This window comes from Paenibacillus tengchongensis (assembly GCF_008973665.1).
Taxonomy (GTDB): Bacteria; Bacillota; Bacilli; order Paenibacillales; family Paenibacillaceae; genus Paenibacillus_AQ; species Paenibacillus_AQ tengchongensis.
Genome location: NZ_WACP01000014.1, coordinates 1 through 57,671 on the forward strand (window position 1 = coordinate 1; position 57,671 = coordinate 57,671).

The following is a 57,671-nucleotide window of genomic DNA, read 5'->3' on the forward strand; positions in this document are numbered from 1 at the left end:
AAACGGGGATAACCCCCTCGTTTTCCAGCTCGTAGGCCAACTTTGGAACACAAAAGAAACCCAGGGTCTTTGAATGACCTGGGTTTCTCGACAATCTGATAAATTATGCTTTATTAGGAGGTTATTTCAATTTTTAAATTAATACCTTTGAAATTACCCGGTGGTTGGACTGTACATATTAATGAATTGTCTGAAGGATTATATGACCCTAATATTTCGCTTGGCGCTCTTAAGGAAAATCTTCTGCTACTGTCCAATCCTTATAAGAAGCGTATTATTGATGTTGGCTGGTATCCTGCAGGAGAGAAGACTGGTGAATACTGTTTGCTCCTCATGGAGATGGGGGTTAACGGAGTGAATACTATGCTCTATTCATCATATGAAGATGTGATATATACTTATCGGACAAAGGATATTTATCAATTGGTGGATCATATCAATGAAATATTAGGCTCAGGCGTGGCTGGTAATCCATTCTAAAATATAGTCAAAGCGTTCTTGTGTCAATTGATGACCCCCTTTATATTGTTTGATCTGCAAATTCTTTTCTGCATGTCTTGAGATATAATGTTCTCTTACCATTTCATAAATCTGCGGCGCATCCTTTGAATACTTATCTTCATCGGAACAAATTATTAAGAAATCTCTCGGTGCTATTTCTTTTATGACATCAACAATTTCAAATTCTTTGAGAATTCCAGGTATAATACTAGACATTTCTATTCCTATGGAGTTATCCATACGATGTTTATAACTGACAACGCTTCCGCTTGACATGGCATAGTTTATTCTTTTGTCAAAAGCAGCTGCAAAATATGTAGTGTTCCCGCCATAAGAATGTCCTAAGCAACCCATTTTTGTTTTGTCCACCATATCCAAACCATTAAGAACACTTATTGCACCTATAGCATCTTCTATGGAAATTTTCGCCAATGTCTCCCCTGTCAAAATCCCATGGCATAGTGCAAGGAAATGATTCCATTCATCTGCTGTGTGGTTTTCTTCAGTGCCCCTCGCATTTACTCTTCGTTCCTCGAAACATATTGCATCTGGCGCAATGACTACAAAACCTGCACAAGCAAGCTTGCTTCCAAAATCCTGTAACGGGTCACCGACCAATCCGCAAACTTCACTTTTGCCCCAATTTCGTTGACTATGGTGTTGATGATTAACCAAAACTGCCGGAAACGGTGCTTCACCTTCTGGAATAAGCAGGAAGGCAGGTATGATACGACCGTTCACTTCATATTCAATTTTATTTCTTGTATAAGCACCGCAATTCGTAACTGAAATGCAGTTAAATTCTATGATATCCCTTATATGTGCAAGGCCGATAATTTCGGACATTCTGCCAATTACACTCATTTTTTTGCCCCTTTCGGTATAGCTCTAAATTTGTATGGTAAAATAAAAGCCGCTATAATAGCGGCTTTCAAGTGGATTGATGTCCATCAAGCTTACTTACAGCTCCAGCTCTGCAGCCCTGGCGTTCGCTTCCACCTGTTCCGGACTTTTGCATCCCGGAATGACGCAGCTGACGGCCGGATGCTTCAGACACCAGGCCAAGGCCCATGATGCCATGTCGACACCTTCCGGTACCTCGTTCTTCTGAATTTCACTCACCAGCTTCAGCTTCTTATCGATCTCTTCGCGCTCGTGTCCTTTTCTGACATTGTCACCAAACACGGCGCCCGGCTTGTATTTGCCGCTCAGGTAGCCGCTGGCCAGCGGGACTCTCGCGAGCACCCCCAGATCCTGCTCCTGGCAGGAAGGGAATACCCTCTCTTCCGGCTTCTGGTCCAGCCGGTTATATACCACCTGAATAGCCTTCGCATTAAACTCGGTAGCCCTGCTCGTCTGATGCAGATTATCGTTGCTTCCGATCGATATCCCGAGATTACGGATAGTACCGGCTTGCACCTGCTTGTCCAGCATGGTCCACAAATCGTCATTATCGAACGTTTCATCCGATCCGGAATGGAACTGATACAAGTCAACATAATCCGTCCGGAGGGCTCTCAGGGATTCTTCCAGCTGCACGCGAATCTGATCCACGCTCCAGGCATTGGTCCAATGATCATGCCACAGGTGGCCGAACTTGGTTGCAATCACCCAGTCCTCACGCCGATCCCGTGACATGAAATCGCCGATAAAGCTCTCCGACATATGGTGAGGTCCGTAGCATTCGGCCGTATCAATCAAATTAATGCCCAGTTCTTTGGCCCGATAGAGAATGGCATCGACGTCTTTCTGGGTATAATCCTTGCCCCAGTCACCGCCAAACTGCCACGTGCCCACGCCTACTACGGATACATCCAGTTCCGTCTTGCCTAGTCTTCTGTATCTCATTCTGCTCACCTCGTAATTTAATGTGCTCTCTTCTATGATGGGATTGAACGCTTTCATGATAATGGATATCCGGAAATTTATCAATCTAACAAGGCAGCTCAGCTAATATCATTGCTCTCTGTCAAAAGAAAATAAACTTCTATATAGATTGATCTAAAGATTTTTGTGTTGGGATTAGCCGTGATACAAGAAAACAATTGGACTTCCGGTCGCTTCCCGTCCGTAGATTTCTTGATTTATACCGCTTGTTGCAGTCCCGGCCTCTACCTGATGGCTTTCCACAGTAAAGCTGATAGGCGAAGCACGGGCTGTCATCGTTTTAAGCTGCTGCAATGTAGACCGTGATTATCCTCCACACAGGTTAAATCAATAAGATAGATGAGGAAGGCCAAGAGCACCCTTTACTAAAGGCGACGGCAGCTATTGCTCTTTATGACCTCACTACCCGCTGCTAAGCTAATTGCAGTTTGTACAACTATATCCATCTAAACAGGCCGTTTCCCGGCTATAGTTGCATTCCGTACATCTATTTTCTTGCTTTAAGGCAGTTTGATCCCTATTTGCTGATTTTAGTTGCACAAAATACATCTATCCTTCAAAAATGGGTGCATAAACAAATAGTTGTACGATATACATTTATCCTTGTTGAATAGGGGTTGCTTTTCGTTCATCATACCTAAACAGAGCCGGACAGAGCCTGCTGCCAGCGATTTCAACAGCAAATAGCGGTATTCATATGGAGATCGGGAATGAGCAGGGTACGGAAGTCCATAACTTTAATTCACTTTCCGGCCTTATTCAGCCTAATCTTAAGTTCAACTTATATAGACTGAATAATAAAGTGTTAGACTGACAATGCCTCATTAAGCTAGCTGCAGGATAGTTGAATGACTTCGCGAATAACTTAAGTCATGACGAATTTACGAAGTTCGCAAAAAGACGTTAGCCGAAAGAAGTTCTCAGTTTAGGGGGAGTCTATATGATATTAGAGAAAGTTATAAATAGAATTGTAATACAAAGTGAATATAAGGATTTTGTTGATAAGTATATAGATAATATACTTACCGAATTTAAAGGTAAGATTCATAGCATTTACATGTGTGGCTCGATTCCAAAAGGAACTGCTAAACCTTTTAAGTCAGATGCAGACTTTACTATTGTATGTGTAAATCCCAAAGATATTGATTACGAAAGATTGTCAAATATTAAAGACAGGCTTTTGGAAGAATATCCAGTAGTAACTAAGATTGATACGATAATTTGCTCGATTGACGATGTATTAAGTAAACCAAATGAGTGGGGATTTTGGGTAAAGATAATTTGTGTTTGCATATATGGTCATGACGTTGGTGAACAAGTACCACCGATAATTATTTCACCAGAGTTCATTTTAGACTTAAATACAGAGACCAAGGAGGAAGTAAATCGTATACATAGTTTACTTTCTAATGCTAGTGATATCACAATGAAAACTAGATATATTAAAGGTTACTCTAAGCAGTGATTCTAATTAAAACATAAGACTATTGAGCTAACGGGAATCGTTAGTTTAAAAACAATGGCGGCAGTCTAAACTTTATTTTTCAAGTCTTAGACTGCCGCTCTATCCTGTTGAACCTCCTATAATCTTCTCATAAAATATGGCTTGAGTTTATCCAGATACCATATAGCGATTTGATCTGAGATCAGTAATAGAAGTGTGGCAATTAAGGTCGCCTGCCAGAACGGTAACGCGCTTGACTTGATTAGCAGCTGCATGAGAATTCCGATAACCCCAATCAGTGACCAGTGAATGCAATAGATCGCGTTTATATTTTTGCTCCATCTTATGAGCGGCTGGAAAGATACTGCCGGGAGCATTTGCAGGATCGCATAATTCAGGCCGAAGAAACCTACAGCCAATACCATAAAAAAGACTGCATCCAACAGTCCTAAGAAATAATAGGAACCCGCTGAAGAAAACATAATTCCAAAACGGATCGTTAAAATCAGGTAGATCGTCGTAAGTCCAATGCATATCGGCGCAATACGTAAGTAGAAACTCTTTTTATCCGTACAGTGCTTCAATAAAGAACCAAAGACCAGCCCGGAAATCGGGAATATCAGCCAGTTCAAAAAGGGGAAGTAGCTTCGGCTGGCAGTGCCCCAGATAAAGCCGATGAATTGATCCCCCACATAATTTCCGGTAGATACCCCGCGTAGAACCGTCCCTAGCAAGGATGCCACTACCCCGATAATGAGGAGCGATAAGTTGTTCAATTTCAGCTTTGTTAACAGTGCAAGAAACAGGAACGCCAAGCCTGCAAATTGTAAAATATCTACACTAAATAATGAAAAGGTATGATAAAGATAGGTGCTTTCATGGGTTATCGCATACTTCGCAAGGTCAGGCAGGACATAACGGAATATATTGAGAAGAAGTCCTATACCGAGCAAACTAAATCCTCGCTTCATTAAATCCTTTGGGCTGTTGTTGCGGGAGTAACTCACGCCGATCCCCAGACAAATCATGAATACCGGTGCAGCAAAAGGGCCTCCCAATATGTTTCTGACGAGCGTGACGAGAATTCCTTGGGAATCAGGCGACAATTCGTCGAACACATGCGTCCATACCATAAACAAGATTGCACAACCTTTGGCCAGGTCCAGCTCAGGTTGTCTTCCCGTGTTTATTTTCTCATTACCAAAACAAGCTCTGATTCCGGCAAATGCAGCCATGCTAATCCTCCCCGTTCATTTACAGCCTCTTGCTAAATAAAAAACACTGCAGCTCCACTATATTGCGGTTGATCTGCAATTCAATCTCATGCTGTTCAAACATCTCGAAGCCCCGGTGCAGATAGAACTGATAAGTAGAACCGCTGTCCGTATACAGATAAATCAGTTTCCCCTGCTCTTCTCTCTCCAGCTTCTGCAGCAATAAGGTGCCAATTCCCTTTCCTTTAATCGCCGGGTCCACTGCAAAGAAGTTGATTTCCCCATCCGGTGTATGCTTATTCCTGAAGTGCTCTAACATCTTTGAGTTTGCACTTTCATAGTTGTTAGATGCCTTGCTATAACCAAGGTTTATGAGAAAGCCGACGCTTTTTACATACAGCTTATACCAGAATGAAGTGAAGATTGTCGGCTCGTTCTTCATATCGGCCAATAATACGCCCACTAACTGATCTCCCATGTACGCGCCCAATGCCTGGGTAGCTTTGGAAATCTCTAAATACCAGAAATACTTGCTGTAAAAATATAATTCCATCTTACTGCTTGCATACCAATGTAAATGCATGCCTTCAACCGCGAAGTTTCGGGCTTTGCCAAAATCCGCTTTGCGGAGCTGCTTGATCACAATATCCATGGTTTCCTCCCGTCTGTATCTGTCAAAGGAATGTTCTATTCCACATTTTAATAGACACGGAGTCGTCTTTCTATATTCAATTCGTCGCAATAATGTCGTCCAAACGACACTCCAAGCGAATATTGTCGCTTTGTTGCCGCAATTGTATTTCGACGAGAGTTGCAACATAATAGACATGAAGTCGTTTATCACAGGATGGAAGGTGAGCATATGAACAAAGAGGACCGGCGGGTGAAAAGGACAACAAGAGCGCTCTGGGACGCGTTGGCCGAGTTATTAACCGAAAAAGAACTGCACAATATTACCGTTAGAGAATTAACGGACAAGGCGGATATTCACAGGGCTACCTTTTACACTCATTATAAAGATGTTTACGATTTGTATGAACAGATCGAAAATAATGTCATGGAAGAGCTTGCAGCGATTTTTGTCGGGGACCCAACCCATTCGTATAAAGAATTATTTGAAAAGCTGATCCAATACGTGTACAACAATCCAAGGCTGATGCGTATGTTCCTGGACAAGAGCAGAAACCGGAGCATTCATGAGCGGATCATTTCTCTCCTTGAGCAGAAGTACATTGATATCTGGGATTATGAGACGAATCACCTGGAGAGGGATGAAGAATGGATGTTCATGGCAACATATCATCTTCAAGGCTGTATCTCGATGCTTGAATATTGGGCCAAAGGCAACTTCACGTACCCCAAAGACCGTCTAATAAAACTTATTGTGGACATCGATGCGAATTTCGATCGTATCCTTCCTGATTAAAGGGCCCCGCCTAATTTCTGCATAAACCAAGTGTCATTATCTCACATCCTCCCTCCCATCCCTTCTGCGCTGCGGATTATGGAGTATTGATTATGGCTGTACTTTTCACAGACAACGTATAATGTCAGAGATCAAATGGATACGTTGATCAAAATCGGTCCAATAAGGAGAGATTTTAATCGTTGTGAAAAAACCAAAACGTTTGTTAGCCATGTTTTTAATCTTCCTGCTCTTATGTTCATCCGTTCCATTATCCCTGTCAGCAGAAGAAGGAAATGATCCTCAAGACGGGATGATCAACATTCAGAGTCAGAGTAAGTGGAAAGGCAGTGTTTTTGGTGATGTAGGAGCTCAGGACAAAATTACACCGGTGAACTTTGGCATCACTGAGCAAGGTGATGGAACTGTTACCCTTCGCAGTTCAAACGACAGAGGTAAAATAGCGGGCAGCACAGAAGGAATAGCTTATTACTATCAAGAGATTGATCCAGGAGTGAATTTCGAATTAAAAGCAACAGCCCATGTTGATACTTGGGCGGCCAATAATCAGGTATCTTTTGGCATCATGCTGCGGGGCAATGTGTGGGACAATCAATTCGGAGCATACTCCGGAGATTACGTGGCTGCAGGTGCATTGGACCAAGAAATGAAAGCGTTTCACAAATTAGAGAAAGGCACTTTACAGAGGCTTGGTTTTGCGGCTGCCAAACGGCCGGCCCAGGGTGAAGATTACGAATTAAGCATTAAGAAGAGCGGAAATCTGTATACCGTTCAGATTGGCAATGATATCAAGATCATTGATAGCTTCGCTGGCTCTATCCAATATGCCGGCCTTTATACAGCAAGAAATACAACAGTCACCTTCCGTAATGTTCAACTCCTTCAAGAAGGACAAGCAGAACCGGAACTGGGCCCATGGGCGTTTAGCGCCTTCGGAGCAAACACGTCCGCGGTTAAGAATCCCGAGCCGATTGCTCAGGATCAATCCACAGTCACAATGACTACTTACGGCGGTAAGATTTCAGGCGGCGATGAGGGCTTATCTTTTTATTACAAAGAGCTTCCCGCTGACCTGAACTTTGAGCTAAAAGCCAAAGCGAATGTCTCCGCATTTAATACGAGGAGCGATGTCAGCTCACCGAATCAGAAATCCTTCGGACTTATGCTTAGGGATACGGTTGGAATCCATGGCGATTCCGGCACCACCACCTCCAATTATGCCGCTGTGGGTGCGCTGGATTTAGCGATGAAAGGCTTCTATAAGAAGACTGCACAAGTGAAATTGAATCCATTTAGCGGAAGTAATGCCCCTGCTGGTGGTGAAGTCTATGAGCTTAGCCTCAAAAAATCGGGCAATATGTATTCCCTAAGCGTGGATGGCCAGACTGAAAGCGTTACCCTGGAGGATACATTTACCGATACTATCTTTGCCGGAATCTATGTGGCCAGAGATGCAACTGTAACCTTTAGTGGGCTGGACCTGCAGGTCGAGACCAAGAGGGTAACCGGCTTGTCTGCCGATACGAGCGGGATGACGAAAACCGGTTATCTGGTGGGCGAACCTCTGGATCTGAGCGGACTGGTCATTAAAGCACTCTTCTCGGATAACAGCGAAGCCATCCTGTCTTCTGCGGACTACATCGTGACCGGCTTTGACAGCAGCAAGGCTGGGGACAATACAGTGACCATTCATTATAACGGCGCTTCTGTAGATATCCTGCTGCACATTCTGCCGTTAACCGTGACCTCATTATCCGTTAAATATGAGCCGGCCAAAACCATCTATTACCCGGGAGATGCTTTTGATCCGGAGGGGTTAGTGGTTGTTGCCCATTATAATGACGGTTACCTCAGCAAAGAGCTGACGGATGATCTATATACCCTCTCCATCGGCGGTCAACCAGTGACGGAACAGCTTCCCTTTACGTTTACAAAATCGGGTTCTCATGAAGTCGTGATCACATCGGCAGAGACCCCGGCAAGCACGACTGCCTTTAATGTCGAAGTCATAGATGCGACACTATCCAAATTAGAGATTAGGCATGAGCCGAAGCAAACCGTCTATTACATCGGGGATTCCCTGCAATTAGAAGGATTGGTCCTGTATGCTCACTACTCGGATAACACGCAAATCAGGCTGACCAAAGACGAGTACACCGTCTCCCCTCTCAATACCCAGACACCGGGAGACAAGGAAATCAAGGTAACCCACAAAGGATTAACAGCAGCTTTCACTGTTAAGGTCCAAATCAAGCAACTCGTCGGTATTGAAGTCACTAACTATCCGGCAACGACTTTCTTCATTAATGATCCCTTTAACAGCGATCAGCTGGTCGTATCGAAAGTGTATGACAACGCGGACCGGGAGGTTCTGAGCGGCTATAAGCTCGACAGCTCCAGGTTCGATAACAAACAGGCCGGAGTCTACGAAATTGGAATCATTCCAGATGATTCTTCCATTCCGCCGATTACGTATGCTGTCACGGTAAAAGAAAAGGCAGAGCCTGTATGGCACAGCGTCTCTTTCGGCCAATCTACATCTGCCGCTAATAACAAAATTCTGCTTAAAGAAGACGGAACAGTCGAGGTGATCGCCCTGGAAGGCGGCGGTAAGGTCACGGAAGACCATGACGGCATTACCTTCTACTACACAGAGCTTGATGCGGCAGAAGATAATTTCGTGCTGTCCGCGGATATCGAAGTGCTGGCTTATGCAAAGACGCCATATGACGGTCAGGAATCTTTCGGCATCATGGCGCGCGATGCCATTGGGACACCCGGAAACAGCAGCGTATTCGCCTCGAATATCGCGGCCATCGGCGGCTACAGCGGCGGTACCAAAAGCCCTCTCGGCACTCAGCTGTTCATTCGCTCCGGCGTCGAGAGTTCCGATGGCACCGGAAGCCAAGGCATTAAGACGATCATGCTCAAGAATGAACGGCCTGGGCCCGCCAACACGGCCCCTACAGCACCTTATCGTCTAACCTTATCCAAGACGAACAGCGGTTTCATAGGCCGGATCAACAATGGCCAGGAAGCCATCCACTTTGAGCCGGATATCCTTAAGGTGCAAGACTCCAAAATGTATGTCGGATTCTATACGGCACGCCTTGCTACGATAGACATCCGCAATATTGAGTTAACGGTAACCAGTGCAGCTACTGATTCACCTAAGGTTGAACCTCCGTCAGCTCCGGTAACACCAAGCCTGAGCATACTGTCCCGGAGCAAGACCTCTACGCCGGAATATCAGCTGGTTATTCGTCCCAATGTGGGCGGAACCGTAACGGTGAAGCAGGGCTCTAAGGTCATCGCACAGGATCTGGAGGCCGCAGCCGATAAGCGTCTTGTAATTCCAGCGGTGATCCGTGAGCAAGGCGATACGAACTTCAGCGTAACGTTCTGGCCGGAGGATACCCAGTACCTGACTTCTTACGATAAAATCGTCCATAACTTCACTGTAACCAGGAACAGTTATGACGAAGGAACCGATATCTATGTATCCCCTACTGGAACAAGCGCCGGGGATGGAACCCTTGAGCTCCCGCTGGACATCGATACCGCAATCGATTATGTTAAGCCAGGCCAGCATATTATTGTGCTCGACGGCCATTATGTGCGGAAATCACCGCTTGTGATTGCCAAGTACAATGATGGTACTGAAGCTGCCAGAAAGGTTCTGGAGGCGGCACCTGGTGCAAGACCTATCATCGATTTTGACAAAAAATCAGAAGGTGTACTGCTCAGCGGGAACTATTGGCATGTGAAGGGAATTGATTTCACCCGCTCAGCGGCCAATACCAAGGGCTTTACGGTTGGAGGCAACTATAACATCGTTGAGAATAGCCGTTTCTACGCTAACGGTGACACCGGCCTGCAAATCAGCCGGACCGACGGCACCGCCCAAGACATATCTGAATGGCCATCCTACAACTTAATTCTGAACAGCACCTCCTTCGATAACCGCGATCCGTCTGACAATAATGCAGATGGCTTTGCAGCAAAGCTGACGTCAGGCATCGGAAATATCTTCCGGGGCTGCCTGGCGCATAATAACATCGACGATGGCTGGGATTTATACACGAAGGCAGGCTCAGGCGCAATCGGTCCTGTATTAATCGAGAACAGCGCCGCTTTCAATAACGGTTATTTAACGGACGGAACGGTTGGTGCCGGGGATAAGAACGGCTTCAAGTTAGGTGGAGAAGGCATTCACGTCACGCATACCATCCGTAATTCCATTGCCTTCGGTAACGGAGCATATGGGTTCACCAGCAACAGTAACCCGGGAGTTATTGCGATTAACAACATCGGCTTTAATAACACCCGCGGGAACCTTAGCTTCACCACGTACGACCAGATCACTGCAGACTTTAAAATCGACGGCTTTGTCTCCTACCAGACGAAGAGCATTGGCAAAGACCAATATCCGGCTTCCCTGGCGGCTATCCATAACTTCATGTACGATGGCACAGCTTCAGTCAACAAGTCGGGCAAGCAGCTGACGGATGCTAACTTTGTAAGCTTACAGCCAGTCACCACTTATACGAGGGATGCGGAAGGAAATATCATCTGGGGTGATTTCCTGAAGTTTATTCCTTTTGAAGAACCAGGGACTGAAGAGCCGGGAACAAGTCCATCGCCAAGCCCTTCCGCTACACCGGGGCCATCTGCTACACCGGAGCCTACAGCTACACCAAGTCCGACGGCTGCACCGGATACAGGCAGCACTGGATCAGCCGCTGCAGAATCTGTTTCTACGGTCCTCCAGCTGGACGGCAGCGTCAGAGTTGAACTGCCCGTAACTGTCAATGCCGGCAAAGCCAAGGGAATACTGAATGATTCCACCCTGCAAAAAACACTGTCCATTGCCAAAGCCGGTTCCGCAGGGTTAAAAATGATCCGCATTCAGCTTGCCGCTGATCCAGCCCAGGAGATGAAGGAAATTGAGGTCAGCCTCCCTGCTTCCGCTTTCCGCTCAGGAGCCTCCTCCCTGCAGCTTGAGGTCAGTTCAACTTTAGCAACGGTCCGGTTACCGGACAATATATTCCCGGCGGAGACGCTGGCCGGAGCAAAATCTGTGACATTATCTCTAAGCACTGTCGATGCCGAGGGTCAGCTGAAGGCTAAGCTGGGCGGCAGCCCGCTGGTTGAGGTTGGGCTTCATCTGGAAGGAACCAAGCTGCAGCCTGACGCTCTATCTTCGCCCATAGAGATCGGACTTCCCCATGCGCCAGCCGTTCCTGCAGCTGATAATGCCTTTATAGCGGTCTGGTCCGTCAATGAACACGGAGTGATCCAGCCTGTAATAAGCGCGGAGTATAGCGGAGAGAAGCAGCAGGCCATTTTCGCAAGCGCTCACCCTTCCGGTCAGTATGCAGTGGTCTATAATCACAAGACATTTGCAGATATTGCCCCTTCCCACTGGGCAAAGTTCGCTGTTGAAGTGCTCGCTTCCAAAGGCATCATTAACGGAATGTCAGAAACGGAGTTCAGACCGGAACAGTCCGTTTCACGCGCAGACTTCGCACTTTTACTGGTCCGGGGGTTGGGACTTCAAGCGCCGGAAGGAGCCGGATTCACGGATGTGTCACCGGATGATTATTTCTATCAGGAACTTATGACTGCCCGGAAGCTTGGAGTAGTTACAGGTCAGCCGGGTGGTCTTTACCAACCGCATGAGCCGATCACCAGACAAGAGATGTTTGTTATGGCAGCTAGAGCTCTTAGGGCTACAGAAGGCTGGAAATCAGGTGCGATATCGTCCACAGTATTGGACAGCTTTACCGATCGCAACCGGATCTCCGGGTATGCGGCAGAGGATATCGCGACACTTACAGCAGCGGGTCTCATCAAGGGAGATTCCCGGCAGCAGCTCCTGCCCGCTGCTCATTCGACGCGGGCCGAAGCCGCCATGCTGATGTACAGAATTCTTGGGCAACAATAAAAGAATGCTCCTAAATTGACAAGCGCCCCATATAGCGACAGGTTTCACGGTTCCACCTGTCTGCTGTATGGGGCGCTGCTTTCTTTAATTGGGCGTTAGCGTAACAGCGATGCTATCTATATTGGGGCCATCTGCCCCCGTTGTCACAACTTTGAGCGTGTTGTTTCCGATATTCATCGGAACCTGAATGGTTTTCTCGCCCCAGGTTGTCCAGCTCCCGGTTTCGGTAAAGGCCAAATTGGTAATGACCTTGGTTCCATTCACGTATACATCCAGGTTCCGTGTTCCTGAAGCTAGTGCATAGCGGAACTTCACATATTTGGTGCTTTCAGTTGCGCAGTAAATACTGTTCCACTGGATCGCGGCATCCGTTAAGCCGGTGAAGTTGACATAACTGCTGCCGTTATATCCGGAGTTGATGGTTTCGGTGACGGCTTCAGTCAAGGTTGTACCTGTCTCGGCTTCATAAACCGTTCCGTTTATGGTACCGCTGCCGCTCCCCAGTGCTGCTACAAAAGTGGTCACACTCTGTGCAGGAAGCTGGGCAGTAAAAGCATTGCTGGACACAGTGGCTGTTGCTCCTGCAGCAACCTTTCTGGAAGCATCGGTCACCCATGAGGATACGCTTGAAGCCGTCCCGTTCTGCAGGACAAATCTTTGATTAACCGCAGATGAGCCTTTGTTGATGGCTACTATGACAACTTTGTTGTCACCCTTGTAGGCCGAGGTGTAAACATTTGTATCCGGATTCTTGGTTGCATCCACTCTGACATATCCGGGACGGATGAATTTGGAGAACTGGGCCATACTGTCCCCGCGCTTGCTGATCGTGCCGTCCTCATTCATCGGGCCGTATTGGCGGCGGATGTACCACCATACATAGGCCTGGAAATCCGCTTCGACCATGGCATTATGCATATGATAGGCTACTTCCAGTGCCTCAGGCCAGAGATTGGCCGAGTTGTTATTACTGTTGGGATAGTACACCTCCGTCATCCATAACTCCTTCCCCGCCCCTTTTTGCTTAAACAGCGGATACGGGAAATTGCTGAACGAGGTGCCGTAAGTATGTGCACCCAGAATATCCATATTGGCCAAGGCCTGCGTGTCATTCAGGATGGGATCAGACATGTTTTTGAGATAGGAGAAGGATTCGGGAGCGATAACCCGGCAATTGATCGATCCGGCATTTTCTTTCATAAACTTGAGCATCTCTTGAGGTGTCCACCAGGTCCAGGTATGGGCATAATCCGGTTCATTCTGCACAGAGATCGCATAGAGGTCTACTCCGTTATTCTTCATGTAGGTAACGAAGTCATTTAGATGCTGCGCATAGGCAGCATACTTGTCATATCTTAGCCGCTTGGCGGATTCCCCGTTGCGGGTAAAGGTTTCCGTCATGTCACTTGGCGGGTTCCAGGGCGAAGCAAAGACGGTCGCTCCTTTGGCAATAGCAGCCTTTGCCGTATCTACTTCTCGGTACCAGTTATTCTTATTCTCATCCACATAAATTCGCAGAACTGAGAAGCCCAGCTGGTTTGCTCCATTGCCGAACGCGGTTTCTCTTTGTGCCGGCGTAAGATCCCCAATCCAGGCCGGAAGATTGATCCCCCCAAAACCTCGGATGACTTGTTTCTCTGCCGATAGGTTTACTGTAACATCACTTGCAGCCGAAACTTTGGGAGGCGCTGGAAGCAGTACTGCTGTCAGTACAGTCACGGCTGCCAATAAGGTACACATTGATTTTTTTACACCGTTTAGCATTGATCCATCTCCTCACTGAATAGGTTAGTGCATTTATGAAACCTGTATCACCTCCCGTCTGTGCGAAGCGGCTGTAGGATGCACACAGCTTGTCTACCATTATAGAAACACTTGCAAACGCTTCCTAATTCTGTATTATATTTGGTATTGATGGGATAATCTTTGCAGTAAAACGATTTCTTATTGCGCGGATGCCACTGATCCCGAAGATTTGCAGAAAAGGATGGATGGCTATGATGCTGGATACCGGCCACATTTTTTCACCGATTAAGGAAGAGCTGATCTGCTTCCACAATACATCCACTACAGAGCTGATTGATCCAACGCTGCCTTATCACCGCCATGATGCTTATGAGGTCTATCTGTTCCTCAGGGGCAATGCTCTCATGTATCTGGAACAGTCCTGCTACAAGCTGGTACCCGGAGACTTAATCCTGATCCGCCCGGGCGAGCTGCACCGCTGTATCTGCCTGGATACCCAAACGTATGAACGGATTGGATTGAATATCAAAGAAACAGCTCTGAACAAGCTCTCAAGCCGCCGATCCAGCTTGTTCTCCTGTTTCGAAGCCCATGCTTTTGGAGAGAACAATCTGACAAGGCTAACGCAGGAGCAGATCATATATTACACGGGATTGGCTGCACAACTGATCGCCTGTCTCCGCTCAGAAGAATATGGGCAGGATATTCTGGCCGAAGCCTACGCAACCCAACTGCTTGTATTCATCAACACCCTCTACCGCTCTTCCACGCATAGTCCGTACAATATCATGCCTGACCTGGTCAGCAGTACAATGTCCTATATCAAAAGCCATCTGGCTGAAGACATCACTTCCGGACATCTGGAGCAGGAGTTTCATTACAGCAGCAAATATATCAGCCGGCTGTTCAGGGAGCATACCGGACTTACGATACGTTCCTATATTATTGACCAGCGGGTATCGCTCGCCAAAAGTTATCTCGCCGCCGGCAAATCCGTTGCTGAGGCCTGTGAGCTCTCCGGGTTCAGCGATTATGCCAATTTCATCCGGAGCTTCAAGAAGAGTGCAGGGATCTCCCCGGGAAAATACAAGGCGATGAGGCCGCCGGTCCGGTACCGAAATGACGCTGTATATGGTAAACTTTAGAAAAAATGATAAGGGGATCTATATGCGAAGATTTCAGCTTAACCTCATCCTTTTTGTTTTCACAATTATTATGTTGTCTGGTTGTACCGGTAAATTATGTAGCGTTCCTGCATACAGATTCGAAAATGAAAAGCGGCGCACAAGGCCAATTATTTGCGATTATCCGTTATCCGGGTAAAATGACAGATGAGCAAGCGCAAAATGGGGCTGGCATGAGGGGTCTTGTATTCACTACCGATCAATATTCTTATGTATTAGCCTATCCGTCAGGCGTTGAATATACAGAGGAAACAGAAGCGGATTACTCTCAAATGTCTGCGGATATTGCCGCAATTTCGGAGACGGTTAAAGAATACAGTAAGGAGTCATCGGCCGGAAAACAACTTTATACAGGGTATATTGCCTTGGAGGGAAATGTGCTCAAGATCAATGATTTCGAGTTTATTGAATCTGAACACGGAGATCGGATCAAAGAATTAGGCCTGACAGCTAAAGATATGCCTAATGGCTACTACATTCTCAATACCTCTGAGGATATAAAGGACTTCGCGGTTGATGACAACACGGAATATTTTATGATACAGGGACTCTATTTGTACAGGATAAGGATGGCGATCGAATCTATTCCACGAAGAGCAAGCAGGAATTTATGGCTTTTCTATACGGAGATGGTGAGGTGCCGTTGAAAAGTCCGTTTGAGGTTGTTACCCAGGGAGACAAAGTGATTTCGGTCAAAGAGATATTTGTGAATTGAAAGCAGCAAACCAAACCCAAAGAGACTACCGATGGATATCGCCGGCAGTCTCTTGTTTCATCTTTAGCTTTTAGATCATCATTTTCTGCAACGCCCGGACATAACGCGATCTTGCGATGATGAAGTAGATAGCCTGGGCGGCCAGGAAAGCCAGCGCCACTGTAAAAGTAACCGTATAGACATCGAAATAGGCGAGACGTATCTGCCCCAGTAGAGGCTTCAGCACCACAAGCGTTTGTATCGCCGATATCGGAATCGGCATAAAGAAGAGAAAAGCAATTTGCTTCGTAGCCGCCGCCCGCATTTCTCTGCTGCTCAGTCCGATCTTGGAGAGGGCACGGTACGTCCGGCTGTCGGCAGATAGCTCCGTATAAAGCTTGAAGTACAAAAAGCTTGCCATCGAAATGGAGAAGATTAGTGCGATAAAAACCCCGATAAAGCTGAACACGGAGGTCGTATCTTTTGTGCTCAAGTATTTTTCGGAACGAATCGTCAAAATGTTGGGGAAATTACGAGATTCTGAGGCGCTTCCAAAGTACTCATCGATTTGCTGCTGATTCCATGTGTACAGCTCTGCACCAATCCTGGATTGCTCATCTTGCCGCGAGGGAAGCTCTGTCCAGGCAGGTACATGATAGATGAAATTCGGTCTGCTTCGTAAATCGGCTGATAATTTGTTGTATAGGGCATCATCAACAATGAGCATAGCCCCGGCTTCACTAACGCCTCCCAGCTGGCGCATGCTGATCTCCTGCACAATTGTAATGCTGGCCTCGGTTCCCTCAAGCTTTAATGGCTGCTCAGGCAAACGCTTGGAGTCCGCATATACCGCAACAGCCGTTTGTCCGGACAGAGGCTCTAGCGGCGGTATCTCCAGCAAAGCTGCCAGTTGACTAATCTGGCTTGCCCGAACAAACTCTACATCGCTGCTCTTGGTTGGGTCATGGACCCCATCTTGCAGCATAGCTAGGACACTGTCTATCCGATACCGCTGATAAGCGATGCCCGCTTCCTGCATAGGCTGATCAATAACGGCCAGTTCCGCATCTATAAGCTTTGGCTGAAATACATCATAGCTGAGCGCAAATTTATTGTTGATATACTGCTGTTTGTTGTCTTGATTAACGGCGAGTACAAAGCCTGCGCTGATGCAGGCGATTGAAGTAACAATTGTCACCAGAAACAGCATCCTGGCATTATCCTTCAGCTTATAGCTGATCTCAGAAATCCACAGCAGATTTGTGCCGCGCCATACCCGCTTGCGATTTCGTTGCAGTAACCGAATGAGGAGAACAGACAGCTGGGAGTAAAAGAAGTAGGTACCGGAAATGCCGGAAAAAGCGGCGATCATCAGAAATTCCGGAGAAAGAGCAGCTTTCCCAATGAGCAGAAAACTGACAGCCAGCAAAATCGTGCCCAGCAGGGAAAGCCAAATCGAAGCTTTCGGCTCCCGCTTCGGCTTGCTGCTGCCCGTCAAAAGCTCCAGCACCCGGCTTTTGCGGATAAACAGCAGCGTAAACAGCGAGATCGCCATAAACAAGGCAGCAAAGCAGCCCGCCGTCAATAGTATGGCCTTCACTGGCCAATAAAAGGCCAGCTCGTCCATACCAATCATTCTAGTGCTGAACAGCAGAAACAGCTTGGACAACAGCAGCCCGCCGGCGATTCCGGTCACGATGGAAACTGTGCCGATGATCATATTTTCCAGGAATATCAGGCCGTTCATCTGTCCTGCCCGTGCGCCCAGCATCATTAAAATCCCGAATTCCTTGTTGCGGGCTTTCAGGAAGGCGCTGATCGAGTAGAGCACAAAAAAGACTGCAAAAATAATCACTACATACGCAGCAACCTGCATGCTGACTAACGTCATTTTGCCCATAGAAGCCTGCCGAATCTCAGGATGATAGATAAAGACGGCAAACGTAAAGAAAATCATCACCATAAATGCGCTGCTGAATAAATATGCCGTGTAAGCACGCCTGTTGCGGCGGACATTATTCCACGCGAACTGAGGAAAATTCATTCCGGTGCCCTCCCCAGAAAGACAAAGTATCAATGATTTTCTGAAAAAAGGATTGCCGATTCTCGCCGCGGTGAATTTCCCCGGCCAGACGCCCATCCTTGATAAACACAATCCGCTGGCAGTAGCTGGCTGCGAGCGGATCATGAGTGACCAGCATCAGCGTAGTGCCCTGCTGTTCGTTGATGTCGGCCAGCGATTCCATGACCATTCTCGCAGAGGTTGAATCGAGCGCTCCTGTGGGCTCATCGGCAAGCAGCAGCGATGGGGCCGCGATCACCGCCCTGGCGATCGCCGTCCGCTGGCGCTGCCCTCCGGATATTTCATAGGTACGTTTGTTTAATATCGAGGTTATGTTCAGGCGCCCGGCAATTTGCTTCAGCCTCTCTTCCATCTCCGGCAGCCGGTAGTTGTCCAGCGTCAGTGGAAGCACGATATTCTCTGCGACAGTTAAGGTGTCCAGCAGATTGAAATCCTGAAATACAAAGCCAAGCTCCCGGCGGCGGAATAATGCCAGCTCCTTGGTTCTCAGCTGATAAGGATTGCTGCCGTTAATTAACACCTCGCCCGAACTGGGCACATCAATCGTGGAAACCATATGCAGCAGTGTTGTTTTGCCGCTGCCTGACGGTCCCATGATCCCTACGAACTCTCCCGGCTCGATGGTCAAATGGATATCCGTCAATGCATGGGTCACGACTTTTCCCGGGTATACTTTATTCAGCGCCTTCACCTGCAAAATACTCATGCTATTCATTCCTTTCAAGGATGCGGATCATTGGTCATGTCTCTATTCATGTAACACTCTATTAATTTAGCTTATGAGCGGCGTGGGTGCTATCGATTCACCTTAAATATTACTTACATTAGGCTTAAGTTTATGTTCGCCTTTACGTTCGGCAGCAGACAGGAAAAGAAGTGCAGGAGCATTCAAGGCTTCCTGCACTTCTTTTCCTGCTTATATGCTAAAGCTATGTGCGATGCTGAAACAACAGAGTTACAATCGTGCCGGCTCCCGGCTTCGATTGCAGCGTCACCTCGTGTCCGAGCCGTCCGCATACCTCTTTAACCAAATATAAGCCCATTCCGGTAGATTCGGAATATTCTCTCCCGCGTTCCCCTGTATAGTAAGGATGAAATACGCGGTTCAGGTCCTCTTTTACAATCCCGATCCCTTGATCCTGTACAGTCAGTTTACATGAGTTGCCCAGCTCTTCCGCTGAAATCGTAATGGCTTTGCCCGTCCCGACGGTGTAGTTCAAGGCATTCACCACAATCTGATCGAGCATAAAGCGCAGCCATTTCGCATCCGAATACACCTTGAGGTCCTCGCTGATCTGGAGCACTGGAGTAATTCCCTTGCCGATAAACAGCTTGCGGTTGCCGGCCACGACCTTGTTGACGATGTGACGGAGCTCTACGGCTTCGACAGCGAAATCCTGCTCGAACCGGTCGAGCCTGGCTGTGTATAAGACCATTTCCAGCCCTTTGCACAGCCGGTCCAGTTCCTCCTGGATGCTCTCGGCCGCCGGCTCCTCCAGCTCCTGCAGCAGCAGTTGAATCACGGAGATCGGTGTTTTCATCTGATGCACCCAACGGTTCATGAATACGAGCTGCTGCTCGTTTCCGCTTTGCAGCTGCAGTATTTGCTCCTTGAAATGCCGGTCATAGCTGCAAAGCAGCTTATGGACCGCATCGGACAGCGGCGCCTCATCCATAGGCTGAATCAGCTCTTCCTGCACGGTAAGTGGCGCTTCGAGACGTCTGTACAGCTCCCGGTGCTGGCAGTAGCGGTAAATCAAATATAAGGCAAGCACAACCGTGCTTAACAGGAAGCCGTATAGCACAATCGCCAAAGGCCGTCCCTCTCCGGCAAGCCAATACAGCAAAGGAACCAATGCAGACTGAACCGAATAAAACAGCAGCAGAGGCACATGCTCCTTCCAGAACAGCTTCATTGCAGGTCCTCCTGCCTTACCGCCAGCTTGTAGCCCACTCCCCGTACCGTTTCTACACGATCCCCGGAGCCAAGCTCATTCAGCTTTTTGCGCAGCCTCGTAATGTACACATTCAAGGTGTTGTCATCAATAAAATGATGATTCTCCCACATCAGATCCAGCAGCTTCTCCCTGCTCACTGCCCTTCCCTGCTTCAGCATAAGCGCCTCGAGCAGCTGGTTTTCTTTCAAAGTCAGCTCGGCTTCATGACCCGCGCAGCTTACCGTGTAACGCTCGGGATACAGGATGAGCCCGCCGGACTCCAGCCTCTTCTCCTCCTGGCTTGAAGCGTATGCACCGTATGCTCTGCGCAGATGGCTGCGTATTTTGGCCATAACGATCTCATAATGGAAGGGCTTGGTGATATAATCATCCGCACCGTTCTCCAGCGCCATCACCTGATCCATCTCACTGTCCCGGGCAGATATGAACAAGATGGGGCAATGCGAATGCATTCGGATTTGCCGGCACCAGTAGAAGCCGTCATACTTGGGCAGATTGATATCGAGCAGCACCAGGTCCGCCCCTGCTTCCTGAAACTCCTCCACCACCTGACTGAAATCGGCCGCCTCCCTCGCCTCGAATCCGTATCTGGACATGTACGAGAGCAGCAGATTGGAGATTTTGGCATCATCCTCGACGATGTATATTTTGTACATAAGTTAAGCTCCTGTTCCGGCCTGAAATCGAAAACTATCATGCTACTTCAGATCTGCTGTAAACTCATATATAATACCACGCCTGTGGATAAATCAAGTGATTATATTCACAACAAGTGCTGGCTGAGCCTGATATTAGTGATCATTGCATTTCTCTGCCCGCTGAGGTACTATTTTTTATGTTGACAAATTTGCAGGTCTAAACAAGGAGGTCTACATAACCATGTGCCCCCGTACCAAAGAACAAAATGAGCTTATACGCGTGCAGCGCAGAGAACAGATCCTTGACGTCGCCGCCCGCTCCTACTTCCGCACAGGCGGCAGCTTTGATGTACGCGATGTTGCCCGTGAGGCAGGGCTTGGGTACGGCACAGTATATCATTACTATCCTAACCGGCATTTATTGATAGAGGATGTACTGGGCAGCGGCTTCGAGCGATGTGAACAGGCTGTCGCTGATTTGGCGAACACGAGCGGCAGTCCCCCCGATGCCAGTCACCTGCTCAGGTGCTGCCAAGCGCTGCTCCGGCTGTGGCAGTCAGATGCCCGCGCATTTCTTGTCTTCAAGATGGCGGCGGAGCATTATGCAGGCTTGCCGGAGAAAGCGCGGCACACCGCCAAGAGACGGTTTATGGAAGGGATATACGTTCCGCTGCAATCGATCGCCCAGTGTGATGACGACAGCGTCGATCATATGCTTGCGGTGCTGGTTGGCTGCAGCGGGCTGTACTACTATGCGGGTAATTCGGGGCTGGACGTCGATCGAATCGCCCGACTCGCAATTCACGCAATTACGAAGGAGTCCTGATACGAACATGGTCATCTTAAAAAGCAAGCATGAAATTGAAGCGATCCGCAAGGCGAGCCAAGTGGTGGCTGAATGCCACCGTACCATTGCCCCGCTTATCAAACCGGGAATAACCACGAGCGACATTGACCGCATCTTCGAGGACATTATGTTGAAGCACGGTGCCAAGCCATATCAGAAGGGTTACAATGGCTATCCCTATGCGACCTGTGCTTCCGTCAACGACGTGATCGCGCATGGCTTCCCTGGCAATAAGCCGCTTGAGGAAGGCGATATCGTAACCATCGACACGGTCGCCGAGCTTGGCGGCTGGCTCGGCGATTCGGCCTGGAGCTATGCGGTCGGGCAGATCTCCCAGGCGGCCGAGAGGCTGATGCGCGTCACGAAGGAATGTCTTGATCTGGGCATTGAGCTGGCGCAGCCCGGCAACCGTCTCGGCGATGTGACGAATGCGATTCAGCGGCATGCGGAATCGCACGGCTTCGGCGTCGTGCGCGACCTTCTCGCCCATGGCATCGGCCGCGACCTGCACGAGGAGCCGACTTACGCGCATGTTGGCAAGCCCGGCAAGGGCCCACGCATTAAGGAAGGTATGGTGTTCACCATTGAACCTATGATCACCGAAGGCACCTACTACATGACCATTGATCCGGACGGCTGGACTGCGCGGACGCAGGACCGTAAGCTGGCCGCCCAATACGAGCACACCATTGCCATTACGGCTGAAGGACCGCAGATCCTGACCGCGCAATAATAAACCGCAGAAGTCGGCCATGTGATGGTCGGCTTCTGCGGTTGTTACCGGGCGGTGGATACGATAACCATTTACAAAACGGGCATACTTGTATTCAGTTGACCGGAATTACACAGTTACCGGCGCCTGCTCGGCCGCTCCGGCCTCCTTGCCGGGACGCAGCGGGCTCGGAGGCTGCACCTCGTCCGGGAACAGGCTGACGTAAGCTTCGCCGTCCAGCCGCTGCACCAGCTCCGCCTTCGCCGCAGCGACCAGCGAAGGGTCGAGCAGTGCCGCAATGGCGGTGCACGCCATCGCTTTGCCCGCGAGCAGCATGCCCTTGTGGGCGTAGCTGCTCTTGCCCTGCGCGACCGTCTGCCAGGCATGGATCGGCGTCGCATAGGCCCAGGTCGCCGTGCCGCACTGGGCGGTCGGCACGTTCCAGCTGACGTCGCCGACATCCGTCGACGCCGGCATGACCACCAGCTTCTCCATCGGCGGAGCGACGAAGCCTGCCAGCGGACGCGCCGCGAGCATCCCGTGAAGCGCCTTGCCGCCTTGCCGCGCGGCGCTTGCCTTGTCCTCTTCCGGAATCGCAGCATAAATTTCCTTAGCGAAAGCCAGCTCTTCCTCCGTATATTCAGGAAGTGCAAGGCCGGTCATGAACTCGTACATCTTACCTTCCAGCGCTGCATTCGGAATCAGGTTGGCTGCCCCGCCCTCGTAGTGGTACGACATCTTCGTCCCGGTCATCAGGGCCGCTCCGCGCGCCACGTCAAGCACCCGCTCGAACAGCTCGGATACCTGGGCCGCTTTCGGCGCCCGGACCAGATAATTCACTTCCGCCTCGGCTTGCACCACGTTCGGAGCGAAGCCGCCCGTATTCGTCACGGCATAATGAACGCGGGCTTCCGGGATCATATGCTCGCGCAGGTAGTTCACGCCCACGTTCATCAGTTCAACCGCATCCAGCGCGCTTCGTCCGAGATGGGGCGCGGCTGCGGCATGGGCACTCCGGCCGGCGAACTTGAAGTGTACATGCAGATTGGCTAGCGAAGACATATGCATGACGACATTCATCGTGGCCGGATGCCAGCAGAAGGCGGCGTCGACATCGCTGAACAGGCCCGCTCTGGCCATGTACGCTTTGCCGGAGCCGCTCTCTTCCGCCGGACAGCCGTAATAGCGGACCGTACCGGTGATTCCGTGCTCCAGCAAATAATCCTTCACTGCAACGGCGGCGGCAAGCGAGCCTGCTCCGAGCAGATTATGGCCGCAGCCATGCCCGTTCGCCCCCGGCACAACCGGGTCGAAGCTGGCCTGGCCTGCCTGCTGGCTAAGGCCGGCAAGGGCGTCGAATTCGCCGAGAATCGCGATGACGGGAGAACCGCTCCCGAAGCTGCCGACAAATCCGGTGGCGAGTCCGGCGACGCCCCGTTCGACGGAGAAGCCTTCCTGCTCCAGTGCCTTGCAGAGGGTATCGGCCGATTCAAACTCGGCGAAACGCGTCTCCGCAAAGCCCCAGATCCTGTCGCTTACGTCGATAAATACATCTCTCTTGCCTTCGATATAGGCGGTAACATCCTGAATGATCTTCTCGTTCATGCAAGGCACCTCTCTTCTCAAATTGGTCTTCCTGAATCTGTGTTCCGGTTCCTTTCATTCAAACGCAAAACAGGCAACGGCATGATCGTGATGCCCCTTGAGCTCCGGCTCGTATTCGCGGCATATGGCCTTCGCGATCGGACATCGCGTGTGGAAGCGGCAGCCGCCGGGGGGCCGGACCGGATTCGGAACATCCCCCTTAATGATGATCCGCTGTTCCGCACGCCGCCTCGGGTCCGAGGCCGGGTTCGCACTCAGCAGGGCATTCGTGTACGGATGCCTCGGTGCCCGAAACAGCTTCTCCCGGCTGGCGATTTCCACGATTTTGCCCAGGTACATGACGGCAATCCGGTCGCTGATATAGCGGACGGCCCCGAGTCCGTGCCCGATGAACAGATAAGAAAGGCCCTTCTCCTGCTGGAGCTGCTTCAGCAGATTCAGTATCTGCGCCTGGATCGAGACGTCGAGCGCCGAGACGGGCTCGTCGCAGACGATCAGCCTGGGGCCTAACGCCAGCGCCCGCGCGATACCGATGCGCTGCCGCTGACCCCCGGAGAATTCATAGGAATACCGGCTCTTGTCTGCGGGCGCAATCCCCACAGTCGCGAGCAGCCCTTCCACACGCTCCTGTACAGACGAACGGGTCTCGAGCCGGTGTACAAGCAGAGGCTCTGCCAGAATATCGCCGATCCGCATCCGGGGATTAAGCGAGGAATACGGGTCCTGGAAGATCATCCCCATGCTTGCCCGGAGCTGCCGGAGCTCCCGCTTGCCGAGCTCTGAGAGCTCTTGGCCCGAATAGAACACCCTTCCTTCATGAGGCTCCTCAAGCTGAAGCAGGGTGCGGCCGACGGTCGACTTGCCGCAGCCCGACTCGCCGACGAGACCGAGGGTCTCGCCGGCGCGGATCGAGAAGCTGACGCCGTCAACCGCCCGGACATAATCCGTGATCCGCGAGAATAGTCCCTGCCGGATCGGATAGTATGTCTTAAGCCCCTCGACCCTGAGCAGTGGCGGCAGCTTCTCCTTGTCTGAACCTCGCATAGTGCAGCACCCCCCTGCTCCGAAGCCGGCTGTGACAGCCTTCTCTAACGGCGGCTATTCAGTCATTCAGTGAACTTCCAATCGGCGACGTTGTTCGTCAGGCCGACCGTGCTGGTCTCCAGGCTTTTGCCCAGATCGAGATTCTTGGCCGCCGCATACAGCTGCTTATCGGCATACAGGGAGATCACCGGAACTTCATCGTGCAGGATCTGCTGTACCTGCTTGTAAATTTCGAAGCGCTTGGCCGGATCGAGCTCCTCTGCCCCCTGGACTAGCAGTTCGTCGACTTCAGCGTTCGAATAGCCGGACAGATTGAAGCTGACGCCGGTCTTGAACAAGCCAAGCACAGAGTTCGGATCAAGAATGAAGCCAAGGTTGAGTACAGTCAAATCGTATTCGTGCTTAAGGGCTCTCTGATAGGTCGTCGGGAAATCAAGCTTCGTCACCTGTACCTTCAAGCCGGCTGCCTTCAGGTTCTCGGCGACAATGTCGGATGCCTGCTCGCGGATTTTGTTACCGGTCGGTACCACGAATTCAACCGTCTTGCCGAAGTCCCAGCCCGCTCCCTCAAGCAGCGTTTTTGCTTTCTCCGGATCGTAGCTGTACAGCTCGGTATCCTTGTTATAGTAAGGATGATTAAGACCGAGCATGCCGTCCACGAGATCGCCTTGGCCCTTGAGCAGCTGATCGACGATGAGCTGCCGGTTCATCGCATAAGCGATCGCCTGGCGTACCTTCGGGTCCGGGAAGGTCTGTGTGTTAATGAACATGGTATTCGGATTGTTTGCATCACCGTAGCCTGTCGTAACGGTCGCCATATTGGAGACCTTGTCAAAATCCTGCACCGGGATAAGTCCCACGCCCGGAGAAGTCAACTGGATGTCGCCTGTCTGGAGCTGCGCGGCCAGATTCGTTGCCGGCATCATTTTAATGAAGATTTCCTTGATATTCGGTGTCCCGCCATAATAATCATCGTTCGCAGCCAGCTGCACGTACTGGTCCTTGGCGAATTTGACGAACTTGTAAGCCCCGTTGGTGACGGTAGGGTTCATCATAAATTCGTTTTTGTTCAGGTCTGCCGGAGCCACATCCTTCAGCACATGCTCAGGAAGGAAGCGAAAATAAGTGCCGAACTGGCTCTTGAATAGATCCGTCTCCATCGGGGCCTTGGTCTTAATCACAAAGGTATGATCATCGACCTTCTGGAAGAACGGCAGCTCGGTCTGCCCCTCGTCCCGTTTGCCGGCGTCGTTCAGTCCTGCGACGAAAGTCATATTGAGCAGCGTCTTCACATTCATGTCCGTAAACATGCGCAGGGTGAATTCAACATCAGCTGCAGTGAACGGCTCGCCGTCGCTCCACTTGGCGTTCGGGTTCAGCTTGATGGTGAAATTCTGATTGTCCGTCGTTTCAATCGCTTCGGCCAGCTTCGGATCGAAGCCGTAATTACTGTTCATCGCAACCAGCGTGTCACTCATGAACGAGTTGACGAAGATGCCGGCATTGTCCAGGTTGAAGACGTCGAATGTCGTTACCGGGTTCACCATACCGATATACAGCGGCTGATCCGCACCTCCGGAAGCCGAACCTCCGGAACCTTCTGCCGAAGCGGAGGTATTCCCGCCGCCTGCCCCTGAAGTAGCTGCCGTATTGCTGCCCGAGTTCGAACCGCAGGCGGTGACCAGAATCATCAATAATACCATTACTCCGCCAATCCACGCTTGTTGAATCCTCTTCATCTGATCTCCTCCACCTTATTGTCTATTGGGTTGCCATCTATGTGGGATGTCACTGTGGCCTATTGCTTGGGATCAAGCGCGTCTCGCAGACCATCGCCAACGAAGTTGATGGCGAGCACCGTCACGAGAATCATGATCCCGGGCGGCAGCCACAGCCACGGCTGGTCAGTCATGACGCTGATCGACTGGGCGTCGGTTAGCATGTTGCCCCAGCTGGCGGTTGGCGGCTGCACACCCATGCCGAGAAAGCTTAGACCGGATTCCGCCATGATCGCCGCTGCTACGCCGAAGGTTGCGTTAACGATGATCGGAGCAAGCGCGTTCGGCAGGATATGGCGGAAGACGATACGCGGCGTACTGAGCCCCAGAGAAACCCCGGCTTTGATATAATCCATCTGCTTGAGCGTCAGTACGCTCCCCCGGACCAGCCGGGCGATGGACGGCCAGGAGAACAAGGCGAGCACAAGCACGAGCGTCCAGAGGGTCGGGCCGAGTACGCTGACGACAACCAGGATAACCATCATGTACGGGAATGCCATGAACACATCGGTAATTCTCATGACAATCATGTCAACCCAGCCGCCGGCGTATGCCGACCACAGGCCGACGATTGTTCCGAATGTCACATACAGGGCAACTGTCCCGAAGCCGACGGTGACGGCGACTCTCGTCGCGTAGATCAGGCGGGAGAGAACATCTCTTCCCACCTGGTCGGTTCCCAGCCAATGCACAGAGGAAGGTGCGGCCGAGAATTCGGCGGTTACTTCATAAGGGCTGTGCGGCGCCAGCCACGGGGCGAAGACGGCGATGAAGATGAGCATCAGGGTAACGGCCAGGCCGGCGACGGCCAGACGGTGCTTCAGGAACCGCCGGGACATTTGGCGGAAGACACCTTCAGGCGCATCCTGCTGGAGCGGAAGGACGGCGCCTCCGGCGACTTTGGATTGAACAGCAGACATCGAGTCCGCCTCCTCTCGTTTCGTTTGGACGGCAATATGCCGTTAATGATATTGGATGCGCGGATCGGCTACGGAGTAGAAAATATCCGTAAGCAGGTTGGCGGACAGTACGATGACAGCAGCAATCAGGTTAAGGCCCATGATGGTGGCATAGTCGCGGGACATGATCGACTGGATGGTCAGCTGCCCGATGCCCGGCCACTGGAACAACTGCTCCACGATGACCGCGCCGCCGAACAGCATCGGTATCTCCATCCCGACGACGGTAATGATCGGAATCAGCGCATTGCGCAGCGCATGCTTGTTCGTGACAAAGAACTCCTTAACCCCTTTGGCCCGGGCTGTCCGCAGGTAATCCTGCTTTAGTACGTCAAGCATACTGGCCCGGATGTATCGTACCTTGCGCCCGGCAATGCCGACGGCCAGCGCGATGGCAGGCAAGATCAGATGCCTGATCCGGTCAAGAAGCCCGCCGCCTCCGCCGAGATCTTCTGTCCCGCCGACGGGCAGCCAGCCCAGTTGAACGGCGAAGATATAGATGCACAGCAGCCCGAGAAAAAACTGCGGAATCGACGTGCCGACGAACGAAAGGCCGGTCATCAGGTAATCGAACTTCGAATTCTGCCGGACGGCGCTCATAATGCCGATTGGCAGCGCGATCAGGAGGCCGAGAATCAGCGCGCAGGTACCGAGCAGCACCGTCTGCCCGAGACGCTCGCTGATAAGCGATCCCACCGATTCATTGGTGCTGAAGGAGTATCCGAGGTTGCCTGACAGCAGCTGGCCCAGCCATTTGAAATACTGCAGGATGACCGGATCGTTAAGGCCCAGCTGCTCCTTGCGCAGCTCCAGCAGCTCCGGCGGGGTATCCGGGGTCATATACATATCCACCGGGTTGCCCGGGGCAAGGTTGATGATGACGAAGTTGATGATCGTAATGCCGAATAGCACGGGAACCGCGATCAGAATGCGGCGCATGACGTAAGTAAACATCTTCTCTCTCCTCTCTCGCGGTTAACCTGTGACCAGCGGGTAATGACAAGCCGCCGCATGTCCGGTGCCCTGCAGAAGGGGCTCCTCCTCCTTGCACTTCACCTGGGCGAACGGGCAGCGGGTATGGAACCGGCAGCCTGACGGGGGAGCGGCGGGACTCGGCACATCGCCCTGGAGAACGATCCGCTCCTGACCGCGCTTGCGGGGGTCCGGTATAGGATAGGCGTTGAGCAGTGCTTGCGTATACGGATGGCGCGGGCTGCCGAAGATTTGTTCCTTCGTGCCGAGCTCTACCATTTTGCCAAGGTACATCACCGCAATGCGGCTGCTGATGTATTTAACCGCACCGAGGCCGTGGGCGATGAACAGATAAGTGAGTCCAAGCTCCTGCTGCAGCTCCTTCAGCAGGTTCAGGATTTGAGCCTGAATCGAGACATCCAGCGCCGATACCGGCTCATCGCATACGATGAGCTTCGGGTTCAGCGAGAGCGCACGGGCGATGCCGATGCGCTGCCGCTGGCCGCCCGAGAATTCATGGGGGAAGCGCTGCTTATAGCTGCGGGGGATGCCGACTGTATCCAGAAGCTTGTCGATCCTCGCCTCCAGCCCGGCTCCTGCAGCCACGCCATGCACGCGCATCGGCTCGGCGAGCAGCTCATGCACGCGCATCCGGGGATTCAGCGAAGAGTAAGGATCCTGGAAAATCATCTGCATTTTCGTCCGTTCCCCGCGCAGGGCCGACATCGGGCTGGCCGTAATCTCTTCGCCGTCGAACCAGATTTTGCCGGCCGTCGGGTTCTCCAGCCGGATGATGCTCCGGCCGATTGTCGACTTGCCGCAGCCCGACTCGCCGACGAGTCCGAGCGTCTCGCCCGGGTACAAATCCAGCGTAATGTCATCTACTGCTCTGACATTGCCGACCGTCCGCGACAGGAGTCCGCGCTTGATCGGATAGTAGGTCTTCAGGCCTTCGATCCGTAGCAGCGGCTCCGGGGCCGCGGGGTATTCCGCTGTCATCATACGGCTTCCTCCTTCCGCACTTTCCACTGCTCTGGCTCCTGCGCCATCCAGCAGCGCACATCATGTCCCTCTTGAACCGGCAGCAGCGCAGGCGCTTCAGCCTGACATCTCGCTGCGGCGAACGCACAGCGGGGCTGGAAGCGGCAGCCTTTCGGCATGTTCGTAAGCGGCGGGACTGCGCCGGGGATGGAGGCCAGCGTCTCCTCCGCCTCGGCTTCAATATGGGGGATGGACTTCATCAGCCCTTGGGTATAGGGGTGCAGCGGCTGCTCGAACAGGGTGAACACATCGGTCTCCTCCACCACCTGTCCGGCATACATGACCACGACTTTGTCCGCCATCTCCGCGATCACGCCCAGATCATGGGTGATGAGCATTATCGAAGCCCCCATCTCCTCGCGGAGCTCTTTCATCAGATTCAGGATCTGTGCCTGAATCGTTACGTCCAGAGCGGTCGTCGGCTCGTCGGCAATCAGCAGCTTCGGCTTGCAGGAGAGCGCCATCGCGATCATTACGCGCTGCCGCATGCCGCCGGAGAGCGAGTGCGGGTAGCTCTTCATCATGGCCTCGGGACGGGGGATGCCGACCTTCTCCAGCATCTGGACCGCGTAACCGGCAGCAGCCTTCCCTCTCAGGTCGGTATGCAGCTGAATGGCTTCGGTCAATTGATTGCCGATGGTGAACACCGGATTCAGCGAAGTCATCGGCTCCTGAAAGATCATCGCGATATCGCCGCCGCGAATCAGGCGCAGCTCCGCCTCAGGTAGCTTGGCAAGATCTTGGCCCATGAACAGAATCTCACCCTCCTTGATGCGGCCGCTCTTGCCGAGCAGCCGCATGATCGAAAGGGAGGTCACACTCTTGCCGCAGCCGGACTCGCCGACAATGCCGATCGTCTCTCCTTTGCCCACTCTGAGACTGACCCCGTCTACCGAAGTCACTTCCCCTCTGTCCGTTTTGAATACGGTCTTCATATCCTTGAGCTCCAGCAGCATATGCAGCCCCTCCTTTGTCTCCATACTCAGTTCATGCCGAATATTGTGTTATATTACTTGACGCGAACTTCACTAAATGATCTCTTTTGCCTTGAGTAATGTAGAAAAACACACTTTTCCTGTCTCCTCTTTGTATAAAGCTACCTACTTTTTTCAGAAAACTTATGATATATTTCGTATACAACGTCAATTTTGCCTATTAGTACCCCCTGACTTTGAAGTCATGTTTTATGTTTGTAATCTTATTTAACATCAATATGACGATCAGTTATAGACCCTTCTCATTTGCTTAAGGAATCATTTCTTGGTGCCATTGCCGTCCTGGAATCTAAAAGGTATCAAATTTTAAGCATCTTCCTGAAACTTAAATAGAATGGAGTGGGACCGTGTACAATCTATTGATTACCGACGACGAGAGTGAAATCCGTAACGGTCTCAGCAACTATTTTCCCTGGCACGAGTTCGGCTATCAGGTTATCGGGCAGGCCTGTGACGGAGAAGCGGCATTGGCTTTCATAGAGGAGCAGTCTGTAGATGTGCTGCTGTGCGACATCCGGATGCCCGCCCTGTCGGGCATTGAAGTGGCCGAGAGACTGTACCGGCAGGGGTCCGAGGTTAAGATCGTTCTTCTAAGCGGCTTCAAGGAATTCGAATACGCCCAGCTGGCTGTCCAGTACGGGGTGAAGCGGTATTTAACGAAGCCTACCAAATACACGGAGATCGCCGAGGTCTTCGGACATCTCCGCAGCGAGCTGGACAATGCCAGATTGCCTGTTTCCGTTCCGGAGGTCCCCTCCTCGACCATCGACAGCGGTGTGGCGGACCTGACCATTGAGAAAGTCAAAGCTTATCTGCAGGAGAATTTATCGGCCGCCACCCTGGAGAACGCCGCACGGCATGTTTTTCTGAATCCGTTCTACTTGAGCAAATACTTCAAGGCCAAGACCGGGGAGAACTTCTCGGATTACGTGACCAAACTGCGGATGCACCGCGCGGCCGAGATGCTGAAGACTACCTCCAGCAAGACGTATGAGATCAGCGAAATCGTCGGCTACAGCAATGCAAAGAACTTCACACGAATGTTTCGCAGCTTTTACGGTGTGACACCCAGAGAATACCGGAACGAGGAATAATCCCGTGATGAACACGACTGCGCGCTTTTTTATCAAAAACCTGCTGACCTTCCTGCTGCCTATGCTGATCCCGCTCGTCGTGCTCGGTGCACTGTCCGCCTTTCTGATCCAGCAATATGTCGTTCACGGCATCAACAACAACAACACGAACCTGCTGAAGCAGACTAAAGAGAACATTGAACTGCTGTTCAACGAGCAGAATGCCCTGAACCTGAACATTATCGCCAGTACAACCCAATTTATGAATCTGAAAAGCATGCTGAACAAGCCCCTGCCTTCGGCAGAGGATTATGCGCAGCTGGCTGTTCTGAAGAATTTTATTGATTCGCCCTCCATCGCCAGCCCCTATATCGATTCCATTTATATTTATCTGAACAACGATAACCGGCGCTACATTTCGTCCGTGACCGGCGGCTTCATCACCCTCGGGGAAGATCCGGACCATTCCTGGTACGACAGTTATCTGAAGCATGAGACTGGCGATGAGATTTGGACGGAGACCCGGGCGGTGCCGCGGTATAACCTTAATCAGGAGATTGAGTATGCCGGCGTGATCACGATGTACCGCAACTTCAAGGTAACGGACGACACCGGCGGCGTCATAGTCCTCAATATCAAACGCGAGTATATTGAACGAAAGCTGAATGATCTCTCCACGGTCAAGGGTCAAATGCTCGCCGTCGTCGACCGCAAGGGCTCTGTTATCTTCCGCACCAACGCTCGATACGAGCTGGCCACCGGAGAGCTTGAACGGATGGTTTCGGGTACAGGCAGTACTTTTACGGTGCAGACCCCGAACGGAGAGGCTTTGATTAACCGGATTTATTCCGAGGCATATAACTGGACCTTCATTTCCGTCACACCGAAGCAATCCCTGTACACTGCGCTCTACCGGTTATTCCGCATCGGGGCCGTCCTCTTATTCCTGGCCATGGTCTCTGCGCTGCTGCTGGCCTACCAGCTGACGAAGCGGAATTACTGGGACCTCAAGATCATCATGTCCATTCTGGATGCCGCCGGGCAAGGCAAGCCCCTTCCGGTTCACCGGACCAAGGGCAACAGCGTATACAGCCAAATCATCCGCAGCCTGCTGCAGAATTTCATCGAACACAACTTCATGCGCGTTCAGCTTTCGGAGAGCCAGTACAAGACGCAGGCCGCGCAGTTCGCAGCGCTTCAGTCACAGCTTAACCCACACTTCTTATACAACACGCTGGAGACGATTCACTGGAAAGCTGCCGGCTACACCGAGGGACCGAATGAGCTGACAGGCATCGTAGAGCACCTGTCCGATATTTTACGCTATTCTCTGGATGGGCAGCAGGGACTTGTCCCGCTTCATGTGGAGATCGCCAATACGAAGAGTTACATTGCGATTCAAAAAATGAGATACGGGGAGCGGTTCGGCATGTGGTGGGAATACGATGCGGAGCTGGAGAAATATCAGGTGTGCAAGCTGATTTTCCAGCCGCTGATTGAGAACAGCCTGCAGCATGGCTTAAGCCGTTCGGATCAGAGGCTGGCGGTCAAAATCAAGATCCAGCGCCGCGGCAACCGGCTGCGCCTTGCTGTCATCGATAACGGGAACGGTATTCCGGAAGAGCGGATGGCCCGGCTGCGCACGGAGCTGTTCAGCGATGCACCGCCTGTGAACCACATCGGGCTTATCAATACGCAGCGCAGAATAAAGCTCGCTTACGGGCAGCGAAGTGAGCTGCGGATCAAGAGCAAGCCCGGCTGGGGAACGCTGATCGATATTTTTCTGCCGATCAATTAAGTTGCTATACATGGTTTTGTCGTGTTCAGGGGACGCAATCGGCTGCAGCCGCCTCAAAGAAAGAGAGCCACATGGTGGTGGCTCCTCTTTTAAAGAAATGTATACGTCCGCTGATGCTTAGTTGGAACCGTAGATTAAGATACTGCCATAACCTGTTCCATAACTTGTACCGTTCAAATGATAATATGCGTAGCCTACTTTGCCGCCCCAATTCCCATTGACAGTAGTTATTTTACCGCCGCTGATATTTGTAATAATCCCGACATGGCCAACGCTGCCTTGTTTAGTATCACTATTGGGATTTACAAAAGCAAGGTCTCCTACCTTAGGGATATTACTGCTTGGTGCCACACCGGTGTTCAACACAAAGTTGCCGTTAATCCCACGCAACTCGGAGGCTACTGCAGAGGATCCAAAATTCATATTGTTTTGAATACCACACCATCTTGCAAAGATAGCGCACCATGCAGTGCTGTCGGAATACCCCAAAGCGCTGCAATACTTGTGGGAAGTATTGCCCAATTCGTTAATCGCTGTACTGGCTAAAGACATGTTCATTTCTCCTTTATTGTTTTTTTCTGCTTACACTAATAAAGGAATTATCGAGTAACCATTTACAACTCCCTGAATAAGAAAGTAATGGGTTTTATTTAATACAAGTGGTAAACTATAGAAAAAATACAAGGAGAATCATATGCGAAAACTCCAGCTTAAAATTGGCCTTTTTGTCGTTTCCATTATGGTGCTTTCTGGGTGTACGAATTCTGCTCCGGCTTCAACGCAGGAATCCAATTCGCCCGCAGTTACCAGCAAGGCTTCCCCTGCCGCTTCCATAGTCCCCACTGCAACATCAAAGTATACAAATAAGAATTTAGGATTTTCATTGGAATTACCGGCGAGCTGGGAAAATAAATATTCCATTGACGAAAATGATACCGCTGTAGCCTTCTTGCACAAAGAATCTATAGGGAAAAGTAGTGCGCAAGGCGAATTATTTGCGATCATACGTTATCCCGGTAAAATGACCACTGAACAAGCGCAGCAAGGAGCCGGCGTGAGGAGCCTTGTATTAAGTACAGATAAATATTCTTATGTCTTAGCCTATCCATCAGGCGTCGAATATACAGATGAAACAAAAGACGATTATATTAAAATGTCTGAGGATATTGCTGCAATTTCAAAAACAGTGAAGACAAATTAGTGCTTTACCAAAAACGGCTTTGTTCGCAGGTTTGCGGCAAAGTCGTTTTTCTTATGCATACCCATACATAATTCACTAAAAAACCATAAAATACATTAAAAAACTATATTATTACATGGGAAAATATATTAATAAAGTATACCATTAGGTAGATTCACCTGCTTGTCACAATAACCCTTCATGAAGATCCGGAGGTGATATTCTAATATCGGAAAATGATTGATTTCACAATGGTTGTCCAGTGTGGTACACGGTCATTGCTCGAAAATTAATATGGGAAGAGGGATGTAATCATGTTTAAAAGAGTGGCTTCTTTATTGTTTGCAGTGATAATGGTATTTAGTATGAGCGCCAGTGTGTTCGCCAGTGAACAGAAATTTTCTGAAGATTCAGCCGCTTTAGAATTAAAAAGCATCGAAGCTGCATACGATGATATCAAGGAACAAATTGTGGAGGACTACCAGTCTCTTTACCAGTTGGATCATTTCACGTATGACTATGATGCGCGAGTCGAACAAGAAACTAAATATTATGACATCAACATTTATGTCGATATGGCCCTGACGAGACATCCCTCTGACAGTCCTTTTGTTAAAGGCATGGAAAAAGCATTGCATGAAAGCACCGATGAGCTTGAGGCTGCATCCATTCAGAAGGAAATCGATGCTTATGTGAGTGAAATTGAGGAATTATATTATAATATTCCGTACCGTTCAACGTTTACCTACACAGTTCTCCTCAACGACACCGCGGGTTTGGCTTCCAGAGGTTCCACTCCCCCCTATCAAATCTACTACAGAACAGACGCAGTAGATAATGTTGTGCTGACGGAGACTGAAAACCTGTCAGAAGTTGAGAACGCTACAGAATCATTCGCCAATGGTTACAACAGTGCAATTGAGAGTGTTCCGGCTGTTGCCGGAGCTAACAGATTGCTTGCTGCATCGTTTACATATAATAAGATTGCCGCAAGAGATTGGGCATATGCAAATTGGAATGCAACTCCTGAATTCCCTTCGTCTGCAGTAGATGGAACAGATTGCGCGAACTTTGTATCCAAAGCTCTGAATAATGGCGGTGTTCCTCAAGATAAGACAGGAAAATGGTATCAGGCCTCCACTTGGGGCGGCTGGCCGGGAGACCATTGGTTTAGAACCGGTTACAATGGCATCAATGGCGTAGTAATCTATATGGTGAATAAGGGGTACTTTGCTAAGCAGTCGAGCGTAAGCAAGGTTGGTGCAGGAAGTATAATGTATTGGAATGCCGAAAGTCATGTCGCTTTAGTCACTTATGGCGATGGAGTGAAAATTATGTATACTCAGCACGGTGCGTCCCAAACGAAGGATACAGTATACAAATCTGAAAATGCTTCTTTCTATACACCTACCAGTAGTATCCTGTAGTGTATTCAAAACAGCCTTGAAAAGGAGATAGGAATGAAGACAATATCAATCGTTTTCCTGGCTATTATTCTTAGTGTGTTTATAGTATCCTGCAGTAATGAGTCGTCAGCCGAAAGGCAGCACTATGCAGGGTATATCGCTTTGGAGGAGGATACGCTCAAAGTAAATGATTTCGAGTTTATAAAGTCCGAAGACGCAGAGCGGGTGAAAGCGTTAGGGTTGACGGACAAAGATATGCCTAACGGTTACTACATTTACGATACATCGGATGAAATAAAGGTCTTCACTGTGGACAGTCATACAGAATATACATTCTATGATACAGGGACTCTGTTTGTAGAAGATAAGGATGGCAACCGGATCTATACCACGACAAGCAAGCAGGAGTTTATGACTTTTTTGTATGGAGACCATGAGGTGCCATTGAAAAGTCCGTTTGAAATAGTTACACAGGGAGAAAAGGTGATTTCAATTAAAGAGATTTTTGTGAATTGAAGCAACGGACCAAAAAACGAGAGAGACTGCCGACGGATTGTCGGCAGTCTCTCTTGTTTTATTAGAAATCGGATCTGCAAAAACCGGGTTATTGAACACTTGAAATGTATTGAAAATTATTTATAAAACCATCTTTAGATATAAAAACTGTTGTATATTCTTTTGATTCAAAATCATAATAGTAGATACCTCTTTGATCATTTACTATAGATGTAACATATAACCCTTTTCCATCAGCCGAGAAATTCGCTCCATCCACCAGCATCCGTTCGGGTGGCAGTTTAAACTCCTCAATCTCTTGTGAACGAATATCGATAGCAACGGCTTTAGACAATTCTTCTGAGTTGTATTCTTTGTCGTAAATGGCTATGGTCTTATTATCTTTCAGGTTAACCATCAGAATTTTAATCCAGGCATGGACTGAAAGGAAATTGGAGGTGTCCTTAAAGGAATAATCTGTTTCATAAACTGAAAATAACGGCATAGAATAGTTATTTTCATCAGATAAAAATTGTTTTTCTATTACCTCCCTGTCTTGACTGTAAGAAAATGCAGAGATGTAGATATGTTCTGTTTCCGGATTGATAGCGATGGTTTCTACGTTGGTATCTTCATCGCCCCAGTATGAAATAACACCGCTCTGCTTATCCAGCATGCCTAACCGTAATACCTTATCTGTAGAAGCTACAAAAAAGACCTTTTCTTCTGCAGGTATGATTTGATTGACCGCACGCAGATTTGTGGTTAGTTGAACCTCTTCTTTGGTCTCTGTATGATACCTGAATATTTGATCTCTATTATTCTTATCTTTTTTAGTATAATACACTGCTTTATCCTTCGAATCATAAACTCCCAATGGATACTGTGTCGTGTACGGGAAATTATAGATTTCTGTTACTTCCCCTGTCTTAGGTGCATACTGGTAGATCGTGGTTAACATTTCTTCTTTATCCGGTTGAAGGTATGTAGTACATGTGATTGACAAAGAATCATTAGGCTGCTCTTGTAATTTGGAATTATTGTTACAGCCTATCAGCAAGAATATGAAAAGTATGCAAAGTAGCATACCCCTTAGATTAGTTCTAGTTCTCATTAACGATTATAGTAATAGCTTCCACTAAAGGAAAGCGTAGCACTATAAGTATATCCAAACATTACACCTGACCATTTCCAAATGTCTAAAACGGCATTCGCCAGCGTTCCGTTATCATTTTTTGTCACAATTTTTGTAATGCCATTGGCTGTTGCTGTAATTTTTGTTCCTGATTTGGGATTGTCATATTGACCTTTAGTAGCTACATCTCCTACTACCAAATTGTTACTATTATCGCCCATAATATCATCGAATACTGTGAATCTTCCTACGCCTGAAACTTTGCTGTCAGTAATAGTAATTGTATTATTACTTGCTCCATATACATAAGTTCCATTAGCGGCCGTAGCATATGTAGATATTGCTGATATTGCTGATTTTGCGTTGTCAATCGTATTGATTTGTCCGTCAGAACCATACGAGACTACGGTTCCCGGTTGAGGCTTTTCATTTTCAATGTAGTAAACGGGTAAGTGCCGTGCTTCTTCTCTGATCTCATCAAGCACTTTGTTATATTCGTCTAGTGAAAGCGGACTATTGGGTACGGCGGGATTTTCCCTGCTTAAATCTACTACAGCAGCTTTATTGATCTTTGCAGCAGGTAATCCTTGTTTTGTAATGACAGGATTATTGTCCTGATCAAAGGTAATGACCGTACCCGCCGGCATTTGACTGGGTATAATTCCTCTTTCTGCATTTGTTGAAGCTACAGCCAGACTTGGACTTAATAGAGATGTAACAAGTAAACTGGATAAAATCATTTTTCTTGTCTTCATAGCCCATACCTTCCTTTTAATGTTTTTAATTGCCTGATAATAGAATATATGGAGTGTGGATAAAAAATCAATTTTCTATAATCTATTTATTGGAATAAATATGTATTATTTGTGTCAGTTATTTTCTGCAACGCTTGGACATAACGCGATCTCGCAATGATAAAGTAGATGCTCTGGATGGCCAGAAATACCAGTGATACTGTAATAGTAACCGTAGTGACATCGTCATAGGTGAGACGTATATGTTCCAGCATAGGCTTCAGCACGACAAACGTTTGTATCGTCGATACCGGAACCGGAATCAAAAAGATAAAAGCAATTTGCTTCGTAGCCGCCATGTTCATTTCTCTGCTGCTAAGTCCGAGCTTGGAAAGTGCACGGTACGTCCGGCTGTCGGCGGATAACTCCGTATAAAGCTTGAAGTATAAAAAGCTTGCCGTTGAAATCGAGAAGATAGAAAAACTTGGGCCTGCTTAGTAAATCGGCTGATAATTTATTGTAAAATATCATTAGATTTCCAAATTCCTTATTGCGGGATTTCAAAAAAGCGCTGATCGAGTAAAGCACAAAAAAGACCGCAAAAATAAATACCACGAACGCAGCAACCCGCATGCTGACTAACGTCAATGCGCCCACCGGCGCCAGCATTGCTCAAAGGGAAAAACTCCCGTTTAAGCAACACCGGATCAGGTTTACAGCCATTCCTTTCTCACCTTGCTGGCCAGCTGTTCCATGCGCGCCCTGGAGTATGCGTAAATCTTCTTGTAGCTCGCACAAAAATAATCAGGATAAACGCCGGCCTGACCATCCTGCGGACCGCGGTTTCTCGGACAACCGCCATGGCACAGGTCCAGAAACTCACACGTTCTGCATGAATCGGGAAGAGCCGGCTTCATGCGGAGGAACCTATCGTAATTGGGATGCGATAACAGAGCTTCGAGTGAATCTGTCCCGGCATTGCCCAGTTTATAATCGTCATGAATGTGAAAATCACAGGGGTAAGCATCTCCGTTCTGCTCCAGGATCAAAGTTTGGGGACAAGCGGACATATGCGTGCATATTCCCCCGCCGCCGCCTAAATAGGCCTGCAGCAAATGGTCAAAGAAGCGTTCGGAAAACAGCGGTTGTCCATCGTTAAACCAGATATCGAATACGTCGCACAGGAACTGTCCGTATTGCTCTGCCGTAATCAGAAATTGTGCAGGCTTGCCCGGGTCTTGAGCGCGGAAATCCATGGCGGGTATAAATTGCAAATAATTGAGTTGCTCCTCCCGGAAGAAGCTGATCATTTCCTTGGCCCTGTCCACATTGCCTGCGTGAACAACAGTCAATATATTGAACTCCACCCTGTGCCTGCGCAGCTGCCCGATTCCGGCCATCACCCGTTTAAAGCTTCCTGTTCCATTCGCGTAGGTCCGTCTGGCATCATGAATAGGTGCAGGCCCGTCCAGACTAACGCCTATAAAAAAGCAATATTCTTGAAAGAAGCGGGCCCACTCTTCAGTAATTAACGTACCGTTGGTTTGCAGTGAGTTGCCGATGGCTGTATTGGGTTTGGCGTATTTGGCCTGGAGATAGACCACTTCACGGAAAAAATCAAGGCCCGCCAGAAGCGGCTCTCCTCCCTGCCAGGCGAACGTTGCAGTTCCATTCGTTTGCTTCATGTACTGGCTGATCAATCTCTGCAGCAAAGCGGAGTCGATCCGGTTGATTTTGGGGCCGGGCCGTCCGGCACAGCCGCTGTAGTAGCAATAATCGCAGGCAAGGTTACAGTCTTCCGCGACCGTTTTCCACATAATACTCAGATTGTTATTCATTGAAGTTAGCTGCACAGCGGAAGCCGACATTGCCTGAAGAGCTGTCCGGTGTATTCTTATTGCGGGCGGCTACCCGGTACCGGTTACAGTAAGAATCATGACACAGATAAGAACCGCCTCTCATGGACCTCAGGTTTCCTCTTCCCCTTCCCAAAGGATTAATACCAGTTGTTTGCCGATGATAATTAGGGTCGAACACATCTGCACACCATTCCCATACATTACCTGCCATGTTGAAGAACCCGAATCCATTCGGCTCATATTCATCCACCGGGGAGGTTCCTATGTAACCATCGGCTGCATCATTGCTGCCCGGGAACTCTCCCTGCCAAATATTGCACCTATGCTTGCCATCAGGAGTCAGCTCGTTTCCCCACGGGTACCTGGACCCCTCAAGGCCTCCCCGCGCCGCGTACTCCCATTCCGCCTCCGTCGGCAGGCGCTTGCCTGCCCATTGACAATATGCCTGGGCATCATTCCATGTTACATGTACGACGGGATGATCCATCCGCTCTTCCACAGAGGAGCCTTTTCCTTCCGGATGCATCCAGTCTGCCCCCTCAATGACATGCCACCACGGCGTCTGCCTAACCATCGTAGACGGGTTGGACCGTTGGTCGGGTGGTAACAGCAGATGAAATACAAAGGAGTTGCCGAATGTCTCGGCTTCCGTCCGGTAACGGGTATCTTGGACAAAATCTTTAAACTGCGCGTTAGTCACGGCGTACCTGTCCAGGGAAAAGGGAGAAATCCGCACCTCTCGAGCGGGTCCCTCCCCATCCGCCGCAAAGCCTTCGGTGCTGTCGGTACCCATACGGTAGCAGCCTCCCTCCAACCGGATCATGGCCGGGCTTACAGGCGCAGACGATTTAGGGTGTATTGCTCTCTTCGGGCCGTACTCCTGTTTAACAGTCATTCGTTTACGGATGATCCGATCAACAGCTGCTGCTCCACGCCCTGGCGCACAGCAGGAAGACTTCTTAACTTGCCCGTTGGTCGTCATATGCACTTCACCTTTCATTCCTTCAAATGACATTATTCCAAAGCCTGCTGTACAAAGCTATCGTTGACGCCCTGCCGGAAATCAATTTCTTTCTTCTGAAAGCCGTTCTGAAGGAGAATCCCGGCGGTTGCTTCCTGGGCTGCCAAAGCCTCTTCCTAGTCCAATCTTTTTACCCTTTAGATCCTGAACTGTAGCAATTTTGCTGTCGGCCGGCACGAGTATGGCGTTCTTGCCTTCTCCGATCAAGCCGACAACCTGAAGCCGCCTTGCTTTATGCCTCCAATTCAGATGAAAATAATAGGTATTACAACGTTAAGTATCCATTGATTGACTACAAAGTCAATTAGTATCGTGAGTAAATCATAGCAGCCGGAAAATTTAAATGTCAATCCCTTTCATTCTCCTTATCATTACACAAGAACATATTATTCCGCCTATTATACTTGGGTATTGACACTGGAATGATTTAGGTGCTAAGATCACCAACAACGTGACTAAGAAGTCAATCAGTTACCGGGATAGGAGTGAATGCCATGCAGCCAGTGTTAGCCATTCATGAGGTGAGCAAAACATTTTATACCGACCAACAAGTTACTCCTGTATTAGACAAAATAAGCCTAAATGTTCAGGAAGGAGATTTCACGGCAATCATTGGACCAAGCGGCTGCGGCAAGAGTACTCTGCTCAAGATCCTCGCCGGCCTTGACGCCGAATATAGCGGTGATGTTCAACTGAAGGGCGCTCCAATCCTAAGACCATCGCAGGAAAAAGGGTTTATATTCCAGGAGCATCGTCTCTTCCCCTGGCTCACTGTGGAGAAGAATATTGCTGCCGACCTCTCCCTGCGCGATCCCTCTGTCCGTAAAGCTGTAGATGAATTGATTGGGCTAGTCAAGCTGAATGGTTTCGAGAAGGCGTATCCGCGCCAGTTATCCGGAGGGATGTCCCAGCGCGTGGCCATTGCCCGGGCATTGTTACGAAAGCCGGCAGTGCTGCTCCTTGATGAGCCATTTGGCGCACTGGATGCATTCACAAGGAGCCATATGCAGGAAGCCCTGCACGATATCTGGCGTTCCAACCGCACGGCGATGGTATTAGTTACTCACGATATTGATGAAGCAGTCTTTCTGTCCACCCGGGTTATTGTCATGGATGCAAGACCGGGCCGAATTAAAGCAACGGTGCCTATCGACTTGCCTTACCCCCGCAGCAGAGCCAGCCGTTCATTTACGGAACTTCGGACACGTATTCTAAACGAACTGGAACATCGGGAAGCGCCGGAAGACTACAACATTTAATCTATGGATAGAAAGGGCTGGGAATAACATGATGGCACCCATCAGGGCTAAGGAGCTTAACAGGAATGGATCTAAGACGTTGCCTCGTCCAGCGGGCGGGAAATGGCGTCTTTTCGTACGGGGGGCTGTTCTCCCTGTGTTCATTGTTTCGGTGTGGCAAATTCTGAGCTCGACCGGAACGATTTCAACGCAGCTCTTCTCGTCGCCGGCACTTATTCTTAAACAATACTGGAATCTGACCCTCTCGGGAGAGCTTCCCCATCATTTGCGGATCAGCCTTGTCCGTGCTTTGCTCGGGTTCTTGCTTGGCGGAAGCTGCGGACTGCTTCTGGGCCTGTTCGTCGGAATGTTCCGCAAGTTTGAAGAAACCGTGAACCCCACGGTACAAATGCTGAGAACGGTTCCTCTCCTGGCCATTACCCCTCTTTTCATCCTCTGGTTCGGATTCGGTGAGCTGTCCAAAGTGCTCCTGATCTCACTAGGCGCTTTTTTTCCTTTGTATGTAAACACTTTTCTAGGCGTACGCAACGTCGATGCCAAGCTGTTCGATGTGGCCCGCGTGCTGGAATTCAGCCGGTTCAGCCAGATGACCCGTCTGGTCCTTCCGGCAGCGCTGCCGAATGTCCTGCTGGGGATCCGACTTTCTCTCACCATTGCCTGGCTATGCCTGGTGACGGCGGAACTACTAGGCGCCGAAGCCGGCGTCGGGTTCATGATACAGGATGCCCGCGCATTTATGCAGACGGATATTGTATTCGTCGGGATTACCATCTTTGCTCTGGTTGGCAAATTGTCCGATTCCCTCGTCCGCTTCTTTGAAATCCGCTTGCTCCGCTGGCAGGATAGCTATAAGGGATAAAGGTTGCAGCCATCCACACCGCATCATTCGTGAAACGAATGCAGTTTAGACAGAAAGGGCGAATATCATGAATTCGAAACCGCAAAATTTATTATTCATCATGTCGGATCAGCACAACCGGGACCTCCTGGGGGACAACGGCCACCCCGTCATTCAGACTCCAAACTTGGACCAGCTGGCGCGGGATGGCGTAAAGTTCACCAATGCCTACAGCAATTGTCCCATATGTGTTCCTTCCCGTGCCAGCATTGCCACCGGCCGTTATCCTCATGATAACGGCTCTTGGGATAATGCTGCGCCTTATTCCGGAGACAAGCCAAGCTGGGGCCACAGGCTGGAGGATCAAGGAATTCATGTCACCACCGTAGGCAAGCTCCATTACCGGGATGCTGCCGATGACACGGGCTTTCCCGATCAGCGGCTTCCTCTGCATGTGCTGAATGGTGTTGGAGACTTGTTCACCCTGATCCGTGAAACCGGGCTGCCTTCAGGCAACCTTGGGCGCAAGCAGGTTCTTGCGGCTGGCCCGGGCGAGTCTTCCTATACGCAATATGACCGCGCCATTGCCCAGGAAGCAGTGAATTTCCTCCGCGAAGCGGCGGCTGAACCGGATCAGCCGTGGGTGCTGTTCGTTTCGTTCGTCACGCCTCATTATCCGTTGACAGCACCACAGGAATACTTTGACTTATATCCGCCGGAGAGTATTCCGCTTCCGAAGAATTACGGATTGGATCAGCGCGGCTCCCATCCCGTTATTAACGAGTACCGCCGTCTGATCGGAGTAGCAGATGAGCTTGACGAAGTGGATGTCCGCAATGCGCTTGCGGCTTACTACGGTCTTTGCAGCTTCATGGATGCTCAGGTCGGCCAGGTACTGTCGGCACTCCGGGACACGGGGCTGGACCGTTCCACACGCATTATCTATACCTCCGATCATGGCGATTCCATGGGGGAGCACGGCCTCTGGTTCAAATCAACCATGTATGAGGGATCCGTCGCCGTTCCACTCATCATCTCCGGACCCGATTTGCCGAAGGGAAGGCAAGTTTCGGATAACGTCTCTCTCGTCGATTGTTTTCCCACGGTACTCGATATGGTCGGGGCCCGCCTGGAGGAAGAGGACCGCGATCTTCCGGGAAAATCCCTGCTTCCGCTGGCCCGGGGAGATTTCGAACCCAACCGGGTTGTGTTTAGCGAATATCACGCCGCAGGCAGTATTACCGGCTTCTTCATGATACGTGAAGAGCAATACAAATTTGTTTACTACGTGAATTACCCTTCACAGCTGTTCAACCTGGCTAAAGATCCCGGGGAAGCAACCGACTTGGCTGACGATCCACAGTATGCCGCCGTGGTTAGCCGCATGAATCAAAAGCTGCGTGAGATCGTCGATCCGGAGAAGACCGACGCCGAAGCAAGGCGGGATCAACAGCGGCGGCTCGATCTTCACGGAGGCCGGGAGCAAATTGTGGCCAAAGGCTTTAAGGTTCCGTATACGCCAGCCCCGCAGGTTGAATAGGAGAACATAGGAGGTAATTCAAGCATCCCGCTTACGGTACAATACAAGGGCTGCTGTAATAAAGAGCAGCGTCCATAACATTAAAATGCCTGTCCCCTCTATAGGGGTACGGGCATTTATTTCACCTGCGGAAGGATGCATATACATAGAATATCCTGCCGTATCCGGAAGATAGCCGGGCAGAAGCTCTCCCGCCAATGGACTGACAACGAAATAATAACCAAGCAGTAACACTACTGCAGGCGTGGTCCGTCCCAACAAACTGCCAATAGCTGCGCTGAGCAGTGCGGTTAAGGTCAGGTAGCCTGCTGCACCCGCTAATGTCTTGATCATGGTGCCGATATCAATGCCTGCTGCTGTATTGCTCATCCTGAACAAAGAATATAGCACGCCTGACGCCGCAATCATAAACGCCGCAGGAACGGTTATAATGGCTAATGCCAGATGCTTCGCGGATAATTGAAGCCCCCGCCAAGGGATCACCGTTAAGGTGGTTCGAATCTGCCCGCCGCTATACTCTGAACAAGCAGCCAGGATCCCAAGAATGATATACCCTGCTTGAGTATACCGTAAGGAAGCCAGCCCGAGCTCCAGCATACTTTGCGTTCCTGCCGAATCTTGCTGACCGGCAGAAGTGAACGCTGCGGCTAAAACCAGATTAAGCAGGAATGACCCTATTAATATGAACCCTATCAGAGGTAATGTAACCAGTTTGTCCAGTTCAGCGCCAAGGATCTTTGTGAACTTTCTGCCGGATGAGACCCTCATGCCGCAACATCCCTTCTAAGGAATACTATAGCCGCAATAATGAAAAGTACGGCTACCCAGCCAAACATGACCAATCCGCCTGTGAACGGAGTATGGATTCTGTCGCCCATCACCATAAACATTTCAGCGCCAGCCCGGTCTGGTAAGTAATACGCCAGCTTTGTAATCTTGGACAGCAGGACACTGAAGGATACCAAGGATGAATTGATCAGGAGCACTGCAAGCGGGATCAGGGCATTCTTGGTCAGGACAGTAAACGCAAATGCTAGAAGAGCAGTGAAAACCCAGTAACAAACCGTACCGAGAAGTCTGGACCCTTCAAAGGAAGGGGTATATTCACCAAGCATAAGATGCGTAACTGACACAGTGGTCAGGATAGCAAAGATACACTGCAGTATGCTGATTACTGCTACAGCACCTGCTTTGGCCAGCAGAACATGAATCCGGGAAGGAACAGCTGTTAAACTGGTTGTTATCTGATGTCCTGCGCCGGATTCGCTGCTCTCGGTCAAATACTCACTGCTGACAGCCAGCACACCAAGAATAATGACACCTTGCACACCAAGGACTAATCCGATAAAGCCGGCTTCCGGCAGCCGTGTACTGATTCCTGCTACAATATCCTCTTTCTGAGCAATACTGTCCAACGCAGATATGCCCGCCGGGGCAACAGCTCCAATCAGAACGGCCAGCCAAATGCCCGGCAGAGAGAACAGCTTGGATAGTTCGGCTTGGAATGCCCTCATGATACATCACCTCCACGTTCAGAGGTCAGGGCAAAAAAAGCGCTCTCCAGCGTGGAATGGTTACCTGTGACTTCTGCCAAGGTTCCATCCGCCACTACTTTACCATGATGAATAACCACCACATCATCCACAGTCTCTGCAAGCTCTCCCATGAGGTGACTGGACAGCAGCACCGTGTTGCCGGACGCAGCGCGTTCACGCAGCAATGTCCGGATCCAGCGGATGCCTTCCGGGTCGAGCCCGTTTACAGGTTCGTCCAATATCAGGATTTCGGGATCGCCAAGCAGCGCAGCCGCCATTGCCAGTCTTCTCCCCATACCGAGGGAATAGCTTCCCACTCTCCGGCCAGCCGCATTCGTAAGACCGGCGATTTCAAGAACCTCCTCGACACGTGAACGGGGCAGTCCTGCGGCACGGGCCAGCCAGCGCAAATGTGCCCGTCCTGTCCGCATAGGGTGGGCCCCGGATCCATCAAGTGCGGCTCCGACGGTGGTTAGAGGATTAGGTAATTCTGCAAATGCCTTACCATGAATTAGCGCACTCCCTGAGGTGGCACGGTCCAGTCCAAGCAGGATCCGGAGTGTGGAGCTTTTCCCTGCCCCATTCGGACCCAGGAATCCGGTGACTCTACCGGGTCTGGCTATAAAACTGATCCCTGATAAAATTTCTCGATTTCCGCGGCGTTTGACCAAGTTATGAATGGTTAGCAACCATAACACTTCCTTTCTGTTATGGTTCCAAGTATATAGAAGCAAAGTTACATCTCCGGTATCCGCCTGATTAATTCCGGGTTAACTTTAGGTTAAGCCCGGCCAATAACTACACTTGTCCCCTTCTCATCGGAGATAAAGTCAGCTTTCAGCTTCATTTGGGTCAGCATATAAGCTGAAGCCGATAAACCGATCCCCGCTCCGCGTTCATCGGAAGGTTTAAGCATACCCGGACCACGGTCTGCAACAATAATCCGTTCTTTTTCGGGATCAACGGTTATATTCGCATATTTCCCCGCTGCCGCATGGCGGAGAATATTCTGGAAGACATTATCCAGCACCCGTGTCATCCAATTCGGATCTGCTTCCCAGTAAAACGTCTCTGCTGCTGGTAAATCAGCTTCGATCTCAATTCCTTGTTCCTCGAACACAGGATACCAAGCCGCAACAGATGCTCTTACTAAACGTACAATGTCGGTTGAAGCGGGCTCATACGGATATTTCCCTGATGTAAGCAAGGTATAGGAAAGCAGATCATCCATCAGCTCTCCGACTCTTGTAATCGTATGGTCCACCTCTGCTAATGAATCTTGTCCTTCCAAGCTCAAGGCTTCCTTATTTAAACGGGCAGCATGTCCTCTGAGAATGGTAAGCGGCGTCCGCAGGTCGTGAGATAGATTCGCAATGAGCCGGTGCCGTAAACATTCCTCTTCCGCTTCCCGCTGGCGGCTGTCTTCAAGCTGCTGAATCATCCAATTGAAGGAGCTTCCCAACTGGTCGATTTCATCCATACGGTCACTTTGAACATGTATAGTCTTAGGCAAGGAAGGCCCATTACCTTTCAATGACATGGCTTCCTGTAAGCCGGTGAGGCGTTTGCGGAGTCTGAAGAAGAACATCCAGGATATTACAACAAAGGCAACCAGAATAAAACTGAACAAAAGCAGTGTAATGTAAAATAGATTTAATGTGCTCAGACCTACCCGATGTGAGTCCTCAAACCCGAAAAACATAGAGTAGAAAATAAGCAGCATTGGCGGCAAAAAGATAAACAGAAAATGCACTTTTAGAAAACGGCGGAATAAGGACCGGGTCTGTTTCATAGCTTCACCCGGTAGCCGATTCCCTTCAACGTTTCAATAATCTCTGGGGCATTCGGATTGACTTCCAGCTTCTGGCGCAGCCGGCGGATATGTACCATTAATGTTTTATCGCCTGTGATATAGGCTTCCTCCCAAACGGCTTCATAGATTTGTTCTTTGGGTAAGACCCGGTTAGGGTGACGTAAGAAGTACATAAGAATCTGGTGCTGCTTCCCAGTCAATATAATTTCTTCTCCGGTGCGCTTGTCATATACCATCTGGGCTTCCGGGTCTACTTCAATATGATCTCCTAATGCAATGCGTGTGGAGAGTGCTCCCCCGCTTCGCCGGATTAACACCTCTAATCTGGCAACTAATTCATCCGTATGGAACGGTTTCGTTAAATAATCGTCGGCAAATTGTAAACCTTCCACCTTATCATCTACCGCTGTACGGGCGGATAACAGCAGGATCGGAACGGTGGGAGCTGCCTTCTTCAAGCGTCTGCCCACCGTAAATCCGTCTAAACCGGGTAACATGATATCCAGAATAACAATTTCATGCTGCCGGACTTCTTTCTCGGCTCCTTCACCGGAGAGCAGCCACCGGACGGAGAATCCCCGCTGTTCCAATGCCTCTTTAACCCAATGGCCTATTTTCTCATTATCTTCTATATATAAGACGTTTCTTGTCAAGTAACAACCCTCTTTCAACATGGAGTTCGCTACTAGACAGATTAACACAATCTGGATAGGGGTTACTAGCTAAGCCTGAGGCTGCACAATGTACAGCCCCTTGATGCGCTTGCTCAAGCAGACAGATCGGCAACCAGATTCTTCATCCACTTTCTGGAGTAAATTCTTGTTAAACCGATGACAAGCCGGACCACTTCCTCCATGGACAGGATCATATACACCAGAAACACAGGCTGCTTCCAGACAAAAGACATGAGCAATCCCGAAGGGACGCCGATCAGCCAGGTCGCAGCGGATTCCATCATGAATACGAACTTGCTGTCGCCGCCGCTGTTGAGTATGCCGCCGGCCAGGATCATATTGCCCACCTTCACCCACAGGAATGCTGCAAACACCCAAACGAGATGGATGCCCATCCGGTGCGCTTCGCCGGATACCTGAAAGATGGAGACATAGAACGGCGCGAGCCCGGCCAGCAGCGCCCCGGTGCCGAGGGACACCAGAATTCCCAGCTTAATGAACCGCTTAGAGTAATCCATCGCCGCTTCCTGTTCATCGGCTCCCAGCTTGTTTCCGATCATGATGCCGGCAGCGCTGGCGAGTCCGGATAATAATCCGATGCTTAAATTCTGCAGTGGATAGGTTAACGTCATCGCCGTAATTTCCGCGGTTCCCATCCGGCTATAGATGATCGCGTACACCGTTTCTCCCAGCACCCAGATCAGCTCGGTTAGGACAATGGGATAGGTGGTCCGCAGAAACTTCGCCACAAGAACCCGGTTTACGCCAAACCACCCGCGGACATGCGTTGCTCCGGGAAGCCGGAACTTGCGGGCGGCCGCGATAATCAGGCAGCATTCGAACAGCCGGGCGATCAGTGTAGCCGTTGCCGCGCCCTTAAGCCCCCACTCTGGAAAGCCGAATTTCCCGTAGATCAGCAAATAGTTGAGCAGGATGTTCAATCCTACCGCCGCCATGCTCGCCAGCATGGGCAGCTTCACATGTCCGGTCGCGCGTAAGATGGCGGAATAAATCATCGTCAGCATTACCGGGATGTAGCTCAGGGAGATGATTTTCAGAAACCCGGCGCCTTCAGCGATCAGCACCAGGTCCTGGGTGAACAACCGGAGACTGGATTGCGGGAAGAAATGCGTCGGCACCGTAAATACGGCAGATATTCCGAAGCCGAGCAGCAGACCCAGTCCAAGCAGCTGGGCCGTGCTTTTGTCATCTCTTTTTCCCCAGAACTGTGCAGCATAGATGGACACTCCCGTTGCCAGACCGGCCAATACTACACTGATAATCCCGTATATCTTCACCGAAATCCCCACGGAAGCTATGGCCACATCGCCTAGCTGTCCAACCATCAGCTGATCGGTTAAAGTCAGCAGTGCCATAATCAAGCTTTGCACAGTGACCGGGATGGCGATTTTGTAAATATTGCTGTAAAAATCTGTCCGTAAATCCTTCATTCCTGTAGTGTCCTCCCGTCATACTGCCTTCTGATAGCGAAGCAGGGTATAATTCTTGTGCGGACGGACCTCGGCCACCTTGAATTTCTTTGCAAAGCTCAGGTCGTTATGTCCCTTCGTCTGTGCAAACGTTTGTCTTAATGTAGTATTTATGCTAGCATACTTTTTTGAAAATGTAAGGAAAAATATGTCGAAATATATATTTATATAAATGAACAGTATCTTAAAATCGCAAGTTATTCTGGCCGCATCTGGTCCTGCTGATTCTTGCCTGCACAACAAGAGGCCAGCCCCCGGGCCAGCCTCTCTTCATCTATTTATAAACTCCCCGGTATTTCTCCGGTAATAACTCTGCTATTTTCTTCATTATAAAATTTAGAGTACTCTCTTCATATTCTTGTTTATCTTGTTCTTTGTCTCTCTTCGGAAGCTCAAATTGTTTGCCAATGTTAATATGAACCTCTGCATATGTAAAGGTTTCCGCTTTCATATCTCCTTCTATATTGATCGGTAACAGTTTTTCTGTCCCGTATAAACCAATAGGTACAATGGGGGCTCCTGTCATTCTGGCTATAAGCAGGATTCCTTTCTTGGCTTCGATCAAACTTCCTGCTCTGCTTCTGGTTCCTTCAGGGAAAATCAATAGGCTCTCGCCTTGTTTAATAAGCTTAATGATTCGCTCAAGGCCTTCTTTATCCGCCGTATTAGGTTTTATAGTTGTAGTCTTAATTACATTAACTCCTATACTGGTAACGGCGTTATTGGACAGCTTCTCCCCTGCTACAAAGGTGGGATCGATCTCTTTTAACACCCTGTCTAACACTAATCCATCGGCATTGCTCAAATGATTGCATATGAAAATCGTTGGTGTTTGAATTCCCTTTAAGTTATCACTGCCTGCTATGTGTATTGTGGCATATTTGTCCAGGTAATGATTTGTAATTCTTCTGGATATGCAGGTGACAAACTGATCTGGAAGGATATTTATCATTTTTGCCGTTGCAGCGGATATCATTGGAATACTCCCCCCGAAATGTTATTGAGAAAAAGCATAACATAACTGGTTTAATACATGCTATGTTGAATAGCCTTGTATGGATAAGGCCAGGGGTCTCAAAGCCTTGGTGTGATCAAGGTAGATAAAAGCGTTGTAACGTCTGGAGATCACTGTCGGCACATAGTTGCCTCTCTCCCGTTCGGGATGGTACACCACGCCAATGGCCCGGTGGCCAACCGTAATCTCACCCAGTACCGGATCTTCCGGGTCCATGAGCAGCAGCTGGTCCTGCGCCCCGTTTCTGTGCAGCAGCTCTTCCCAGCTGTTCCTGATGGCTGGCGGTACCTTCATTTCCTCCATTGGAGCTCCCCAGCTCCGGCCGGCAATAACGGTGCCCTCATAAGTGCCAAACCCGATGGCGTATACTTGGCTGCCATACTGTTCCCGCAGGAGCTGTCCCACGTTGACCATCCCTTCGTCCGCCATGTCCGTTGCCCGGGCGTCTCCAATGTGCGTATTATGCTCCCAGACCAGCACCCGTGAATGTTCCCCGTGGAATTCCACCAGCTTCTCCAGAGCGGACACCATGTGCCGGTCGCGGATATTCCAGGACTCTGCGTCGTGGCGGATCATGGTGCTATAGTAGGATTCTGCACCCTTTACAGCCATTGCATTTAACTCGGCACTGAGCGCACGTTCCTGATCCTCCGGATGGGCATCCTTCCATTTGTCCTGGAGCCTGCCCAGCAGGGCTATGACCTGATCCTCACAGCCTTCGCCATACAGGGATGCCGAAATCCCGTAAGATTGCTCATCTCGGCCAAAGGGCTCGAAGCATTCAAAAGCTTTCCGGGCCGCTTCCAGATCTGCCTTATCCTGCGTCTCCAGATACTTTAGAATTTCATCCATGGACTCCCACAGGCTGTATACATCAATCCCATAGAATCCCACCTTCTCCGCATCGGGCTTGTCCTGATTGAATTCGCGCAGCCACCCGGCAAGCTCCAGGATCTCCCTATTAGCCCACATCCAGGTTGGCCAGCGATTGAAGTCGTTCATTGCTGTCTCCGCTTCCGTTGCGGCATCGGAATACCCTTTGACATAACGGTTTAAGGTGTAGCAAGCAGGCCAATCCCCTTCTACGGCAATGAACCGGAAGCCATGCTCGGCAATCAGGCGTTTGGAGAGCTCAGCGCGGACGGTGTAGAAATCCGAGGTTCCATGCGAGGCTTCCCCTAGAAGCACATACTGGGCTTTCGCCGCATGCTTAATCAGCCGGTCTATGGATTCCCGGGTTCCAAAAGGGATAGCCAGCCGGTGTATCGACTCCATCAACAAGTCTTCTCTCATCCTTCATTTCTCCTCACGTAACATTAATGTGTTTCAAGTGTGCGCGTTTTGGAGTGAAACCATGCAGGAATGAGTATTGAACTAGTCTGTTTGTATTAAAAAATCCCGGTCTGTCCCCTTCGCAGTAATGACTGCGAATTGGGCAGACCGGGATTTGTCGTTCATCCGGACCGGGTTAATGCAGGCGGCTGCTGCCGCCTGCACATCAATGGTTAGGCTTTAACCGTATACAACAGATCCTTGGTCTTCACCGAGGCTTGCCCGGCGGACTGGATCGAGTCGTATTGCTGGATGTTGGTGATAATCACCGGCGTGATCGTGCTGTAGCCGGCTTTTTCAATCTCGGCAAGATCGAATTCCATCAGGAGATCGCCTACAGCCACCTTGGTGCCTGCCGTCACCTTCGGCGAGAAATGCAGACCCTTCAGCTTGACGGTATCAATGCCGATATGGATAAGCATCTCGGCCCCGTTGTCGCTGACCAGACCAATGGCATGCCCACTCTTCGATAGGGAGAACACGGTTCCGTTGACAGGCGATACGACCCGCCCTTCGGCAGGCTGGATGGCCAAGCCTTTACCCATGATTTCTTCGGAGAATGCCGGGTCATTCACCGCGCTCAGCGGCTTCACTTCACCGGTAATCGGGCTGAAGATTTGTTCTGTAACCATGTGCTGCTCATTGGCAGCCGGCGCAGCAACTGGATCAGCAGCCGGTGCGGCGACTGGGGTGGCCTGCACTTGCTCTTCCGGCACATCCTCAAAGCCCAGGATGTAAGTTACCATAGCCGCAACCACGATGCCGATGGCGAAGCCGATCAGGGACAGGACAAAGGTCGAGCCCAGCACCATTGGAATCCCGGACAATCCGGCCAGGCCGCCGATGACGAAGGCTTTGACCTTGAACAGGCTCAGGAACGCCCCGCCGGCGGCACCGCCGATCAGTGCGGCGATAAACGGCTTCTTGAAACGCATGTTAACGCCGTACATCGCCGGCTCGGTAATCCCCATCATGGCGGTGATGCTTGTGGAGAGGGCCAGGGACTTCAGCTTCTTGTTCTTCGATTTCAGGTATACCCCGAAGGTGGCGCCACCTTGCGCGAAGTTGGCCACCATCATGAGCGGGATGATATAGTCATAGCCGAGCTGGGCAATGGAAGCGATCATAATCGGGATGAGCGCATAGTGCATGCCTGTAATGATGAGCAGCGACATTGTCCCGCCGATCAGCAGCCCTGCAAGCAATCCGGTGTTATCGAACAGCCAGTTGATCCCTCCGGTGAGGCCATTTCCGATGATAACGCCCAGCGGACCAATGGCAATCAGCGTCAGCGGTACGATCACCAGCAGTGTCACCGTTGGCACAACAATCAGCTTCAGCGAAGCATGGGTTACTTTGTCTACCGCTTTCTCCACATAGGATGCCAGCCAGATGGCGATGACAATCGGGATGACCGAGGAGGAATACGTCGCCGCTACGACCGGCAGCGATGCGAATGTAACCGGCTCCCCGGTCGACAGCAGCGCTGTTATCGTCGGATGTAGAATGGCTGCACCAATGGCTGCGCCTATATACATGTTGCTTCCCAGCTTGCGGGCGGCGCTTACCGCCAGTACAATCGGCAGGAAGTAGAATGCGCCGTCCCCGATGGCCGACAGGATGATATAGGTTGAATTCTCGGTGGTCATCCAGCCCAGGGCCACCAGCAGCGCCACGATCCCTTTGATCATCCCCGCGCCGGTAATGGCCGGCAGAATCGGTGTAAAGATACCGGAGATGAAGTCCATAAATTTGCTGAGCGGATTCTGCTTTTTCTTCTCGGCGCTGTCCGCTGCTGCAGCCTTTTGATCCGGGGACTTGGACATGCCCGCAACCAGCTCGTTATATACAACCGGCACATCGTTGCCGATAATGACCTGGAACTGTCCGCCGTTGATCATTACGCCCATCACGCCCGGTGTTTTCTGCAGCGCTTCTTTATCGGCCCTTTTGTTATCGTTCAGATTAAAGCGCAGGCGGGTCATGCAGTGGGTAACTTGGCTTACGTTCTCTTCTCCGCCGACCAGCTTCAGTATTTCTTTGGACAATGCTGCCTTATCCATATGTCATGCTCCTTTGAGGTTGAGAGTGGTTTGTGGTACAAAAAAACCCAAACACTGAGCAGTAATGCAGATTTCGCATATCGCTGTTCAGCGTTTAGGTTTTGCCTGCTAAGAGTAACAATCCCGTCACGCAGTTATTCGGCTTTCTCTTCATTGCGTACAATCCGTTCGATATGAATGGTCATGTACAGAATTTCTTCTTTGGATAATTGCCTTTTGTAAATTTTGCGTGTATACTCCGCAATCTTCACGGCGCAGGCATGCGCCTCCGGGTATTGGACCTTGACCAGATCATGCAGCGCGTGCTCCTTGTCCCTGTCATCCATCGGCGTTCCCTGCACCACCCGCTGTGCAAAGAATTTCAGATGGGTCAGAAAGCGGTAATAGCTGAGCGATTCCTCATCCAGCTCAATCAGGAAGCTCCGTCTGACGATATTGAGAATATCCTTCACAATATTGGTGATGCTTACCGTCTCCCGCATTTCCCCGTTCATCTGCGCGTTGACCAGATGCATGGCAATGAAAGCGCACTCGTCTTCCGGCAGCGATACGCCGAGCCTGTCCTCGATGATCTGCAGCGCCTTGATGCCGATGGAGAACTCCTTGCGGTACATCCGCTTGATTTCCCACAGCAGCGCATTGCGGATTTGCAGTCCCTGGCGGTGCCGGTCGATGGCAAAGTGGATATGGTCGGTCAGCGAGATATACACGCTCTCATGCAGCTTCTCACCGAGCACCGTCTCGGCGTAGCGGATAATTTCGTCGGAGCACTCGACATATTCCATCGGGATGTCCGAGAGCAGCGACATCAGCTTTTGCGAGACTTCCTTGTTCTCCAGCGAAAATATCTTTTCAATCTTGTCTTCATCAATGACGTCGCCGGCGTGTTTCTTGAAGGCGATCCCGCGTCCCATAATGACCAGTTCCTTCTGGCTGGCATCCATTACAGTTACGACATTGTTATTCAGCACCTTCGCAATTATCATTCCATCACCTTACACCGTCAGAGTAGAAATAAAAAGGCAAAACCAAAACTGGCCATTCGATAAGAATGCCGGTTTCTGGTTTTGCCTGCTAAGTACAGTAACAATCCAGTGAGGTTTTCCTCTACAAGCATCTTAGCACATCGTCATTTGCATGACAACGTTTTTATGAAAACGTTTTATTCCAAATTGTGGTCCTTCGCCAGGCTGGCTCCATTGGTGCCGATAACTTCCTTGTACCAGTGGAACGACTTCTTGCGGTACCGCTCCAGGGTGCCCGTGCCGTCGTTGTTGCGGTCCACATAAATGAAGCCGTAGCGTTTCTTCATTTCGGCGGTTGAGGCGCTGACGATGTCTATGCATCCCCAAGAGGTATAGCCCATGACTTCCACACCGTCTTTGATAGCTTCATTTACTTGGATTAAGTGATCGCGCATATACTCGATCCGGTAATCATCGTTGACCGTTTTGCCGCCATGACCGTCATCGACCAGCTCATCGACTGCCCCAAGCCCATTCTCCACGATGAACAGCGGCTTCTGGTAACGGTCGTAGAAGCGGTTGAGCACATAACGGAGCCCTTGCGGATCGATCTGCCAGCCCCACTCGCTTGCCTGCAGATAAGGATTCGGGACACCTGCAAACAGGTTTCCTTGGCCGGTAGTCCGCTTCTCCGGATCCCCAGTCTCACAGATGCTCACATAATAGCTGAAGGAAATGAAGTCAACGGTATGCTTCAGCAGCTCTTCGTCCTCAGGCGCAAAATGGATCTCGATGCCGTTCTCCCGGAAATACCGCTTCATATAATTTGGATAAATGCCCCGGGCATGGACATCTGCGAAGAAGTCATTTTTGTGCTCAAAGTGCATACTGGCGATCACATCATCCGGTTGCGGCGTCAGCGGATAAGTCGGCATGCTCAGCACCATACAGCCCAGCTTGGCGCCAGGCATCAGCTCGTGGCCCAGTTTGACCGCCAGCGCGCTTGCCACCAGCTCATGGTGTACAGCCTGGTACAGATCCTGCTTCGACAGCTTCTCCTTCGGCGTATAGATGCCTCCGCTCATGAAGGGCGCTTCCAGAATCGAGTTAATCTCATTGAAGGTCAGCCAGTATTTCACTTTGTCTTTATAGCGCTTGAACACGGTTGTGACATAGCGTTCATAGAAGCTGATCAGCTGGCGGTTGACCCAGCCGTCATACGCTTTGGCGAGATGAAGCGGCGTTTCATAGTGCGACAAGGTTACCAGCGGCTCAATTCCGTATTTGCGGCACTCGTCGAACAGATCGTCATAGAACTGCAGGCCCTCTTCATTCGGAGTCAGATCATCACCATTCGGATAAATCCGCGACCAGGCAATCGACGTACGGAAGACCTTGAAGCCCATCTCGGCAAACAGCTTCACATCTTCTTTATAACGGTGGTAAAAATCAATGCCCACCAGCTTCAGATTATCTTCGGTCGGCTCCTCCGTAATAGGGCCGGCAATCCCGTGCGGCATGATGTCCTGCGTAGAGAGTCCTTTCCCATAGGAGTTATAGGCGCCCTCGCACTGATTGGCCGCAACGGCACCGCCCCACAAGAATCCTTCCGGAAATGCTGTCTTCATATCATAACCCGCCTTTCATAGCTGTAGTTTGTCCATCCATGAGCTTCTGTATTTACAGAGTTTCTCCGTTTGAGGCGATCACCTGCTTGTACCACGCGAACGAATCTTTCTTGCTGCGGTTTAAGGTTCCGTTGCCCTCGTCG

General features: G+C 50.1%; 49 protein-coding genes and 1 pseudogene (1 of these 50 running past the window's edge). 16 read left to right on the forward strand and 34 right to left on the reverse strand.

Translation table 11 applies throughout. The features are described 5' to 3' along the window. Positions 1-147 precede the first annotated feature (147 nt). Positions 148-480 carry a hypothetical protein gene (locus F1381_RS21265; protein ID WP_151736863.1) on the forward strand — a complete coding sequence of 111 codons (333 nt, stop codon included), beginning with the start codon at positions 148-150 and terminating at the stop codon, positions 478-480. Here F1381_RS21265 and F1381_RS21270 read toward each other — a convergent pair. Further along, a complete protein-coding gene (locus tag F1381_RS21270; protein WP_151736864.1) occupies positions 454-1,365 on the reverse strand; it encodes a dienelactone hydrolase family protein in 912 nt (303 codons plus the stop codon). The genes F1381_RS21265 and F1381_RS21270 overlap by 27 nt on opposite strands. A 96-nt stretch (positions 1,366-1,461) precedes the next feature. Continuing rightward, on the reverse strand, positions 1,462-2,349 hold the full coding sequence (locus F1381_RS21275) for an aldo/keto reductase (RefSeq protein ID WP_151736865.1): 888 nt from the start codon (positions 2,347-2,349) through the stop codon (positions 1,462-1,464). Positions 2,350-3,328: 979 nt separating this feature from the next. Between F1381_RS21275 and F1381_RS21280 the strand changes: the two are divergent. Beyond that, positions 3,329-3,850 (forward strand): annotated as a pseudogene (locus F1381_RS21280) (nucleotidyltransferase domain-containing protein); the annotation flags it as partial. Between the two features lie 119 nt (positions 3,851-3,969). On the opposite strand, the gene F1381_RS21285 reads toward F1381_RS21280, so the two are convergent. Both F1381_RS21285 and F1381_RS21290 read right to left on the reverse strand, forming a co-directional pair. After that, positions 3,970-5,067 carry an acyltransferase family protein gene (locus F1381_RS21285; RefSeq protein WP_151736866.1) on the reverse strand — a complete coding sequence of 366 codons (1,098 nt, stop codon included), beginning with the start codon at positions 5,065-5,067 and terminating at the stop codon, positions 3,970-3,972. Between the two features lie 19 nt (positions 5,068-5,086). Beyond that, positions 5,087-5,698: a GNAT family N-acetyltransferase gene (locus F1381_RS21290; protein WP_151736867.1), complete on the reverse strand. Its 612-nt coding sequence runs from the start codon at positions 5,696-5,698 to the stop codon at positions 5,087-5,089. 210 nt (positions 5,699-5,908) lie between these two features. Here F1381_RS21290 and F1381_RS21295 point away from each other — a divergent pair, with 210 nt between their 5' ends. Continuing rightward, positions 5,909-6,472 (forward strand): TetR/AcrR family transcriptional regulator, encoded by a 564-nt coding sequence (locus tag F1381_RS21295; RefSeq protein WP_151736868.1) that lies wholly within the window; start codon positions 5,909-5,911, stop codon positions 6,470-6,472. 292 nt (positions 6,473-6,764) lie between these two features. Then, complete coding sequence (locus tag F1381_RS21300) at positions 6,765-12,419, forward strand: bacterial Ig-like domain-containing protein (RefSeq protein ID WP_484549338.1); 5,655 nt, start codon at positions 6,765-6,767, stop codon at positions 12,417-12,419. Between the two features lie 84 nt (positions 12,420-12,503). On the opposite strand, the gene xynC is transcribed toward F1381_RS21300, so the two are convergent. Continuing rightward, entirely contained in the window at positions 12,504-14,183 is a 1,680-nt protein-coding gene (xynC, locus tag F1381_RS21305) for a glucuronoarabinoxylan endo-1,4-beta-xylanase XynC (RefSeq protein ID WP_151736870.1), read from the reverse strand. 233 nt (positions 14,184-14,416) lie between these two features. On the opposite strand from xynC, the gene F1381_RS21310 reads away from it, so the two are divergent. Next, on the forward strand, positions 14,417-15,310 hold the full coding sequence (locus F1381_RS21310) for a helix-turn-helix transcriptional regulator (protein WP_187355502.1): 894 nt from the start codon (positions 14,417-14,419) through the stop codon (positions 15,308-15,310). Between the two features lie 125 nt (positions 15,311-15,435). Further along, the gene (locus F1381_RS21315; protein ID WP_151736872.1) at positions 15,436-15,996 is read left to right on the forward strand and encodes a hypothetical protein; all 561 of its coding nucleotides are present in this window, start codon (positions 15,436-15,438) and stop codon (positions 15,994-15,996) included. A 138-nt stretch (positions 15,997-16,134) separates the two neighbouring features. Here the strand turns inward: F1381_RS21315 and F1381_RS21320 are convergent, their stop codons facing one another. The 4 genes from F1381_RS21320 to F1381_RS21335 all read right to left on the reverse strand — a co-directional run bounded on the left by F1381_RS21320 (position 16,135) and on the right by F1381_RS21335 (position 20,740). Continuing rightward, on the reverse strand, positions 16,135-18,087 hold the full coding sequence (locus tag F1381_RS21320; RefSeq protein WP_151737016.1) for an FtsX-like permease family protein: 1,953 nt from the start codon (positions 18,085-18,087) through the stop codon (positions 16,135-16,137). After that, on the reverse strand, positions 18,059-18,832 hold the full coding sequence (locus F1381_RS21325) for an ABC transporter ATP-binding protein (RefSeq protein WP_151736873.1): 774 nt from the start codon (positions 18,830-18,832) through the stop codon (positions 18,059-18,061). The genes F1381_RS21320 and F1381_RS21325 overlap by 29 nt, the downstream gene beginning before the upstream one ends. 223 nt (positions 18,833-19,055) lie before the next feature. Further along, entirely contained in the window at positions 19,056-20,042 is a 987-nt protein-coding gene (locus tag F1381_RS21330) for a sensor histidine kinase (protein WP_151736874.1), read from the reverse strand. Further along, positions 20,039-20,740 (reverse strand): response regulator transcription factor, encoded by a 702-nt coding sequence (locus F1381_RS21335; protein WP_151736875.1) that lies wholly within the window; start codon positions 20,738-20,740, stop codon positions 20,039-20,041. The genes F1381_RS21330 and F1381_RS21335 overlap by 4 nt, the downstream gene beginning before the upstream one ends. A 223-nt stretch (positions 20,741-20,963) precedes the next feature. On the opposite strand from F1381_RS21335, the gene F1381_RS21340 reads away from it, so the two are divergent. Beyond that, the gene (locus tag F1381_RS21340) at positions 20,964-21,548 is read left to right on the forward strand and encodes a TetR/AcrR family transcriptional regulator (protein ID WP_151736876.1); all 585 of its coding nucleotides are present in this window, start codon (positions 20,964-20,966) and stop codon (positions 21,546-21,548) included. Between the two features lie 7 nt (positions 21,549-21,555). Then, complete coding sequence (map, locus tag F1381_RS21345; protein ID WP_151736877.1) at positions 21,556-22,302, forward strand: type I methionyl aminopeptidase; 747 nt, start codon at positions 21,556-21,558, stop codon at positions 22,300-22,302. Between the two features lie 108 nt (positions 22,303-22,410). Here the strand turns inward: map and F1381_RS21350 are convergent, their stop codons facing one another. From F1381_RS21350 to F1381_RS21380, 7 genes are all read right to left on the reverse strand, one after another. Beyond that, positions 22,411-23,886, reverse strand: coding sequence for a M20 family metallopeptidase (locus F1381_RS21350; protein WP_151736878.1), 1,476 nt, complete (start codon positions 23,884-23,886; stop codon positions 22,411-22,413). A gap of 54 nt (positions 23,887-23,940) precedes the next feature. Further along, positions 23,941-24,930 (reverse strand): ABC transporter ATP-binding protein, encoded by a 990-nt coding sequence (locus F1381_RS21355; protein ID WP_151736879.1) that lies wholly within the window; start codon positions 24,928-24,930, stop codon positions 23,941-23,943. Positions 24,931-24,992: 62 nt separating this feature from the next. Then, positions 24,993-26,669: an ABC transporter substrate-binding protein gene (locus F1381_RS21360; RefSeq protein ID WP_151736880.1), complete on the reverse strand. Its 1,677-nt coding sequence runs from the start codon at positions 26,667-26,669 to the stop codon at positions 24,993-24,995. Between the two features lie 59 nt (positions 26,670-26,728). Then, positions 26,729-27,628: an oligopeptide ABC transporter permease gene (opp4C, locus tag F1381_RS21365; protein ID WP_151736881.1), complete on the reverse strand. Its 900-nt coding sequence runs from the start codon at positions 27,626-27,628 to the stop codon at positions 26,729-26,731. A 42-nt stretch (positions 27,629-27,670) separates the two neighbouring features. Then, positions 27,671-28,621: an ABC transporter permease gene (locus F1381_RS21370; RefSeq protein WP_151736882.1), complete on the reverse strand. Its 951-nt coding sequence runs from the start codon at positions 28,619-28,621 to the stop codon at positions 27,671-27,673. 21 nt (positions 28,622-28,642) lie between these two features. Further along, positions 28,643-29,638: an ABC transporter ATP-binding protein gene (locus tag F1381_RS21375; RefSeq protein WP_151737017.1), complete on the reverse strand. Its 996-nt coding sequence runs from the start codon at positions 29,636-29,638 to the stop codon at positions 28,643-28,645. Then, entirely contained in the window at positions 29,638-30,642 is a 1,005-nt protein-coding gene (locus tag F1381_RS21380; protein WP_151737018.1) for an ABC transporter ATP-binding protein, read from the reverse strand. Before F1381_RS21380 ends, F1381_RS21375 begins: the two co-directional genes overlap by 1 nt. A 380-nt stretch (positions 30,643-31,022) precedes the next feature. Here F1381_RS21380 and F1381_RS21385 point away from each other — a divergent pair, with 380 nt between their 5' ends. Both F1381_RS21385 and F1381_RS21390 read left to right on the forward strand, forming a co-directional pair. Then, positions 31,023-31,769 (forward strand): response regulator transcription factor, encoded by a 747-nt coding sequence (locus F1381_RS21385; RefSeq protein WP_151736883.1) that lies wholly within the window; start codon positions 31,023-31,025, stop codon positions 31,767-31,769. 7 nt (positions 31,770-31,776) lie between these two features. Further along, the gene (locus F1381_RS21390; RefSeq protein ID WP_187355503.1) at positions 31,777-33,546 is read left to right on the forward strand and encodes a sensor histidine kinase; all 1,770 of its coding nucleotides are present in this window, start codon (positions 31,777-31,779) and stop codon (positions 33,544-33,546) included. 117 nt (positions 33,547-33,663) lie between these two features. On the opposite strand, the gene F1381_RS21395 is transcribed toward F1381_RS21390, so the two are convergent. Next, a complete protein-coding gene (locus F1381_RS21395) occupies positions 33,664-34,098 on the reverse strand; it encodes a CHAP domain-containing protein (protein ID WP_187355504.1) in 435 nt (144 codons plus the stop codon). 142 nt (positions 34,099-34,240) lie between these two features. On the opposite strand from F1381_RS21395, the gene F1381_RS21400 reads away from it, so the two are divergent. From F1381_RS21400 to F1381_RS21410, 3 genes are all read left to right on the forward strand, one after another. Further along, a complete protein-coding gene (locus F1381_RS21400; protein WP_151736886.1) occupies positions 34,241-34,747 on the forward strand; it encodes a hypothetical protein in 507 nt (168 codons plus the stop codon). Positions 34,748-35,040: 293 nt separating this feature from the next. Beyond that, the gene (locus F1381_RS21405; RefSeq protein ID WP_151736887.1) at positions 35,041-36,153 is read left to right on the forward strand and encodes an amidase domain-containing protein; all 1,113 of its coding nucleotides are present in this window, start codon (positions 35,041-35,043) and stop codon (positions 36,151-36,153) included. Between the two features lie 33 nt (positions 36,154-36,186). Further along, complete coding sequence (locus tag F1381_RS21410; protein ID WP_151736888.1) at positions 36,187-36,648, forward strand: hypothetical protein; 462 nt, start codon at positions 36,187-36,189, stop codon at positions 36,646-36,648. Between the two features lie 88 nt (positions 36,649-36,736). Here the strand turns inward: F1381_RS21410 and F1381_RS21415 are convergent, their stop codons facing one another. The 5 genes from F1381_RS21415 to F1381_RS21430 form a co-directional block, all read right to left on the reverse strand. Beyond that, positions 36,737-37,588: a hypothetical protein gene (locus F1381_RS21415; protein WP_151736889.1), complete on the reverse strand. Its 852-nt coding sequence runs from the start codon at positions 37,586-37,588 to the stop codon at positions 36,737-36,739. A gap of 152 nt (positions 37,589-37,740) precedes the next feature. Beyond that, positions 37,741-38,517: a hypothetical protein gene (locus tag F1381_RS21420; RefSeq protein ID WP_151736890.1), complete on the reverse strand. Its 777-nt coding sequence runs from the start codon at positions 38,515-38,517 to the stop codon at positions 37,741-37,743. 526 nt (positions 38,518-39,043) lie between these two features. After that, positions 39,044-39,172: a hypothetical protein gene (locus F1381_RS29135; RefSeq protein WP_281349941.1), complete on the reverse strand. Its 129-nt coding sequence runs from the start codon at positions 39,170-39,172 to the stop codon at positions 39,044-39,046. Positions 39,173-39,209: 37 nt separating this feature from the next. Next, positions 39,210-40,334: an anaerobic sulfatase maturase gene (locus F1381_RS21425; RefSeq protein WP_246188139.1), complete on the reverse strand. Its 1,125-nt coding sequence runs from the start codon at positions 40,332-40,334 to the stop codon at positions 39,210-39,212. Next, the gene (locus tag F1381_RS21430) at positions 40,327-41,337 is read right to left on the reverse strand and encodes an SUMF1/EgtB/PvdO family nonheme iron enzyme (protein ID WP_151737019.1); all 1,011 of its coding nucleotides are present in this window, start codon (positions 41,335-41,337) and stop codon (positions 40,327-40,329) included. Before F1381_RS21430 ends, F1381_RS21425 begins: the two co-directional genes overlap by 8 nt. Positions 41,338-41,870: 533 nt before the next feature. On the opposite strand from F1381_RS21430, the gene F1381_RS21440 reads away from it, so the two are divergent. From F1381_RS21440 to F1381_RS21450, 3 genes are all read left to right on the forward strand, one after another. Next, complete coding sequence (locus F1381_RS21440; RefSeq protein ID WP_151736892.1) at positions 41,871-42,635, forward strand: ABC transporter ATP-binding protein; 765 nt, start codon at positions 41,871-41,873, stop codon at positions 42,633-42,635. Positions 42,636-42,663: 28 nt separating this feature from the next. Continuing rightward, positions 42,664-43,494 carry an ABC transporter permease gene (locus F1381_RS21445; protein ID WP_151736893.1) on the forward strand — a complete coding sequence of 277 codons (831 nt, stop codon included), beginning with the start codon at positions 42,664-42,666 and terminating at the stop codon, positions 43,492-43,494. A gap of 67 nt (positions 43,495-43,561) precedes the next feature. Beyond that, complete coding sequence (locus tag F1381_RS21450) at positions 43,562-45,013, forward strand: sulfatase-like hydrolase/transferase (protein WP_151736894.1); 1,452 nt, start codon at positions 43,562-43,564, stop codon at positions 45,011-45,013. Positions 45,014-45,031: 18 nt separating this feature from the next. On the opposite strand, the gene F1381_RS21455 is transcribed toward F1381_RS21450, so the two are convergent. The 12 genes from F1381_RS21455 to F1381_RS21510 form a co-directional block, all read right to left on the reverse strand. Then, positions 45,032-45,781, reverse strand: coding sequence for an ABC transporter permease (locus F1381_RS21455; protein WP_151736895.1), 750 nt, complete (start codon positions 45,779-45,781; stop codon positions 45,032-45,034). After that, complete coding sequence (locus tag F1381_RS21460) at positions 45,778-46,428, reverse strand: ABC transporter permease (RefSeq protein ID WP_246188141.1); 651 nt, start codon at positions 46,426-46,428, stop codon at positions 45,778-45,780. Before F1381_RS21460 ends, F1381_RS21455 begins: the two co-directional genes overlap by 4 nt. A gap of 95 nt (positions 46,429-46,523) precedes the next feature. Next, positions 46,524-47,246 (reverse strand): ABC transporter ATP-binding protein, encoded by a 723-nt coding sequence (locus F1381_RS21465; RefSeq protein WP_246188142.1) that lies wholly within the window; start codon positions 47,244-47,246, stop codon positions 46,524-46,526. 83 nt (positions 47,247-47,329) lie between these two features. Further along, on the reverse strand, positions 47,330-48,340 hold the full coding sequence (locus tag F1381_RS21470; RefSeq protein ID WP_151736898.1) for a HAMP domain-containing sensor histidine kinase: 1,011 nt from the start codon (positions 48,338-48,340) through the stop codon (positions 47,330-47,332). Further along, positions 48,337-49,014, reverse strand: coding sequence for a response regulator transcription factor (locus F1381_RS21475; protein ID WP_151737021.1), 678 nt, complete (start codon positions 49,012-49,014; stop codon positions 48,337-48,339). Before F1381_RS21475 ends, F1381_RS21470 begins: the two co-directional genes overlap by 4 nt. Positions 49,015-49,127: 113 nt before the next feature. Further along, entirely contained in the window at positions 49,128-50,486 is a 1,359-nt protein-coding gene (locus tag F1381_RS21480) for an MATE family efflux transporter (protein WP_151736899.1), read from the reverse strand. A gap of 313 nt (positions 50,487-50,799) precedes the next feature. After that, on the reverse strand, positions 50,800-51,501 hold the full coding sequence (locus F1381_RS21485; protein WP_151736900.1) for a lysophospholipid acyltransferase family protein: 702 nt from the start codon (positions 51,499-51,501) through the stop codon (positions 50,800-50,802). Between the two features lie 60 nt (positions 51,502-51,561). Then, positions 51,562-52,833 carry an erythromycin esterase family protein gene (locus F1381_RS21490; protein ID WP_151736901.1) on the reverse strand — a complete coding sequence of 424 codons (1,272 nt, stop codon included), beginning with the start codon at positions 52,831-52,833 and terminating at the stop codon, positions 51,562-51,564. Between the two features lie 212 nt (positions 52,834-53,045). Next, positions 53,046-54,935, reverse strand: coding sequence for a beta-glucoside-specific PTS transporter subunit IIABC (locus F1381_RS21495; RefSeq protein ID WP_151736902.1), 1,890 nt, complete (start codon positions 54,933-54,935; stop codon positions 53,046-53,048). A 134-nt stretch (positions 54,936-55,069) separates the two neighbouring features. Next, a complete protein-coding gene (gene licT, locus F1381_RS21500; protein WP_151736903.1) occupies positions 55,070-55,921 on the reverse strand; it encodes a BglG family transcription antiterminator LicT in 852 nt (283 codons plus the stop codon). Between the two features lie 176 nt (positions 55,922-56,097). After that, positions 56,098-57,528 carry a glycoside hydrolase family 1 protein gene (locus tag F1381_RS21505; protein ID WP_151736904.1) on the reverse strand — a complete coding sequence of 477 codons (1,431 nt, stop codon included), beginning with the start codon at positions 57,526-57,528 and terminating at the stop codon, positions 56,098-56,100. Positions 57,529-57,580: 52 nt separating this feature from the next. Beyond that, on the reverse strand, positions 57,581-57,671 hold the final stretch of the coding sequence (locus tag F1381_RS21510) for a glycoside hydrolase family 1 protein (protein WP_151736905.1). It continues 1,367 nt past the right edge of the window; 91 of the gene's 1,458 nt are visible here — the last part of the coding sequence; its start codon lies beyond the right edge, outside the window; the stop codon is at positions 57,581-57,583.

Bases quoted from the DNA above. Each gene is read 5' to 3' on its own strand.
- F1381_RS21270 (WP_151736864.1), bottom strand. From the start codon at position 1,365: ATGAGTGTAATTGGCAGAATGTCCGAAATTATCGGCCTTGCACATATA.
- F1381_RS21275 (WP_151736865.1), bottom strand. From the start codon at position 2,349: ATGAGATACAGAAGACTAGGCAAGACGGAACTGGATGTATCCGTAGTA.
- F1381_RS21285 (WP_151736866.1), bottom strand. From the start codon at position 5,067: ATGGCTGCATTTGCCGGAATCAGAGCTTGTTTTGGTAATGAGAAAATA.
- F1381_RS21290 (WP_151736867.1), bottom strand. From the start codon at position 5,698: ATGGATATTGTGATCAAGCAGCTCCGCAAAGCGGATTTTGGCAAAGCC.
- F1381_RS21295 (WP_151736868.1), top strand. From the start codon at position 5,909: ATGAACAAAGAGGACCGGCGGGTGAAAAGGACAACAAGAGCGCTCTGG.
- F1381_RS21300 (WP_484549338.1), top strand. From the start codon at position 6,765: ATGATCAACATTCAGAGTCAGAGTAAGTGGAAAGGCAGTGTTTTTGGT.
- xynC (WP_151736870.1), bottom strand. From the start codon at position 14,183: ATGCTAAACGGTGTAAAAAAATCAATGTGTACCTTATTGGCAGCCGTG.
- F1381_RS21310 (WP_187355502.1), top strand. From the start codon at position 14,417: ATGATGCTGGATACCGGCCACATTTTTTCACCGATTAAGGAAGAGCTG.
- F1381_RS21315 (WP_151736872.1), top strand. From the start codon at position 15,436: ATGAAAAGCGGCGCACAAGGCCAATTATTTGCGATTATCCGTTATCCG.
- F1381_RS21320 (WP_151737016.1), bottom strand. From the start codon at position 18,087: ATGAATTTTCCTCAGTTCGCGTGGAATAATGTCCGCCGCAACAGGCGT.
- F1381_RS21325 (WP_151736873.1), bottom strand. From the start codon at position 18,832: ATGAGTATTTTGCAGGTGAAGGCGCTGAATAAAGTATACCCGGGAAAA.
- F1381_RS21330 (WP_151736874.1), bottom strand. From the start codon at position 20,042: ATGAAGCTGTTCTGGAAGGAGCATGTGCCTCTGCTGCTGTTTTATTCG.
- F1381_RS21335 (WP_151736875.1), bottom strand. From the start codon at position 20,740: ATGTACAAAATATACATCGTCGAGGATGATGCCAAAATCTCCAATCTG.
- F1381_RS21340 (WP_151736876.1), top strand. From the start codon at position 20,964: ATGTGCCCCCGTACCAAAGAACAAAATGAGCTTATACGCGTGCAGCGC.
- map (WP_151736877.1), top strand. From the start codon at position 21,556: ATGGTCATCTTAAAAAGCAAGCATGAAATTGAAGCGATCCGCAAGGCG.
- F1381_RS21350 (WP_151736878.1), bottom strand. From the start codon at position 23,886: ATGAACGAGAAGATCATTCAGGATGTTACCGCCTATATCGAAGGCAAG.
- F1381_RS21355 (WP_151736879.1), bottom strand. From the start codon at position 24,930: ATGCGAGGTTCAGACAAGGAGAAGCTGCCGCCACTGCTCAGGGTCGAG.
- F1381_RS21360 (WP_151736880.1), bottom strand. From the start codon at position 26,669: ATGAAGAGGATTCAACAAGCGTGGATTGGCGGAGTAATGGTATTATTG.
- opp4C (WP_151736881.1), bottom strand. From the start codon at position 27,628: ATGTCTGCTGTTCAATCCAAAGTCGCCGGAGGCGCCGTCCTTCCGCTC.
- F1381_RS21370 (WP_151736882.1), bottom strand. From the start codon at position 28,621: ATGTTTACTTACGTCATGCGCCGCATTCTGATCGCGGTTCCCGTGCTA.
- F1381_RS21375 (WP_151737017.1), bottom strand. From the start codon at position 29,638: ATGACAGCGGAATACCCCGCGGCCCCGGAGCCGCTGCTACGGATCGAA.
- F1381_RS21390 (WP_187355503.1), top strand. From the start codon at position 31,777: ATGAACACGACTGCGCGCTTTTTTATCAAAAACCTGCTGACCTTCCTG.
- F1381_RS21395 (WP_187355504.1), bottom strand. From the start codon at position 34,098: ATGTCTTTAGCCAGTACAGCGATTAACGAATTGGGCAATACTTCCCAC.
- F1381_RS21400 (WP_151736886.1), top strand. From the start codon at position 34,241: ATGCGAAAACTCCAGCTTAAAATTGGCCTTTTTGTCGTTTCCATTATG.
- F1381_RS21405 (WP_151736887.1), top strand. From the start codon at position 35,041: ATGTTTAAAAGAGTGGCTTCTTTATTGTTTGCAGTGATAATGGTATTT.
- F1381_RS21410 (WP_151736888.1), top strand. From the start codon at position 36,187: ATGAAGACAATATCAATCGTTTTCCTGGCTATTATTCTTAGTGTGTTT.
- F1381_RS21415 (WP_151736889.1), bottom strand. From the start codon at position 37,588: ATGTTAACCACGATCTACCAGTATGCACCTAAGACAGGGGAAGTAACA.
- F1381_RS21420 (WP_151736890.1), bottom strand. From the start codon at position 38,517: ATGAAGACAAGAAAAATGATTTTATCCAGTTTACTTGTTACATCTCTA.
- F1381_RS21425 (WP_246188139.1), bottom strand. From the start codon at position 40,334: ATGAATAACAATCTGAGTATTATGTGGAAAACGGTCGCGGAAGACTGT.
- F1381_RS21430 (WP_151737019.1), bottom strand. From the start codon at position 41,337: ATGACGACCAACGGGCAAGTTAAGAAGTCTTCCTGCTGTGCGCCAGGG.
- F1381_RS21440 (WP_151736892.1), top strand. From the start codon at position 41,871: ATGCAGCCAGTGTTAGCCATTCATGAGGTGAGCAAAACATTTTATACC.
- F1381_RS21445 (WP_151736893.1), top strand. From the start codon at position 42,664: ATGATGGCACCCATCAGGGCTAAGGAGCTTAACAGGAATGGATCTAAG.
- F1381_RS21450 (WP_151736894.1), top strand. From the start codon at position 43,562: ATGAATTCGAAACCGCAAAATTTATTATTCATCATGTCGGATCAGCAC.
- F1381_RS21455 (WP_151736895.1), bottom strand. From the start codon at position 45,781: ATGAGGGTCTCATCCGGCAGAAAGTTCACAAAGATCCTTGGCGCTGAA.
- F1381_RS21470 (WP_151736898.1), bottom strand. From the start codon at position 48,340: ATGAAACAGACCCGGTCCTTATTCCGCCGTTTTCTAAAAGTGCATTTT.
- F1381_RS21480 (WP_151736899.1), bottom strand. From the start codon at position 50,486: ATGAAGGATTTACGGACAGATTTTTACAGCAATATTTACAAAATCGCC.
- F1381_RS21485 (WP_151736900.1), bottom strand. From the start codon at position 51,501: ATGATATCCGCTGCAACGGCAAAAATGATAAATATCCTTCCAGATCAG.
- F1381_RS21490 (WP_151736901.1), bottom strand. From the start codon at position 52,833: ATGAGAGAAGACTTGTTGATGGAGTCGATACACCGGCTGGCTATCCCT.
- F1381_RS21495 (WP_151736902.1), bottom strand. From the start codon at position 54,935: ATGGATAAGGCAGCATTGTCCAAAGAAATACTGAAGCTGGTCGGCGGA.
- licT (WP_151736903.1), bottom strand. From the start codon at position 55,921: ATGATAATTGCGAAGGTGCTGAATAACAATGTCGTAACTGTAATGGAT.
- F1381_RS21505 (WP_151736904.1), bottom strand. From the start codon at position 57,528: ATGAAGACAGCATTTCCGGAAGGATTCTTGTGGGGCGGTGCCGTTGCG.